The following is a 40,399-nucleotide window of genomic DNA, read 5'->3' as shown; positions in this document are numbered from 1 at the left end:
GGCCGTCGGGTCAGTTGTTGCCGCGTGGGGTGCCGGGCGAGTTGTACATCGGCGGTGCGGGCGTGGCGCGCGGCTACTTGAACGATGCGGCACGCACGGCAGAGCGGTTCCTGGAGGATCCGTTCGAGGCGGGTGGGCGAATGTATCGCAGCGGCGACCGGGTACGCTGGCGAGCGGACGGGGCGCTGGAATTCCTGGGCCGGATGGACGGGCAGGTAAAGCTGCGCGGTTACCGGATCGAGCCGGGCGAGATCGAGGCGGTGCTGCGGGAGCAGGTGCGCGAGATATCGGTGGGGGTGCACGGGGAGGGTGCTACGGCACGCCTGGTGGCCTGGGTAAGCGGTGTCTCGGGCGAGGGCTGGGAGGAGGCGCTTCGCGCGGTGGCCACGTCGCGCTTGCCGACGTACATGCAGCCGTCGGTCTACGTACCCTTGGAGAGCCTGCCGCTGACAGCCAACGGCAAGCTCGACCGCAAACGCCTGCCGGCGCCGGAACGCTCCCGGGACGACTCGGCAGCGCCGGAGACACCCATAGAACGAGAGCTGGCGGCGATCTGGGAGCGTGTCCTCGGACTCGCACCGATCGGTCGCGGCGCCCATTTCTTCGAGCTGGGCGGTCATTCGCTAATGGCGATGCGCGTGGTCGGCGAAGCCAGCAAGCTGCTGCGACGGCGGGTGCCTGTGCGCATGTTGTTCGAACACCCGACCCTGCAGGCCCTCGCGGCGGCGCTGGAGGCGATTCCGGAGACAGCCGCCGAGACGATCCCCGGGGCCGACCGCTCGCAGCCGCTGCCGCTGTCCTACGCACAGCAGCGGTTGTGGTTCATCGATCGTCTGGAAGGCGACAGCGCCCAGTACAACATGCCGATGCAGCTGCGCTTGCGTGGTGCGCTCGATCCGGTCGCGCTGCAGACGGCGCTGGACAGCGTGGTCGAGCGCCACGAAATACTGCGCACGACCTACCATGCCGTCGACGATGGCGCCGTACAGGTCGTACACGCTGCACGTCCGCTGCGCATCGAGCGTGTCGATCTGACGGCGCTAGCCGCCGCGGAGCGCGAACGCGAGCTGGCCTCGCTGGCACGTGGGCAGGCGCGGCGCGGCTTCGACCTGGAGCGCGATCCTTCGTTGCGCTGCACGTTGGTCCGCCTGGGCAGCGAGGACCACGCCTTGTTGCTGACCCTGCACCACATCGCTTCCGACGGCTGGTCCAACGAGGTGCTGGTACGCGAATGCCTCGCCAGCTACACCGCACATCGGCGTGGCGAACCGGCTGCGCTGCCCCCGTTGCCGATTCAGTACGCCGACTATGCCGCGTGGCAACGCCTCGAACTGGCGCAGCAGGCCCAAGCCGGTGGACTGGCGTACTGGACCAAGCAGTTGGCCGGGCTGCCGGTCCTGCACGGCCTTCCGCTGGACCGGCCACGCCCGGCGCGCCAATCCTTTGCCGGTCGCACCTTGTTCGAGGTCTTGGACGCGCCGTGGACCGCGGCCCTGCGCGCGTTTTGCAGGCAGCACGATGCCACCTTGTTCGCACTGCTGCACAGTGTTTTTACCGTGCTATTGCGCCGGATCGGTCGCGAGAGCGACATCGTTGTTGGCATGCCGATGGCCGGGCGTGAACGCCACGAACTCGAGGGACTGGTCGGACTGTTCATCAACACCGTGGTCCTGCGTTCGGATCTGTCTGGCGATCCGGAATTCATCGAACTGCTACGCCGCAACCGGCAGGTGCTGCTCGATGCACACAGCCACCAGAATATTCCCTTCGACATGCTTGTCGACGAGCTCAGACCCGAGCGCAGCCTGAGCCATCAGCCGTTGGTGCAAATTCTGATCAACGGTTTCGAGGCCAGCGCGCCGTCACCGGAGTCGCCGGAAGATCTGGAAGTGTCGCCGTTGCAAGGCGATGATGCAGAAGACCTGTCCAAGGCCGATCTGACCCTGTACACGCGTGTGGTCGGAGAGCGCCTGGTCCTGAAATGGTCGTACCGCACCTCGCTGTTCGAAGAGGCGACCATCGCCCGTTTCAACCGCGCCTTCCTAAGCCTGCTGGAGGCGGCAGTCGTCGATCCGTCGGAGAGGATTTCCGACCTGCCGCTGCAGTCAAATCCGGCGCCCGCAACACCGCCGGAGGCGTCGAGCGCGGAGCCGGAACGGACATTCGATGGCGCTGCTCATGCGCAGATCCGTGTGCTGGCGATGCAGGCGCCGGACGCGCTTGCCTTGATCGACGAGCACGCGCGAATCTCGCGCGGCGAGCTCGAACAGCGGGTCGAGGCGCTGGCGCAGGAACTCGATGCGCACGGCCTGGGCCGCGGCGACGCAATTGCGATATTCGCGCCGCGCGGAATCGACTATGCCGTTGCGGTACTGGCGACATTGCGGATCGGCGCTGTCTACGTGCCGTTAGCGGTGGAGCTGCCCGATGAACGCCTCGGTTATATGCTTGGGGAGGCGCGGGTCCGCGCCCTGCTGGTGCGGAGCGATCTGCGCACGCGCCTCGCCGTCGCCATGCCGATCGTAATCGTCGATTCTCCGCGGGACGCCCGACCGGCGCGTCCGTGGCCGACGATGGCCGCCGACGATGCATCGCACATTCTGTTCACTTCAGGCTCGACCGGACAGCCCAAGGCGGTGCTCGGTACCCACGGCGCGCTGGCCAACCGGATCGGCTGGATGCACCGGCGCTTCCCGGTTGCCGACGATGAGATTGCCTGCCTGATCACCAGTACTGCCTTCGTGCGCGCGGTGTGGGAATTGTTCGTGCCCCTGGCCGCCGGGATGCCGGTGCTGGTAGTGCCGGCCGATACCGTCATCGATCTGGAGGCCTTCGCCGATCTGCTTGCGGCGCAGGGCGTCTCCCGGATCGTGACAGCGCCATCGCTAGCGCGCGCGCTAACCGAGTTGGGGGGCGCCTCCGTACGGCTGAAGGGACTGCGCTACTGGTTCGTCAGCGGCGAACCGTTGAAATCCGACGTTGCCGCACGCCTGCGCCAAACCTTGCCCGATACAGTGCTGTGCAATCTGTACGGCTCGACCGAGACGATGTCCGACGTCAGCTTCCAGGTTGTCGACGGTATTCCAGAACGCGCGTTCGTGCCGATCGGCAGGCCTATTGACTCAACCTCGATCCGAATCCTCGACGAGCGCCTGCGCGAAGTGCCGCACGGCCTGCCGGGTGAGATCTGCGTAGCCGGCGCCAACCTCGCCGCCGCCTACCTCGGCCAGGCGGAAATGACCGCAGCTCGGTTCGTCGACGTCGACATCGCTCCCGGCCGCACGCTGCGTCATTATCGTACTGGCGACCTGGGCCGCGTTCTGGACGACGGCAGCATCGAATGCCTGGGCCGCACCGATTACCAGGTCAAGCTGCGTGGCTTCCGCATCGAACTGGGCGAAATCGAGGCACGCCTGCTGCGCGCGGACGGTGTCAGGGAGGTCGTGGTGAGCGTGGTGGGGGAGGGCGACGGTGCGCGTCTTCTGGCCCATGTCGTTGCGGAATCGCCGCCAACCGATCCGCTGACGTGGAGCGAGGCCCTACGCGCAAGCCTGCGTGGCTGGCTGCCGGATTACATGCAGCCCTCCGAATTCGTACTGCTGCAACGCATGCCCCTGACCGCCAACGGTAAGATCGACCGTCGCGCACTGCCGCCGCCGCAGGCATCGGCGAGCGAGGTCCCGTTGGCCGGCGCCACAGAACAGGCCATCGCAGCATTATGGGACGAACTGCTTGCAAGCGGCCCCATCGATGCCCGCGCGAACTTCTTCCACTTGGGTGGCCATTCGTTGCTGGCCACGCGCATGGCCGGACTCATCGCTGCACGCCTGCGACGGCGGGTGCCAGTGCGTGCGGTGTTCGAGCATCCGACCGTGCGCGAACTGGCGGCCTACGTCGACCACAAAGCCGCAGCGGCGCTGCCGCCTGTGTGCCCGGTCGTTGATCAAAGCGAGCATCCGCTGTCGTTCTCGCAGCAGCGGCTATGGTTCCTCGATCGCCTGGAAGGCGGCAGCGCGCACTACAACCTGCCTATTGCAGTGCGGCTTCGTGGCGAGCTGGACGCAACGGCACTGCAACGTGCATTGGATGCGCTGATCGAGCGTCATCACGTGCTGCGCACCAGTTTTGCCGGCAATGCCGAGCAGGCGCATCAGATCGTGCGTGCGCCGATGCCAGCGCCGTTGCGCCGGGTCGACCTGCGCCAACTCGATGGCGACATCCGCCAAGCTCGGTTGCAGGAAGCAATACGCGAGGCGGCGACCGCGCCGTTCGACCTGTCCGCGGCACCAATGCTGCGTGCGCTGTGGGCGCATCTGGACCAGGACGATCACGTGCTCGTGGTCAATACCCACCACATCGCCTCCGATGGTTGGTCGAAGGGCATCTTGCTGCGTGAGTTCGTGACCCTGTACGAAGCGTTTCGCGTAGGCGACGACAACGCGCTGCCGCCCTTGCCGGTGCAATACGGCGACTTCGCCCGATGGCAGCGTGAGACCTTCGATCAGGAGACGCTTGCCCGCGAGCTGGCGTATTGGCGCGGTCAGCTCGATGGGCTGCCGCCGGTGCACGGGCTGCCGCTGGATCGTCCGCGCCCGGCGCAACGCGCATTCGCCGCTGGCCGCCTGCAGCGACAACTGAACCGTGACCGCGTCGAGCGGTTGCAGCGGATCGCGCGCGACGGCGATGCCACGCTATTCATGGCTCTGCAAGCCGCATTCGCGTTGTTGCTGGGTCGCTGGAGCGACACCGAAGACATCGTCATTGGCACACCGATTGCCGGCCGTCTGCAGGCCGAAGTCGAGCCGTTGATCGGCTTTTTCGTCAACACGCTGGTGCTGCGGAGCAATCTGTCGGGCGAACCGAGCTTCAGCGAACTGCTGCAGCGCAATCGCGAAATGGTACTCGACGCGTTCGCGCATCAGGCGACGCCATTCGAGGCGCTGGTGGAAGCGTTGGCACCGGAACGCGCGACCAGTCATGGTCCGCTCTTCCAGATCGCCTTCGCGCTGCAGAACCACGAACGCGCCGCACTGAACCTGCATAACTTGGAGATCGAACCGTGGGAACTTGGCGCGGCCGGCATTGACGGCGAACTGGCGCTGGTGGCCGCCGAAACCGGCGATGGTCTAAACCTCACCTGGAGCTGGGCCGAAAGTGTGTTCGAGCGCGCTACCGTCGAGCGCCTGGCCGATGGTCTGGAAGTCCTGCTGGATGCGATCGTCGCCAACCCAACGCAGCCGGTGCATCGTCTGCCGGTATGTGGCACCGCCGAGCTGGCGCGGCTACGTGAGCTGGAGTGCGGTCCCGTGTCGGCGCGCCCCAATCTGCAGGCGCAGACGCTGTTCGAAGCGGCTGCGCGACGGACACCCAACGCGACCGCGGTAGTCGATGCAGTCTGCTCGCTGAGCTATGCGGAGCTGGACCGCTGGGCTGAGGCCGCGGCCCTGCACCTGCGTGCGGCGGGAATCGGGCCCGGTCAGGTGGTCGCCTTGAGCACGCCGCGCGATGCAACGATGCCGGTGGGCGTCCTGGCCATCCTCAAGACCGGCGCAGCCTATCTGCCGATCGACCCGACTCAGGCGCCCGAACGCGCCGCAGCGATGCTCGAAGACGCCGGCGTCGTGCATTTAGTCGGTGCGGGGGCGCCGCCGCCATGGCACAGCATGTGCCGTTGTTGGGACCTGCGCGCCTTGCGCGCCGCCGCGTCCCCGGTGTCGTTGCCGGAGCCAGTCGACGACCGCGAAGGCGACGAGCGTCTGGCATATGTTGTCTACACCTCCGGCTCGACTGGCCGACCCAAGGGCGTGCAGCTCACGCATGCCGGCATAGTCAACCTGGCGCTGGCGCAGGCCGAGTTGTACGGCGCTGGTCCCGGGTCGAGGGTGCTCGCGTTTGCATCCATCGGCTTCGATGGCGCGGTGTGGGAGTGGATGATGGCGCTGACCTCTGGTGCCGAGCTGCACATCTGCGATGAAGAGCACCGGCACGCGCCAGCGCTGCTGGCCGACCTGCTGGTCCGTAACCGGATCACCCATGCCGCCATCCCGCCAGCACTGCTGGCCCAGCTCGATCCGGCTCTGGAACACGTGCCCGAGGTGCTGGTAGTCGCCGGCGAGGCCTGCGACGAACGCCTGGCCTGGCGCTGGGCGCAGCGCTGCCGCGTGGTCAACTCTTACGGCCCGAGCGAGGCAACCGTCGCCGCCACCGGGACCGACGTCGCGGTCGGCGAACGTCTTACGCTCGGACGACCGCTGCCGAATGTCTTGGTGCAGGTCCTGGATCGGCATGGCCAGCGCGTGCCGATGGGCGTGCCGGGCGAGCTTTGCATTGGCGGCAAGGGTCTTGCACGCGGCTATCTGGGCCAGCCTGAACTGACCTTGCAACGCTTCGTGCAGAGCGGCGGCGGTCGGGTGTATCGCAGTGGCGACCGCGCAATGTGGCATGCCGATGGCAGCCTGCTGTTCCTGGGTCGCGATGACCATCAGGTCAAGCTGCGCGGCTTCCGGATCGAGCTGGGGGAGGTGGAGGCCGCGCTACGCGCCTGCGACGGCGTGGCCGATGCGGTGGCCGCGGTGGTCGGTGCCGACGAATCGCGGCAGTTGGCGGCCTGGGTCGTGCCGACGACCGATGCGGCGGGAGAGGGCGGTGCGGTCGGGCCTTGGCGTGAACAATTGCGCCGCCGCCTTCCGGCCTACATGGTGCCGTCGGCATGGGCAACGTTGGCGGCCTTGCCGCTGACCCGCCATGGCAAGGTCGATCGCCGCGCATTGCCGGAACCGGCCATTCAAGACGCAACCGCGCATGTCGAACCCGCCACGCCCGCCGAGCATGCGCTGGCTGACATCTGGCGCGAATTGCTTGGAATCGAACGGGTCGGCGTGGAAAGCAATTTTTTCGACCTCGGTGGCCATTCGCTGTTGGCGACCCGAATGGCAGCCCAGGTTGCCGCCGTGCTGGGCCTGGAATTGCCGATTCGCGCAGTGTTCGAGGACGGCACTATCCGGGCGCTGGCGAAGCGGCTGGAACAGGCCGCCACAGCCGGCGATGGGCGGATCGAACCGGTCGGCCGTGAGCGCCCCTTGCCGCTGTCGTTTGCACAACGGCGGCTGTGGTTCGTTGATCGCCTCGGCGGCGATAGTCGCCAATTCAATGTCCCGACCGCCGTCCGCCTGCAGGGCGTGCTCGACGCCGAGGCAATGGCGCACGCAGTACGCAGTCTGGTCGAACGCCATGAGGTCCTGCGCACCGTCTACGCCGAGCACGATGGTGAGCCGGTGCAGCAACCGTTGCCGGTGCCTCCACATGTGCTGGAGCGGATCGACCTGCGCGGACTGGACGAGGCGGCGCGTGGCGAACGGGTAGGCGCGCTACTGCGCGAACAAGCCACTCGTCCGTTCGATCTGGGACGCGACCTCATGCTGCGTGCACTGCTATGCCGCGAAGCCGACGACCGCCACGTGCTGTCGCTTACCGTGCATCACATCGCCTGCGACGGCTGGTCGGTCGGCGTGCTGGTGCGCGAATTGGCCGAGATCTACACGGCTGCGCTAGAACGCAGACCGTCGATGCTGCCAACGCCTGTTCTGCAATACGCCGATTTCGCAGCGTGGCAGCGACGCATCCTCGACGGCGCGCGCCTTGACCGACAGTGGGACTACTGGAAGCGCCAGCTGGCCGAATTGCCCGCTGTGCACGGCCTGCCGCTGGATCTACCGCGTCCTGCACAACCCGAGTTCGCCGGAACCCGCCTACGTACCCGCGTGGACGCCGCTTGCCTGGCGCGCCTGCACGCGCTTGCGCGCCGACACGACGCCAGCCTGTTCATGGTAATCCAGGCCGCCTTCTGCACTCTGCTGAGCCGCTACAGCGGCGAGGACGACATCGTGATCGGCTCGCCGGTCGCCGGTCGCACTCATGCCGACACCGAGGCGCTGGTGGGCTTCTTCATCAACACGTTGGTACTGCGCAACGATCTGTCGGGCGACCCGGATTTCCATACGCTGCTGGCGCGCACCCGTGAAACCACGCTGGCGGCATTTGCACACCAGGATCTGCCGTTCGAGACCCTGGTGGACCGTCTCAATCCGGCACGTAGTCTCGGCCATTCGCCCCTGTTCCAGATCAGCCTGACCCTGCACAACCTGGCCTCGCCGCAGTTCGCGATGCCGGGTCTGAACGTGTCCGATGCGCGCGCAAGCGAGGACGTTGCCCGTTACGACATTGAATTGCACGCGAGCGAAAGCGACCGCGGCATCGAGTTCAGCTGGCTCTTCGCCAGTAGCCTGTTTACGCCGGAAACGATGCAACGGCTGGCGGACAGTTTGTGCGTGTTGCTCGATGCGCTGTCACGCAACCCAGATGCCACGGTGGCTTCGCTGCCGTTGCTGGACGGTCCGGGGATGGAGGCTCTGCAGGCATTGACCCGACCATCGCGGCGCGAATATCCGCATAGCACGGCGCATGCATTGTTCGAGCAACACGTGCGTCGTGATCCGGATGCCGTCGCCGTACTTGGTGCCGAGGAGTCACTGAGCTACGGCGAGCTCAATCGTCGCGCCAACCAAGTCGCGCACTACCTGCTGGAGCAGGGCGTGCAACCGGAGGCGGTGATCGGCCTGTGCCTGGATCGCGGCCCCCATCTGCTGGTGGGCATCCTCGGCATCCTCAAGGCCGGCGCCGCCTACCTGCCGCTGGATCCCGCGTATCCGGAAGAGCGGATCGAGGCAATGCTTGAGGATACCGCCGCCGAATTCGTGGTCACGCGCATGGACCTGGTCGAAGCGCTGCCGTGCCTGGGCGAGCGCTGCCTGCTGCCGCTGGATGAGCCTTTACGAGACGCGCTGCTGGGCGGACGATCTACGCAGAACCCGGAACGCGAGCTCGCTGCCGATGCATTGGCCTATGTCGTGTTCACCTCCGGCTCCACCGGTACCCCCAAAGGCGTGTTGGTCGAACATCGCGGCATGGTCAACCTGGCCCATGCGCAGAACGAGCTTTACGCTCTTGCCCCCCACAGCCGGGTACTGGCGTTTGCCTCGATCTCGTTCGATGCCGCCGCGTGGGAATGGCTGATGGCGTTGGCACACGGCGCCTCGCTGTATGTCTGCGATGAGGATGAGCGGCTCTCGGTACGCGCATTGCAGCGCCTGGTTGCGGACGGCGGCATCACGCATGCGACCCTGCCACCCGCGCTGCTCGCGCAGATGTCGCCGGCCGCGCACGCGGATCTACGTTGTCTGATCGTCGCTGGCGAGGCGTGTGATCCGCACGACGCCTGGGCCTGGTCGCAGTATGTGCCGCTGCATAACGCCTATGGCCCCTCGGAGACCACGGTTTGCGCGACCTCGGCGCAGGTGCGCCCAGGCGAACGGATCACAATCGGTCGGCCGCTGCCTAACGTCGCGTGCGCAGTGGTCGACGCGCACGGGCGCCGCCAGCCGATCGGCGTTGCCGGCGAGCTCTGGGTGGGAGGCGCCGGACTGGCACGCGGTTATCTGGGGCGTGAGGACCTGACCACAGAGCGTTTTGTCAACGACCCGGATGCGCTGCATACGCGCATGTACCGAACCGGTGACCTGGTGCGGCTGCTGGCGACGGGCGAGTTGGAGTTCCTTGGCCGAATCGACAGCCAGATCAAGATCCGCGGCTTCCGCATCGAGCCGGGGGAAATCGAAGCCCGTTTGCGCCAGGCCGATGGCGTCCGAGCTGCTGTCGTCACCGCGTGTGGCGACGGAGTAACACGGCGATTGGTCGCCTATGTCGTCCGCGATGGCGAGGAGAGCGCCGATATGAGGCTTGTGTTGGGCCTGAAGGCGATGCTGCGCCAACAGTTGCCTGAGTACATGGTGCCGGCAGCGATCGTGCCGGTGGACAGCATTCCGTTAACTAGCAACCGCAAGATCGACTTGCGCGCACTGCCGGCACCGAACTTCGCCCTGGCAGCCGATGTTGAACCGCCGGCCGACCAGGACGAGGCCACGCTGGTGGCACTATGGGCGGCCTTGCTGGGCGAAACGGTACCGGTCGGCGCCACGTCGAATTTCTTCGAGCTTGGCGGCCACTCGCTGCTGGCGATCCGCCTGATTGCGATGCTGGAAGCGCGTTTCGGTCATACGCTGTCGGTACGCGATGTGTTCCAGCATCCCACGCCACGCGAGCTGGCCGAGCGCTTGCGCGAGGACCATCCCACCCAAAGCGAGCAGGGGACTGCATGGGTGTCGTTCGGCGGCGATGGCGGCCGCCCGCTGTTTATGTTGCCGGCCGCTGGCCTGGGGGCGGCGTCTTACCTGGCACTGGCACGCGCGCTCGGTCAACAGGTCCAGATGCAGGTGTTCGAACCGCGCGGACTGGATGGTGCGCACCGGCCGCACGAGGATTTGATCTCGATGCTGGAGGTCTGCCTACCGGCGCTACGCGCACAAGCAGCCATTGGCGGTGCTCCCATCGTCTTGGTCGGCCATTCGTTCGGCGCGGCGCTGGCGTTCGAACTGGCATGCACGCTGGAACGCGAGGGCATCGAGGTGCAGCTGATACTCCTCGACAGCGTGCTGGAATTGCGTCGAGAGTGGCTGCAGGAGCAGCAGGGGGCAGTGCCGGAGCTTGCGCACGCGGTGGTTGTGCAACTCGCGCAGGTTTATCAGGCCCAGCGACAGATCATGCTGGACTATCGTCCAAGCACCCGATTTGGCGGCGTGGCTTGGCACCTTCGTGCCGAGCGGGGGCGTGCGATCGCGTTGCCGCGTGACGAGCTGGCGCGGCAGGATTGCAGCCATTTCCTTCGTCCGCCACGACACGCCGTGGTGCCCGGTGAACATCTGAGCATGCTGCAGGAGGCCTACGTCGACGCCCTGGCCGCTGCATTGCTCGATGCGCTGCAGCCGCAGCCGGCGCCTGCATGAGCACGTGCTCACGTCTATCCGCGCTTTGGCTGTCTGCAATGACGTCGTCGACAATTCCGGCTGGCGTATCGCACTGGACTGGATACTTGGAACTGGCCGCTAGGGGAAAGAGACATGCAAGACCTGAGTCAGGTGGGATGCGAGGATCTGAAGTCAATCCAGGGCACCCGGTTGTTGCTAGAAGTCGATACCGGCACGGTGCGGGTGACCGACTGGGCCGAGCACAATCACAGCCAGATCGAACGCCTGCTCCAGGCGAATGGCGCGCTGCTGATCCGCGGGCTCCGTTTTCTGGGTAGCCAGCAGTTCGGTACTGTGTTGACGACGCTGTTCGGCGAAGAGTTGATCCAATACTCATACCGGTCCACCCCGCGCACCGAGCTACGAGGCAGTGTCTATACGGCGACCGAATATCATCCTGATCAAGTGATTCCCCAGCATAACGAGAACTCGTACTCGAACCGCTGGGCGATGCGGATCGGTTTTCTCTGCACGATGCCGGCCAGCCACGGCGGCGCAACGCCAATCTGCGATAGCCGCAAGGTGCTGGCTGATATTCCCGATGACGTGCGCGTGCGTTTCGAGCGCGATGGGGTGATGTATGTACGCAACTACTCGGACATCGACATCCCGTGGGGCGAGGTGTTCCAGACCAGTAGCCGCACCGAGGTCGAGACCTTCTGCGCAGCCAACGGTCTGCAATGGGAATGGCTCGATGAAGAACGGTTGCGTACACGGCAGATCAATCAGGCCACTGCGACACATCCGCACAGTGGAGAACAGGTCTGGTTCAATCAGGCGCATCTGTTCCACGTCACCAACTTGGAACCGGAACTGCGCGCCAGCCTGCTGAGCGTCATGGACGAGAGCGAGCTGCCACGCAATACCTACTACGGCGACGGCGAGCCGATCGACCCGGCGACCCTGGACCAAGTGCGAGGGGTCTACCAGCGGCACCAGATCGCGTTCGAATGGCAACGCAACGATCTGCTCCTGCTCGACAATATGCTTTATTCGCATGGTCGCGGCACCTTCGCCGGCAACCGCCAGGTTCTGGTCGGCATGGCCCGTCCGCACGAGGCGGCCGCATGAACGCGGCAGCCAATCGCGCTCCCGGATCCTGGCTGGTGCGGTGCTCAGCACCCAGCGCAGGGGAACGGCTGTTTTGCTTCCCGTATGCCGGCGGCAACCCTTATCTGTTCCGCGAATGGCCAGCCCTGCTGGACCATGCTTACGAGCTCTTCGCCTTGCAGGCGCCAGGCAAGGGGGCACGAATCCTCGAGCCTCCATGCCAGACGATCGCGGCGCTGATAGACGGGCTGATGCCGGTAATCGAACCGATGCTGGCGCAGCGTAGCTTTAGCTTCTACGGCCACAGCAACGGCGCGGTGATCGCATTCGAACTGGCGTGCCGTTTGCAGCAACGTGGCCTGCCCATGCCACGGCACCTGATCCTGACCGGCAGTCCCGCGCCATGGACGCGCATCCAAGAACGTGACTATCTTCGGATACCCGACGAAGCGTTCGTGCAGGTGCTGCGCGAACTGCAGGGCACGTCTGAAGAGGTGTTGGCCGACCGTGAGCTATTGAAGGTGGTAATGCCTGGCTTGCGCGCAGACTTTGCTCAAGGCCAGAGCTACCGGTTCGAGCACCCGGTCCCGTTGGATGTCGCAACGACGCTGGTGCACGGCAAAGAGGATAGTTTCGAGATCGAGCGCACGCGCGCCTGGCAACAGAGGCTGTTGCGACCGGCAACTCTGCATCGCATGCCCGGCGGTCATTTCTTCATTCACAGGTACATGCACGAACTGATCGCGCTCGTCGGACGCACGCTGCGCGGTGAGCAGATCGCAGGCGCTGAACGACTCTCGCCCGATCCAGCATCGCACAACCCGCACCGCACGCCGGAGCACCGGCATGAAAACAAGCTCGAACACCAGTCAGAACATCAGGAAGGCAATGCCCATGTCTGATTCATCCGACTCGCTGTACCTGCGCGAGGACGTTTATTTCGAACCGCTGATCAACGGCTGGTATGCCTGGCCCTACCTGCTGCCGCCAGTGACTGGCGCGCGGCACATGGTCCACACCCATCGCCGAATCATGAACTCGTTCGTCAAGAACCATAAGCTGCACATGATGGCAGTCAAGCAGCCGGGGATGGCCGGCTCCGAGTACCTGGACTGCAGCGAGGATCAGCTCCCCGCTATCCGCGCAATGGTGGATACAATCGACAATGATCATGCCGACTTAGTCGAACTGTCTGACGCCGTGCGTCAGCTGGACGAGATGTTGCGCGAACACACCAGCGGCGAGTCGGTCGAGCCGCTCTACGAGCGTGTACCCGAATCGCTGAAGGGCTACGTTGAACTGACCATGGATCTGGAACACCGTCCCTCCTATCGGTTGATCGAGGGCCTGTTGTACCGTAGCCGGTATTACAAACCGCGACTCCAGAATCTGTTGTTCGGTCGTCTCGACGCCAAGGGCGATCGCCCGTTCGTAATGAGCACGCCGAGGTTGCCGGCCGGCGACAATCTGCAGCTCGCAGCCGACTACAACGATCCACTGATCGATAAGCTGTTCCGCGCACGTACCGAAGCGTTAGGCCCGGCGGAGGTCGATGCACTGTTCGCCGATCGTCCAACGCGCGGCGGGCTCGATTATCGCGAGCTGTTTACCGCGCAAGCCCCACAGCGGAAACATCAGGCAGTTGCAGAGGGCGTACGTGTGCAGTATCTCGGCCACGCCGGCTTTCTGATCGAAACCGCCGAGGTGTCGATCTTGATCGACCCGGTGATCGCCTCACGTGGCGAATCCTTCGCCGACGACGTCATCAGCTTTAGTGAGTTGCCGCCGCACATCGACTATATCTGCATCACCCACCATCATCAGGACCACGCCAACTTGGAGACGCTGCTGCAGCTGCGCCACAAGACCGGCAAGGTGCTGGTCCCGCGAAATAATGGCGGCACCTTGGCCGATCCCTCGCTACGCCTGCTGCTGCGTCAATTTGGCTTCCACGCAGTCGAGATGGATGACATGGAGGAACTATCGGTTCGGGGCGGACGCATCGTCAGCATCCCGTTCCTGGGCGAGCACGGCGACCTCAACGTGCGCACCAAAGCCGCGTGGTTCGTCGAGCTTGGCGGAAAGCGAATACTGTTGGCGGCCGATTCGTCCAACCTAGAGCCGCGCATGTACCGACACATCGCCGATCAACTTGGCGCGCTGGATATCATGGCGATTGGCATGGAATGTGTCGGCGCCCCGTACACTTGGCTGTACGGCGCCTTGCACACCAAACTGGTCAGCCGCAAGATCAAGGAGTCGCGTCGCCTCAACGGTTCTGGCTACGAACAAGCCGCACGTATCGCCGACATGCTTCAGCCGTCACGGATTTTTCTCTACGCGCTGGGGCTGGAGCCCTGGTACAAGTACTTCATGGGGATCGAGTACGACGAGCATTCCGCGCAGATGGTCGAAACAGGACGCATGCTCGAAGCTTGCGAGGGGAGGGGAATTCCGGCCGAACGCTTGTACGGCAAGAAGACCGTCCATCTCGGTCCAGGTTGATCGAGGTCCGCGCGGGAGGCTTCTGCCACCGGTGCTCTCAGATCATGACCTCCTTATCGGATTTGAGCGACCGCACTTGGCCTATGAAGCAAGAAGGAGCTTTTTTCAGGTTGATCGAGCCACCAAGCCCTGTGAAGCGGCGCAGGGGTGCTGTGACCGCAGTTCAAGCAAGATTGGCTTTGTCGGCCAAGACTATCGCCAACAGATGAACCCGTCGTCACCGCCAGCTAGCCTAAGCCAGGTGCCGACCGCGCTTGCCAGTGGATATGGGGGTCAGAAGGGACTTAGATTTGCTGGATCCACGGACATTGCTGCGTGGTTACGGCAGCAACCAAAGCCCAGACACGAAATAGCATATGACATAATATACATTATGCGAAATGGCGTGTTGATGCTCCTGTGCGCCCTGGCGGCCTATCAACCGGGCTCGGTAAAGCTGTGACTTTTCACCCCACCACCGGCCAAGTCACAAGTCCAGCGTCCAGTTCGGGCAAGTCACAGGTTTTGCGCCTCCCGTTAGTTTTTGCCCTAACGCCGCGCTCTGGAATTCCCAGTTTCCCGGTGAAGAGCCGTTCCGAGGATCAAGATTTATGATCAAAGACCGTCAGTCTGATTCGACAACTACAGTCTTGCAGGAGTTGCTGGATCGCATTGAGTTTGAGACCGCGGGTTGACACCCTTATCAAGCGAGAATCGCCAGTTGCCCGTCCAGGCGTTTTTTGCAGGCGAAGGCGCCCGTGGCGCTAGCGCTTCAGGGGATTACCTACGAGGATACGTGCAGTCACTCAAATCCGATGAGGACCTTTGGGGTAGCCGCGGAACCAGTCCTCCTCGAACTGCGAGGTCAGATACGGCCGCACAAACGCCGATTGGGTGAGGTCCAGCAACCGCTCTTCATGCTGGGCGATGGCTTCCACATCACTGAGTGTTGGGTAGTGACGCAACAGCCGGTAGGCTTCCTGGCGCACAGACTTGGGCACGGCTTGGCTGCCGGCGAGTTCCTTAAGAAACGCTCCGGCTTGAAGCAGGTTGCGAGTGCGCTCGTCAGGCAGGGTCATATGACTGCTCACCAATGCTAAGGAATTCTTAGCGTAACGCTTGACCCTGTTCGCGTTCCAGCAGCGATTACGCGAATGGCGGGCCGCGTTTGGTTACCGAGCTCTTAGATATGCTCCTAGGTAACACAGCATGGCGCTTGCTGTGCATCACTTAACCGCCTTACTGCGATCTCGCTTAGACCGTTCGGGTTTTGGGCGCTTAGGTGGACTCCGTCCCACGTGTTGCTGCCACGCTGCTTCGAGTGCTGCCGGCAGATCGTTCAATTTGACGAGTTGCGCCTCAAGTGCATCTGCGCGTGCCTGCTGAATCGTGAGGTCTTGGCGGAGCGCTGAAACATCGCCTTGCGCGTGTTCTAGCGCTTCCTCAAGTCGGCGCTTATCCAGCGCTGCCTCTCGCTGGCTGGCAGCTAGCTGCTGCTTGGCCTGCTTGGATTCCTGACGCGCATGATCGATCTCCGCATGTGCCCGGTCTTCAGTGGCGCGCATATGCTGGGTCAAGGTGTCGCGCTCGGCACGCGCTGCGTCCTGCAGAGGGTCGGCAGGGATTCGTGAGAAAAACAGCCGAATCGGCTCTAACACCATGATTCAACGAGGAAACACCCCTCGACGTCAGGCAGTTCGTGGATTACAGAACTAGGCTTGATCGAACCAGAAACCGTGTGACACAGGCATTCCTGGAGTACTGCTCAGGCACGCGTGCCCTTCTTGAATATTGGATTCAAGAGTTTCCACGCTCCTGACCCAACGAAAACACTCAAGAAGGCTCCGACCGTCGCCTGATCCATTGCAGCAGTTCCTCGTGCGGGATCGTACGTCCAGCGTCGACGTCGGCCATACCCTTGCGCGTTCGCCGATCTTTCTCTTCCTCGGTCAATTCCGGAAGGAGTGCTAGTAGCTTGTCTTCAGGGCTCATAGGCCGATGAGCCGCGCTCAAGTTGACTTGATTCTCGTGAATATGGGCAGGATCTGGGGATCATCCATGCCCGCCGGCAAAGGCTGCGATACGTCGTGGACCGCCAAGTCGATGATGACGTCCAAATTTGAGCATAAGGGCTGTATGGCGGTGGTCACCAGACGAGCGGCCCGCTCGGCGAAAGCCAGGTCGACCACCAGCCAGATCAACAGACCGGGAGGCTGTTCGACGCCTCCTGACGAGTGAGTTTCCAGGAGATAAGCCGACGAGACGAAGTCGGCGTGCTCAAGGCTGGCGCTGATGGCCGGAGCGAGCCAAGCCGGTGCCGCCGGGGCAGGTCTTACCGCGAACTCAGCCGGCGACAGCCGTTCTACCCTGGCCAGAAAGCCCGTATCCAACAATGTCGCAACCTCTTCCGGGTACAGGACAACGCCGCCGTCGTTGGGATTGAGCATCAACGTCGCGCCGCGAGTACCGGTTAGCAGCTCACGGCCTGAAACTCCCAGAATTCTGACAGCAGCCGAGCTGGCCGCCTGCGCCTTGTCGAGCGAGGTAAAGAAAGGGATCGCGTCGAAACCGTCAGGATGGCGGAACTGGACTAGCCGCAGTGTCCGCGCGTCGTCCGAGACGGGCGCATGCACGTACACGATCGCATCCATCAGTCGCTTGAAGAATGCGCGTTCCTCGGCTGCGCTGTCGCGGGCCCGTTCAAAGGAAGCCTCCAGCGCTGCCTCCGCAGACGTAGTCCCTCTTCCACGCGGCCTGCTCGGTTGCTTCATGGTCAGATGCGATGAGGGCCAAGCGGGTATCCGGAGAACCAGTCCGCCTCGATCTCGGTGCTCAAGTAGGGTCGTACGAAGGCCGACTGGGTCAGCGCTCGCAGCCGCTCTTCGTGCTCAGCAATCGCCTCAATGTCGCTGACCGTTGGATAGTGCCGCAGCAGTCGGTATGCCTCTTGCCGCACCTCTTTGGGCACGGCTTGGCTGGCGGCTAGCTGCCTGAGGAACGCGCCTGCCTGCAGCACATTGCGGGTGCGCTCAGATGGCATCGTCATGGCATCAAGAATGACTAAAACTAAGGAATGCTTAGCTTATCGCGTCTGTGGCCAGCCAGCGCACGGCGCAGTTACGGATCTTGCGAATTCCAACTTAAACTAATATAATCAATAACTTACTTCGCATAACGTCGCTTATGTAAAACCGCGGCGTGGCCGGTGCGGTGAGCCTGGCGTCTGAATGGCTGCGTCCTCGATTGGTGTCTTGCTCGCGTTGCGGCTAGCCCGCACCGGCCGCTCCAGCCCTGATAGCCTTCACCTCCGCGAGCATGATGTACGCAGGCTTGGTAGGTCTTGAGCATCAACGCGGCACACTTGGGGGCACCGATGACGCAGCAAACGGATGACTCAGAGCGCGATCCTACTCAGGCCAAGAAGAATGCCCAGGCGAATTTCGATCGAATGCTTACTGGCATTCCGATGGAAATCCAAGACAGAGAAGCCAGCTTGGCCAGTCGGCTGGCCGCCTTGCCTGGAAGTCCGATAAAAAAGCTGCGCACCTTGCACAAGGAAATGGAGATCCTGTCAGCGGCGATGGCTCCTTATGTCGCATGCAGTGCGGGCTGCTCGGCATGTTGCCACTACCCGGTGCACCTTTATCCCGTTGAGGCCGAGCTTATTGAGAAGCGCTCCTCGCATTCTCGGTTGCCGAAGCCGCTTCCTAGTGCCGACTTCCATGGTTCGCCCTGCCCCCTCCTTATCCAGGAACAATGCTCGATTTACGAGGACCGTCCAATGGTCTGCCGCCAGCATGTTGCGTTGACCAACACGGCGTACTGGTGCGATCCGGCCAGATCGGATGAAATCACTTTGCCGATGGCCCATCTCTCCAAAGTTCAAGAAGCTTTTCATGAGCTCGTAGCAAAGGATGGCCGCACGACCCCCATGGACATCAGACAGATCTTTTCAGTACCCGGCGAAAGCTCCTAGGTATGGAAGTTCCTGAGAACTTGTCTGGACAGTGCCCTTTCAAGCGAGATATGCGCGTAACGGGAATGTCAGGACTGATGGAGCCGCGCTTCTTGTGTCCGCCCACCGTAGCCATAGGCCGAGGCGCGCGCATCGTGGACATGGACATAGCTTGTCGGGTGCACGGGGCCTAACAGGCGCTCAAAGCAAGCGAATACCTCGGCAAGATACTCTGCCTTCTCTGCTTTGGTGTTGGTCTCATCCGTCACGATGATCTCCAGCGAGAAGCTTGAGACGCCAATCTCGCTCAGCGTCTTTCCTCCGATCAGCCAATCTTCAGGCCGGACATACGTGATGATTGTCGCGATCAGGTCCGCCTTCTTTCCTAAAATCCGGCTGGTCAGATCGCTTACCAGGGCAGATATCTCCGCGGTCACCGCCGGAGAACTAGATGCAGAGACTTTGATGTTGATCAGAGGCATGAAGGGGCTCGTGTTAAGCCGAGAGGCTAGTTGATGGCGATGACCACTTTGCCGATGGGCCTTCCATGTTCCATGCGCGCAAACGCGTCAGCAGCTTTAGCGAAAGGAAAGATGGTGTCGATAACTGGCACGATGGCGTGCTCGTCGATGAAGCGGATAAGCGCTTGGGTCATTTTCTTGGAACCCACTACCACTCCGGTGAGCGACTTTCCGCCGATCAGTGAGAATGGATCGATGCTCAATGCAAATCCGCCAGCGACGCCACCGATGGTCACGACTTGGCCGCAGGGGCGCAGACTTCGCAGCGAGCGAGCAATCGTGCCGGCGCCACCGATGTCCATCACCAGATCTACGCCGCCGGTCGTGCGGAGCACCGTTTCGTCCCAGTTGGGATCGGTGTTGTAGTTGATGGCAGCTTGTGCCCCCAATGCCACCATGTGCTCGATGCCCTCCTCCCTCCCAGAGAGCACCGTGACGCGCAAGCCGGCTGCCAACGCCAACTGGACCGCCCATGTAGACACGCCGCCGGTGCCCTGAATCAGCACATGAGCACCGTCGGGCAACGCACCCAGCTCAAACAACGCGTGCCAGGCCGTGACCCCTGCGCACGCGATCGTAGAAGCTTGCTCCCATGACAGAGTGCGTGGCGCGTGCACCAATGCGCTTTGGTCGACCACCAAATGTGTCGTCAGCACACCGTCGATGTTGCCACCCAGCGACAGGGACAGCGTTTGGTCACTGGGAGATCCATCAATCCACAGCGGGAAGAAGATGGGAAGTGCGGCATCACCGATAGAGAAGTCGGTGACTGCAGGACCGACAGCTACTACTTGTCCGGCGGCGTCCGACAGTGGGATCCGGGCTTCACCGGCACCCATCTGACCGTGAGCAACGAGTAAGTCACGGTAGTTGAGCGAGGCGGCCTTGACGGCCAGTAACACCTGGTTCTCACCCAAGGACGAGGGCGGAACCTCGATTCTGTGGAGACTTTGTGGACCCTGTCCACGGGTGACACGGTAGGCGTGCATGAGGCTCATTCGGCGAGTCAGGTGATAGGGGGCGATCGAGATGACGCAAGGGCACAACGCATCTTTAGCGCTACTAATGATGAATGTGGGCCGGATAGCCGATCGCGCTGAGTGCTTGCTTTATCAGCTCAAGCGGACGGCGGGTTTCGAGGCTGATACGGCGTTGGTCCAGCATGAACTGCGCCCGCATCGAAGGATCTACGCTCATCAACGCACGTCGAATGGGTGCCACACATGCGCTGCAAACCATGGCCGGGATATGTAGTCGATGCATGCGTTGCTGCTCCAACCAGCAGGGATAGCCAGCGTCAGGCTTCCTACTGTGGGAACGTCAATGCCCGTTCGTCGGACTCGCCAAATCGTCCAGAATCGGACATTCCGGACGGTTGTCGCCATGGCATCGACTGGCCAGATCGCGCAGCGTTCGCTGCATGGCCTGCATCTCGGTAATCTTGACCTGCAGATCGTCGATGTGGCCCTGGGCCAGTTTCTTGACCTGGGCGCTGGCTCGCCGGTCATCGCTCCACAAGCCCAAGAGCGACTGGATCTGTTTGATGGAGAATCCCAGGTTGCGGGCACGACGAATAAACCGAAGCCTGTGCACATCGGCATCGGTGTAAAGGCGATAGCCAGCAAAGGTGCGACTGGCCGGAGGGATCAGATCGATCCCTTCATAGTGGCGAATCATCTTGGCGCTGACCTCGCTGAGCGCGGCGGCCTCGCCGATGTTATGCAATCCGGCTTCGCGCGCATCGGCCAGTTCGGGCCGCAGTACCTTGGAACTGCGTCTGGTTGCCATCATGCCTCTCCCACATCGATCTTGGTTGGCTGCCAACGGCGCAACAGCAGCGTGTTGGCAATCACGCTCACACTGGACAAGGCCATCGCTGCGCCGGCGATGACCGGATCAAGCAAGCCCAGGGCCGCCAGAGGGATCCCGACCACGTTGTAACCGAAAGCCCAGAACAGGTTCTGATGGATCTTGCGGGTCGTGCGGCGGGAAATGTCGATGGCATCGGCGATCAGGCCCGGCTCAGCGCGCATTAGGGTAACTCCAGCGGCATGCATCGCCACATCGGTACCGGTTCCCATGGCCACCCCCAGGTTGGCGGCAGCCAGTGCTGGCGCATCGTTGACCCCGTCGCCGACCATGGCCACCGGTGCCGACTGAGCCAATTCTGCGACCAAGGCAGCCTTCTGCTCAGGCAATACATTGGCGCGCACCTCGTGGATGCCTAGTACCTTGGCCACCGAGGCGGCCGCGCCGGGGTTGTCGCCAGAAATCATGACGGTGCGTAGACCCAGCGTGTGCAGCCGTTGCACAGCTGCGGCTGCACCCAGACGCGGCGGATCCTCAAAGGCCAGAATGCCGAGCAACTGCGGATGATCGGTGCCCTGCTCTGCCAGCCAGGACACCGTGTGGCCGGTCTGGCTGAGTAGGTCGGCCCGGGTCTGCAATGCCGTGAGCGCCACGCCATGCTCAAGCATCATGCGGGTGCTGCCCAGCAACAGGTTCCTGCCATCCACCGTGCCGGTGATGCCGCGGCCAGGCACCGCCTGCACGTCGCGTGCGAGCGGAATGGCGCGCTGGCCCATCACGCTCAGTACGGCCTTGGCCAAGGGATGCTCGCTGCCTTGCTGCAGGGCCGCCGCCAACGGCAACAGATCGGCCGCGTGGCCACGGGTGGCAATTTCTTCGGCCAGTACCGGACGTCCTTGGGTCAACGTGCCTGTTTTGTCGAAGGCCACCACCTTGACGGTACGTGCCACTTCCAGCGCCTCGGCATCCTTGACCAGAATGCCCGCTCGGGCAGCCACGCCGGTGCCAGCCATGATCGCCGTTGGGGTCGCCAACCCCAGCGCACACGGGCATGCGATCACCAGCACCGCTACCGCGCTCAGGATCGCCTGGTTCCAATCTCCCGTTCCCAGACCCCAGCCGAGCAGCGTGAGCAAAGCCAGGCCAATCACCACCGGCACGAAGATTGCGCTCACCCGATCCACGGTTCGCTGGATAGGTGCCTTCTTGGCCTGTGCATCCTCCACGAGGCGAATGATCCGAGACAAGGCGGTCTCGGCGCCGATGGCCAGTGTGCGCACCAGGATGCGGCCTTCGCCATTGATGGCCCCACCGGTAACGCGATCGCCCTCCCCGCGCGCCACGGGCATGGACTCTCCCGTGATCAGGGACTCATCCACGTGCGTGCGGCCCTCCGCGATCACGCCATCCACAGGGATGCGCTCGCCTGGCCGCACACTGACGATGTCCGAAACGGCAACCTCGTGAATGGCAACCTCGCGCTCTTGCCCGTCCTGATACACGCGTGCGGTGGCTGGCCGCAGTGCTTGCAAGGCCCGGATCGCTTGCGTGGTTTGTTGCTTGGCGCGGGCCTCTAACCACTTGCCCAGCAGGATCAGGGTAATGATGACCGCCGAGGTCTCGAAGTACAGCGGGGCATCGCCGTGGTGTCCGGCATCATTGAACAAGTGATAGACACTCAGTCCATAACCGGCACTGGTCCCCAAAGCGACCAGCAGATCCATGTTGCCCGTGCCGGCGCGCAGGGCGTGCCATCCGGCGCGATAAAAGCGCGCACCGATCCAGAACTGCACCGGCGTTGCGAGCAAAAACTGCAGCCAGCCCGGTAGCATCCAGTGCTGACCTGCGACCCATCCCAGCATCGGGACGACCAATGGCAGGGACAGGGCTGCAGCGATCAGCAGTTTGAGGGTGTCACCACTGAGCGCCTGGCGCGCCGGCGCTGTATCGGCGTTGCCTGCCGGGGTCTGCGGTTCGATCGCGCGGTAGCCCGCTGCGCTGACCGCGGCAACCAGGGATGCGACCTCCACCAGTGACGTGGTCGTTATGCGCGCGCGCTCGGTGGCCAGATTGACCGACACCTCCATTACGCCCGGCACAGCGCGCAGCGCACGCTCTACCCGTGCCACACAGGAAGCGCAGGTCATCCCTTCGATGATCAGATCCCGCTCCTGGCTGGCAACCTCATAACCGGCCTGCTTCACCGCAGCGATCAAGGCGGGCAACGCGGCCGCCGGTGCGGTTACCTCGGCCACTTCGGTTGCCAGATTGATCGACGCATCACTCACGCCGGCAACGGAGCGCAAGCTGCGCTCTACCCGGCCAACACACGAGGCGCATGTCATGCCGGCGACACTGAAGCGATGGGTGTCCGCAGGCGCCGGCCGCGGCGAGGTGAGCGTTATGTCCATGGAGTAAGGGCCAGTAGGAGCGAGCAGGTAGCCTGGGCCTTCCCATGATGGGAAGGTCAACAGCGCACGGCGGACCAGCACTTAACTGGCCTGCCGTTTGACCTTCCCACCGTGGGAAGGCTCATCGTGACGCTGTCGGCAAACCGCCGATGCTTTTTGGAGGGTTGTCCATGAATCTCGTTGTTGAAGGTATGACCTGTGGTCACTGTGTCCGGACGGTCACCCAAGCCATTCAGGCCGTTGACCCCCACGCCCAGGTGGACGTCGATCTGGGCAGCGGCGTGGTCAAGATCGTGGGCCTGCTTGCCGTAGAACAGGCGGTGGAGGCCATCCAGCGGCAAGGCTATGTCATCGCCGCCGTGCTCCCTTCCGAGGCCGATACGCCGGCCGCCCCGGCCGCATCCTCTTGCTGCGGCGGATGCCACCGCTGAGGCCGTGGGAGGGCTTGATCCTGATCAATGCCAGTCGGCCCCAAGAGGGCTAGACTGGCCATCATGAGAGCTCGCACGTCCCCTGCCCTGATCCGCCCAGCGTCCGCAGGCGCTGCTTCGGGCGTGCGGGAGCTGTCATGGTGAAGCTGCTCAGGCGATGGCGGCGTCCCCGTCCTCGTGCCCGACTGGCATGGCTGGGATTGTGGGCGCTTCTTTTGCAGCAGCTGGCGCTGGTGGCCTACGCCTGTCCGCTGGAATCGGTGGAAGCCGGACAGGCGACTCTGATGGCCGGTTGCGAAGAGATGTCTGCGCCGGATCCCGATGCTCCGGCGTTGTGCGACCAGCATTGCCAGCGCGATCACATCGCCACGGCCGATGCGAAGGCCCCTCAAGTGCCTTACCAGCCGGCGCTGGCCGCCTTCGCGCTGGTACAGGCTCTGTTGCCACCGGTACACGCGCAGTTCTATCGGGACGTTCCGGTGTGCGTGTCCGATCCGCCTCCCCTGCAGCGCTTCTGTAGCCTGCTGATTTAAGCCCCCCTCCTGGATTGACCCGTGCTCGTGCTGCATGCGTTGCAGCGCGCTCGTTGTCGTTTGTCCGGAGGTCTTATGGAGATGTCTTTCTTCTTGCGTGCAAAGCGCAGGATTGCGTGTGGGTTGGTGTTCGCCCTAGCGCTCACTGGTCCTGTGGTGGCGGCAACGCCCGCCATGCCGATCAGCTACACCGAAGCCCTACAGCGGGCGGTTGCTAACGCCCCTACCCTGCAGGTACGCCGATCACAGATCGATGCCAGTACCGAGGAAGCCGCCCGTGCCGGCACGCTGCCCGATCCACGTCTGATCGTGGGGCTGGCCAACTGGCCCGTCAGCGGACCGGATGCCTTCAGCCTGCGGGCCGATGAGATGACCACCCAGCAAGTCGGGCTGATGCAGGAGTTTCCTGCGCGTGCGAAACGACGTGCCGAGCAAGCGCTGGCGCAAGCGACGCTGGCACAAGCGCGCTCGCTGTCGTTGGCCGAACAGCAGATGGTGGCCCAAGCAGCCGCGCAGGCCTGGATCGAGCTGTGGAGTACGCAGCAAGCCGTAGATGCGTTGGAAGGTTTGCGCGAGCCGGCACGCATCGCCGAGCGTGCGGCGCGTGCGCGCTTGGCAGGCGGCACGGCCGGGGCCAGCGACGTGCTTGCCGCCCAGGCCGCGCTACTGCAGTTGGATGATCGCCTCGAACAGATACATGCGGAGCACGCCGCGGCACAGGCCGGTCTGGCGCGATGGTTGGGTATCTCACCTGAAACGGTACGGGCCAGCGGTCCGGCCCCGGATTTTTCGCGGTTGCCACTTGAGCCCACCCAATTGCTGGCCAAGCTGGACCAACATGCGCCCCTACTGGGCTGGGAGGCGCGTCAGGACGTTGCCCAGGCCAAGGTGGATGCCGCCGTGGCCCAGACCCGTCCGGATTGGAGTGTGGAGCTCACCTACGGACGTCGCGAGCGCGCGCCCGACGGCATGCCGCGCAGCGACATGCTCATGGTGGAAGTGGGCGTGGGCTTGCCGCTGTTCCAGAAGAACCGCCAAGCACGAGGCATCGCGGCACGACGGGCCGAGCTGGAGGCGGTGTCCGCAGAGCGCGATGAGGCCCGACGCATCCAAGCCGAGTCGGTACACCGCGCGATGGCGCGATGGCGCGGGCTAGCCGGCCAGTTGGAGCGCCAGAACGCGCAGAGCCTGCCATTGGCGCGCGATCGCGCACGCACGGCGTTGGCCGCCTACAGCGCCGGTGCCGACCTGCAGCCGTGGCTGGAAGCGCGGCGCGATGAGATCGAACTGCAACTGGAAAACGCCCGTCTGCTGGGCGAACAGGGCCGTGCCTGGGCGGCATTGGCCTATCTGCTGCCCCATGAGGAGAACACGCCATGAACCCGACCAAGACGCGTCTCACACAGCTCGCCGTGGCCCTCGGGTTGCTGGCGCTCGGCTTTGCCGGCGGGTACGCCTGGATGACCCGAAGCTCTGATACGCCCCCGTCCACCGGCACGAACGGCGCGGGTCAAGCGCGCAAGGTGCTGTACTGGTACGACCCCATGGCGCCGGAGCAGCGATTCGACAAGCCGGGCAAATCTCCTTTCATGGATATGGAGTTGCTGCCCAAATACGAAGATGAGGCCATGGGGGACGGAACGCAGATCGATCCGCGCCTGCAGCAGAACGTCGGCATCCGTACGCAAGAAGTGACGGTAGAGTCACTAGGGACTGCTGTACGCGTGCCCGGCACGCTGACATGGGATCTGACCCAGGAAACTGTGGTCAGTGCGCGCATGGAGGGCTTGATCACCCACGTGCAGGTAAAGGCGCCCTTTACCGAGGTTCGTCGTGGTCAAGCGCTGGCCACCGTGCAAGCCCCGGCATGGAACGCCGCCATCGCCGAAGCCCATGCCTTGAGCCAAGCTCAGTCCGCGAGCGCGCGTGAGCTACAGGGTGCCGCGCAACAACGGTTGCGTTCGTTGGGCGTTCCTTCTGGCGCCTCGGCCCGCAACGGCGTCGTGCTTGGCGCAGACCACAGTGGTGTGGTGACCGAGATCCTGGTACGCGAAGGGCAGACGGTGATGCCTGGTACGCCACTGTTTAAGATCAATGGACTGGACACGCTGTGGCTGGAGGCCTCGGTGCCCCAGGCAGCGCTGGGCACCTTGCGGCCGGGGACCTCAGTGCAGGCCACGGTCAGTGCGTGGCCGGCAGAGCGCTTTGCCGGACAGATCCAGGCGTTGCTTCCCCAGGTCGACATGGCCAGTCGCACGCAGCGAGCGCGTATCGTGCTGCGCAATCCACAGCGTCGGCTGGTGCCGGGCATGTTCGCCGAGGTGCTGGTGCAGCCCGATACCGAGCAGGCCTTGCCGGTCGTTCCCACGGAGGCGCTGATTGCCACCGGGCGGGACAGCCGAGTCATCGTGCAGGATCCGGATGGGAGCTTCCGGCCAGTACGGGTGAGTGCCGGACGTAGCGTGCAAGGGCGCACGCAGATCGTGACCGGCTTGGCCGGTGGTGAACGCGTGGTGGTCTCCGGTCAGTTCCTGCTCGACTCCGAAGCCAGTCTCTCCGGTGCGTTGGAGCGCCTGGGCGCTGCACAACCCACCGGCCCTGCCAGCGCATCAGGTGAACACGAGCGCCATGACGCTGGTCACGATGCGCGCACGGTCGTCCCAACACCGCCCAGGCAGCCTGCGCCTGTCGCGCCAGAGGCCTCCAACTCCACGCCGCCGCGCTGCCCGGTGCAGTACTGGTATGACCCGATGGTGCCGGAGAAGCATTTCGACAAGCCGGGCAAGTCACCGTTCATGGATATGCAACTGGTACCCAAGTTCGGCTCGGCCGCAGCCGCAGATTGCCAGGCAAGCGAGGTCATGCCCGAAGCGATGGAGGGCACGCCATGATTGCGCGCCTTATCCATGCTTGCATCGCCAACCGTGTGCTGGTGCTGGTTGCCGCTGCGCTGCTGGCGGTGGTCGGCATCTGGTCGGTAAAGAACACGCCGTTGGATGCGCTGCCGGACCTGTCGGATACCCAAGTCATCATCCGCACGCAATGGGCCGGGCAAACCCCGCGCATCATCGAAGACCAGGTCACCTACCCGTTGGCCACCACAATGCTGTCCGTGCCCGGCGTGAAGGCGGTGCGCGGCTTTTCCTTCTTTGGTGATTCGTTCGTCTACATCTTGTTTGACGATGCCACTGATCTGTACTGGGCTCGCTCTCGGGTACTGGAGTATTTGAGCCAGGTGCGCGATCGACTTCCGCCGAACGTGAATCCAGCGCTGGGTCCTGATGCGACAGGACTGGGCTGGATCTATCAGTACGCCCTGGTGGATCGGACCGGTCAACGCGATGTGGGGCAACTGCGTGCGTTGCAGGACTGGTTTCTTCGTTATGAGCTCAAGACCGTGCCGGACGTGGCTGAAGTAGCCAGTGTGGGCGGTGCGGTGCGCGCCTGGCAGATCCAGCCCGATCCGCAGGCGTTGGCGGCCCGCGGACTGACGGTGGCCGAGCTCATCGAGGCGGTGGATGCGGCTAACGGCGCTACCGGGGGCTCGGTGATCGAACAAGGCGAAGCCGAACTGATGGTGCGCAGCGAAGGCTACCTGCGCACACAGGAGGCATTCGAGCAGGTGCCGGTGAACGGCAACGACGGCATCCCCGTCTTGCTCGGCGAGGTGGCCACGATCAGTCGCGGCCCGACTTTCCGCCGTGGTATCGCCGAGTTGGATGGTCAAGGTGAGGTGGCCGGCGGCGTGATCGTCCTGCGCACCGGCAAGGATGCCTTGGGAGCTATTCAGAACGTCAAGGCGCGACTACAGGCGTTGCAGTCCAGCTTGCCCGAGGGCGTGGAAGTGGTTCCGGTGTACGACCGCTCCGAGCTCATCCAGGACGCAGTGCGCAATCTCACTCACAAGCTAGGCGAGGAGTTCCTGGTCGTAGCGCTGGTGTGCCTGCTGTTTCTGTGGCATCTACGCTCGGCGCTGGTGGCCGTCATCACCCTGCCCTTGGGCATCCTGGCGGCCTTCATCGTGATGCACGCCCAGGGCATCTCCGCCAACTTGCTATCGCTAGGTGGCATCGCCATCGCCATTGGTGCGATGGTCGATGCAGCGGTGGTGATGATCGAAAATGCACACAAGCACCTGGAGCACTGGCGCGAGGCGCACGGCCGGGAACCCCAAGGTGAGGAGCGCTGGCAGTTGATGGCCCGCTCGGCGGCCGAGGTTGGACCGGCCCTGTTCGCCAGCTTGTTGGTCATCACCCTGTCCTTCGTACCGGTCTTTGCCCTGCAGGCGCAGGAAGGGCGATTGTTCTCGCCCCTGGCCTACACCAAGACCTATGCGATGGCGGCCGCAGCAGGGTTGTCGGTGACCTTGATCCCCGTCCTGATGGGCTACCTGATCCGCGGCCGCATCCGCCCGGAACAGCAGAACCCCATCAATCGCATCCTGATCGCCGGCTACCGGCCCATCCTGCTCTGGGTCCTCAAACATCCCGGTGTCACCTTGCTGCTCAGTGGCATGCTGCTGGTGCTCACGTTGATCCCCTTCAGCCGGCTGGGCAGTGAGTTCATGCCGCCCTTGGAAGAAGGCAGCCTGTTGTACATGCCCACGGCCCTGCCAGGCCTGTCCGCTGACAAGGCGCGCCAGTTGCTTCAGCTCTCGGGCCGGATGATCAAGACCGTACCGGAGGTCGAGCACGTGTTCGGCAAGGCCGGCCGTGCCGAAAGTGCGACCGATCCGGCACCTATCGAGATGTTCGAGACCACCGTGACCTTCAAGCCGCGGGATCAATGGCGCCCGGGCATGACCCCTCAAAAGCTACGCCAGGAGTTGGACGCAGCGGTCAAGATTCCCGGTCTGACCAACCTATGGGTCCCGCCCATTCGCAATCGCATCGACATGTTGGCCACCGGCATCAAAAGCCCGATTGGGATCAAGGTCTCCGGGCCGGATGTGGAGCAGATCGAGCGCCTGAGCCAGCAGATCGAGCAGGTGGCCAAGACCGTGCCCGGCGTGAGTTCGGCACTGGCCGAACGCGTCACCGGCGGGCGCTATGTCGATGTTCGGGTGCGCCCGGAAATCGCTGCACGTTATGGGTTCACTCAAGGCCAACTCCAGCAACTGATTGCCACGGTCGTTGGCGGCGATCCAATAGGGGAAACGATCGAGGGGCGCGAGCGCTATCCCATCATCTTGCGCTACCCCCGTGGCCAGCGTGACTCGTTGCAGGCTTTGCAGGATCTGCCGCTGATCGCGCCAGGCGGCGTGCAACTGACCTTGAGCCAGGTGGCGGAGCTTTCGGTCAGTCCAGGCCCGCCAATGCTCAAGAGCGATAACGGCCGGTTGGTGGGCTATATCTATGTGGATGTGGCCGATCGCGACCTGGGATCGGTGGTCCAGGCCCTGCAAGCCGCAGTGCAGTCCCAGGTGAGCTTGCCTGCCGGCTACGGGGTGGCTTGGTCAGGGCAGTACGAGTACCTGCAACGGGCATTGGCGCGCCTGCAATGGGTCGTGCCCGCGGCCTTGGCGATCATCTTCCTGGTCATATGGATGGTGTTTCGCCGGCTCAGCGATGTATCCATCATCCTGCTCAGCTTGCCCTTGGCATTGGTCGGCGGTTTCTGGTTGATCTGGGGGTTGGGCCATGCGATCTCGGTGGCCAGCATGATCGGATTCATCGCCTTGGGCGGCGTAGCGGCTGAGTTCGGCGTCATCATGCTGTTGTACCTGCGCCATGCCTGGGAGCAGCGCTTGGCCAGCGGTGCGCCGGAAGATGTGTCTACCCTGCAAGAGGCTATCTATGAAGGTGCCGTGCAGCGGGTACGCCCCAAGGCGATGACGGTGGCCGTCATTCTGGCCGGCTTGTTTCCGCTGTTCATCGGTGCCGGTGCTGGCTCGGAGGTCATGCAACGTATCGCCGCGCCGATGCTGGGTGGCATGCTCACCGCACCGGTGCTCTCCATGGTGGTGATTCCCGCAGCGTTCTATCTGGTGCGGCGACGTGGATTGCGCGCGAGCCGGGGCAACGAATGAGTGGCAGACTGAGCACTTGAGGTCCATCCCCACAAAAAGACGCCAGTCATGGAAGAAGGCATGACTGGCGTCAAAGGGGAGAGTACCACCTACGTGCTTATCAGTGCCCGGCGTGCGGGGAAATCTCAAAGCTCAGCGACGCCCGATCCGACACAAAATCCAAGCCCTTTTGTGTAGAGGGCACCATGTGATTGGTGTGGATGTACCAGGTCTTGGCGGCGGTCACCTGGAAACTGGCTTGGCCTTGGGCATCGGTGCGCAGGAGCGTGGCGCTACCGTGCCCGCCCTTGACCGGTGCCTCAGCACGATGGCCGACGTACACGCGCAGGTTGGGCACTGGCGTGCCCTGCTGCAGCACCTGGAACGACAGCTGTTCGCCGACCTTCACGCTTCCAGGATTGCGGGCCAGGCGGATCTCCAACGGATAGCCCAGCGAGCTGGCGAAGTCGTCGGTCAGTTTCGTGCCCACCTGGCCAATGGCGCGGGCATGCTTGGTATAGCTATAGGTGACCCCTTTGGGAAACTTGCTCGCGTCATAGGTGGCCAGCGTATCGGGCAAGTCTTCCAACTCCAGGTACTTGCCGAACTCGCTGGCCGTACGTGTGCTGGTGGACGCCATCGTCGAGACACCCAGCAGATAGGTGCCCTCGCCCGCCGGATGCACGGTGAGCTGGCTTTGCTTGCCGACCTCTTTCCAACTGCCTAAGTCCGGGGCCGCCGTGGCACCGCCCTGGCTGAGCGAAACGTCCTGTAGACGCGCCCGGGTGACTGCGCCAGCACTTTCATCGAAGGTGCCATTGTTCACCAAGGCGGTGTTCGCCTCGCCCGCTGCGGTGCCGGGCTTGGAGAATGCGACAAACAGGTCGTGCGCGCCGGCGCTGCCGGCCACAGCGAACAGCAGTAGCGCGGCGGATAGTTGCGTGTTTCTCATGATGTGTTGCTCCTTGGGATCGTGGCTTACCAGTGGTAACCAAAGCGGACGTTCCAGCGACGACCCAGCAAGTCGTACGTCATGGTGTCGGTGTTGGCGTTGGGGTTGTTCTGCACGAACGGCGCCTTCTTATCGAGTACGTTCTCAACGCCGGCGGAGATGTCCCATTTCTTCTTGATGCCGTAGCTCAGTTGTAGGTTGTGGTACACCACGCTGGACACATGCGAACCGATCGTGCCGGGCACGGCGATGATGTCGTCCGCGCTGCCGATGTACTGCGCCGAATAGACGCCAGTCCAACGGTTCTTGCCCATGCGCAGTGAGCCCAAGCCACGCCACTGGGTGTAGCTACCCAAGCCGCTGGTGATCTTGCCGGCGTACTCAATGGTGGTGGCACCGGCGAAGGGAGTGACGTCGTAACGCTCAAGATACGAGGCGTCCAGACTCGCGCTGGCCTGCCAGCCGGCCACGTCGAACTGATACAGCACGCCGATATCCACGCCTTCGGATTCCTCGCTCGCCGCATTGACCTGCTGGGACGAGAGGTAGTTGACCTCTCCGGTGACCGGATCACGGGTGAAGTTGGCCGGCGAGCAGAACGGATGGGCCAAGTTCGGCGTGGTGTAGCACGCACGCAGCTTGACCGAGCCTTCAATGCTGCGGATCGCATTCTCGATGCGGATACGGTAATAATCGGCCGTGAGCGTCAGCCCCGGCGCAAAGCCTGGGGTCCACACAAAGCCTGCCGTGAAGGTCCGCGCATCTTCAGGCTTGAGATCGGGATTGCCGCCGGTCGTGGTCAGGATAGTGTTGCCCAACTGACGAAAGTTGGTCGGCACCCCGGCGGCCTGACAGTTGGCCCGAATGACCGAGTCCGCGGGCAACGTGCTCCAGTTGCTGCACGGATCCAGGGTGGTCAGGCTGCCTTGGCCGATGCCGCCAAACAACTCGGGGATGCTGGGGATACGAAAAGCCGTCGCGTAGTTGAGACGAATCTTCAGCGGTTCGGCCACCTGCCAATCCAGCCCCACTTTGTAGTTGGTGTCGCTGCCGAACAGGTCGTAGTCGGAATAGCGGCCGGCCAGGTTCAGGGTTGCGTAGTCCACCAACGGGACGTCCTGCAGCAGCGGGACGGCGAACTCGACAAAGGCTTCCTTGGCCGAGTACTCCCCTTCGATCGGATCCTGACGCACGATGTTGGCGCTGCCGTTGACGACCAGCGGATCTGGGTACAGCCATCCCCGTTCCTTGCGAAACTCCACGCCCGAGGCGAACGCAACGCTACCGGCAGGCAAATCGAACAAGGCACCGGAGATCGTACCGCTGACCCCTTGCTGGCTATTGCCACCGGATCCACGCTGGGTAAACAAGATGTAGTCCAGCACTTCGGGAGTCAGGTTGCCGTAGCCCAGGTAGTTGCCGCACGGAATAGCCGCCCCTGGTGTGTTGCTGCACAGGCTTGTGTTGAGCGTGTTCTCTACCCGATCCAGGTTGGCGATGTTGGTCGAGCTGTCCGTGGCCGAGTTACGGCCCCAGTTCATCGCGACATTCCACGCCCAGTTATCGCCCCACTGCCCCTCCAGACCGAGCACGGTACGGAACGTATCGACCTCCTGCTCGGTGATGCGTGCACCGGCTTCTTCCAGACGCCGACGTTCCAGGGTCAGGTTCTGGCCGGTGGGATTGGTCGGATTGGTGGCAGCGATCCGAATGGTGCGATACACCCCCAGGGTGTTGGGCGAAGCGCGCTGGTTGGACTGGCGATTGGTCGCCATCAGTTCGGTGAACAGACGGGTGTTCTCGGTCAGGTCGAACTGACCAAAGCCGCTCAAGCCCACTCGCTTGATCGGACTGACCGCATTGAGCAGCAAGTTGTAGTTGTAATTGTGCTTGGCCGGATCATAGAGCTCGTAGGAGCGTGGATCCCCGTTGGGGTCCTGGTTGAAGTTGACCACGCGTCCATCGGCCAGCCGGGCTCGCCCACCGATGGTGGACGAGTTGCCCACGCACTGCAGGGTGCCGGCCACCACACCCAACGGACACGGTGCCCGCGACGCCATGGTGATCGTGCCGCTTTCGGCATAGGTCAGGGCGCCCGACATCGAGCTGCGCTCTCCGGTGGTGCCGAAGGCCAGGTTGAAGGAGCCGATCTCGCCGTCACCCTGGAAGGTCTGACCATAGCGGGTGGATAGCTCCACGCCATCCATTTCCTTGCGCGTGATGATGTTCACCACGCCGGCCACGGCATCGGCACCGTAGATGGCCGATGCGCCGTCCTTCAGGATCTCGATGCGATCAACAAGGGCCAAGGGCACCACGTTCAGATCCACCGAGTTGTTGGCGCCGGTACCACCGTTGACCACGCGTCGGCCGTTGAGCAGCACCAAGGTGCGGTTGACGCCCAAGCCACGCAGGTTGATCTGGGTGGTGCCGTTACCGTTACCCGTCCAGAAGTTGTTGGATTGCGAGCCGGCTGCACCGGCCGATGCAGGCAAGCGCTGCAGCAACGTCTCGACCGAGACGGCACCGGAGCTCTGGATGGTCTCGGCATCAATGACCGTGGTGGGACCCACACCGGACATCTGTGCGCGCTTGATATGACTGCCGGTCACTTGGACCGCATCAAAGGTGGTGGGTGAAGCGGTCGACGGCGTTGAGGCGTCGGCGCCGCCGGAGAGGGAGGCGTTGTAGGCATCGGGACCGGCTTGCCCTACACCAGAGGACGGTGCGTTGCGCGTAGGCGTCGGCGTGTTGGCACCTTCTCGCACGATCGCCAGCGCGCCGCTTTGATCGCGCTTGACCGTCAGTCCGGTTCCAGCGAGCAAGCGGTTCAGCGCTGCATCCTGGGACATGTCCCCACGCGCGCCTGCGGTACGTCGATCACGAACATCTTCGCTCAAATAGACCAGGCGAACGCCCGATTGCCGGGCGTAGGCTTCCAGCGCGACTTTCAGATCCCCTTCGGGGATATCAAAACTGTTCGTTTGTGCAGCGGCGGAGGCCGCGATGACCAGACCACACATGACAGCCAATGCTGTCCTCGCCACTTTCGTACGTGCCATGCATTTTCCCCAGGTCGGCGCGAATCGGCCTGATATCTGTGACGAGAGGACGGCACGCTTCCGGTATGAAATGTTTCAGATTGATGTCTGCTGGTGTCTTAGTGCGGCTGGGAGACGCGAATCTGATCACCCTGCGTCTCCACGCGCAGGTTGAAGCCGGTGGCCAGCAGACGGGCGAAGGCATCCACACCTGTGGCATCGAAACTGCCGCCCACGCGCATGTGTGCCGTTTCCGGATCCATCAGTACCAGCTGCTTATCGTTGTAGCGGTTGAACTGGGCCGCCACATCGGCCAGCGTGGTTTGATCGAACTCCAAGGTGCCGTGGCGCCAGCTCAAGGATCGGCGCACCTTGTCCTGAGCGTTGACCGCCACCAGCGTGCCCGCCGGCTTGCTATACAGCAGTCCCCCGCCCTGCACGATCACCGGCGGCCGTCCCGGTTTGGCCACCAGCGGCTCAACGCGCACCTTGCCTTCCAGCACGGCCACTTCCAGGCGTTCGCGTTCCTGCCTGACCGAGAACTTCGTTCCCAGTACCACGACCCGATGCTCGCCGGCGTGGATGACGAACGGGTGCGCCGGATCGGGCTTCACATCAAAAAATGCCTCGCCCTTGTCCAGCCACACGTGGCGCAGCGAGGGGTCCACCTGCGCCCGCAGCTGCGTGTGCGTGTTGAGCTCCAGGCGGGAACCGTCCGACAGGGCGATCACTTCCCGGCCGCCAACCTCGGTGCTGTAGCGCGTGCCAGGGCCCCACCCGGTGAGGGTGAACAGCACCGCCAGCATCGCAACGCTTGCGGCAATAGCCCAGCGCATCGGCGCTCGCCAACGATGTATGCGTGGTGGCTGCACGCCGCGCACCGCTGCCAAGCGGTCTGCGCGCGTCCACACCGACTTCAGGCGAAGCCAAGCCACACGATGAGCGGTGTCCTGTTCCAGCCAGGCTTGCAGCTGCATCTGGTCCTGTGCAGTCCATTGCGGGGACTCGGCACGGTTGATCCATTGCGCCGCGACCTGTTCGATGTCCTTGTGTGGGCTCATGGCTGCGAACGTTCCTTGTTGAAGCGCCGTGACGGACGCTGGATCTTGCCGGTACCGCCGAGCATGAAGTCGGCCAAGGCCCGCATACCCAGCAGGGTCTGGCGCTCTACCGTATCTTCGGCGATCCCCAAGCGTCCGGCCACTTCGCGCTGGGATAGACCGTAGATCTTGCGAAGCTCCACGATCTGTCGACATTTGTGGGGCAGTTTCTGCAAGCCTTGCTGCAAGCGGCGCAGTTCATCACGGGCGCCCAAATGTCGCTCAGGCGTGACCTCATCGCTTTGCATGACCGCCTGCTCCACATCGGCCATCGCTTCGATGGACACGATGCGAGAGCGGCGAATACGATCGATGAGCAGGTTACGTACGGTGGTCATGACAAAGGGCTTGGTCTGCGCGGGCAAGCCCCGTCGCGCGGCTTCATAGATGCGTGCGTAGGCCTCCTGCCTAAGATCAGGAATCTCGCTGTCCTCATGTCCATGCCGCCGCAGGAAGGCATGGATCAAGCCTTCCAGTGGCAGGACATGGGCTATGAACCACTCATCCAGCGCCGTGGTCACCGGGCTACTCGCTGATTCATCAGGCAGGCTCAAGCACGTCCACTCACTGGGACGAGTGCATGGGAAAAATCCGGTACACGCCGCCCGCCGGCACGGTCGGCCGGCGGGACTGCTTCAGATCTTGAAGTCGTCGAAAGCCACCTGGCTGTCGGGTACCCCCAGCCGGGTCAGCAGCTCGCGTGTGGCCTTAAGCATGGCCGGCGGTCCGCACAGGTAGAACTCGCAATCGGCCAAGGCCTGATGGGCCTTGAGCAGGCGGTCATGCGCTACCTCATGCACCAGGCCCCGCAATAGCGCATCGTCGTTCTGCGCCTCATCCGACAGCACCAGATGCCAGCTGAAGTTCTCGTGCTGCTGGGCCAGGCGCTCCATCTCCTCGATGTAGGGCGCTTCTTTCAGACTGCGGGCGCCATACCAGAAGTGGATTCGTTCACCGCCCTGCCCCGCCAACAGCGTCCGAATCATCGCGCGCAGCGGAGCCATGCCGGCGCCGCCGCCGATGAACACTTTCTCCCGCCCATGGGGCTTGAGCGCAAAGTCGCCGAAGGGGCCGCTGAAGCACACCCGATCCCCGGGCGAGAGCGTGTAGAGGTAGGTCGATCCCCTGCCAGGAGGATGGCGCTTCTTGTCCGATCGTCCAGGACTGAAGCGAGCCAGCAACGTCAGACGCCCCTGTGCCTGATCGACGGGCAAGGCGAGCGAATACGCCCGACGGACCGGTTCGCGGTTGACCAACTTCTCGGGCAGGTCCACGCCCGCCCACTCCTGATGGTGGTGCTCGGGCCTCACCAGCTTGTGGACCGGCACCTCGTAGTTGGGCACATGCACCTGCAAGTAAGCGCCAGGTTGATACTCCGGCCCGGGGACCTCATCGGGCTTGAGCACGATCTCGCGCAGGAAAGGCGTCACCGCCGTGACCTGCTCCACGGTGGCGCCATACTCGGTCCACAGGCTGGCCCCGCCAGCCACCTCGACATCGGTGTCCTCTGTCACGGCCAGGTTACAGGCCAGGCGGTACCCCATCTTGACCTTGCTGGCGCCCAGGTGAGCGCAATCGGCCGCGGTCGCTTTGGGCGCCGCGCCGCGGAAGCGTACCTCGCACAGGCCACAGCTCTGCCCTCCTCCGCAGTTGGACGGCAGTTGCACGCCCTCGCGTGCCAGCGAGACGTAGACGTTGTCGCCTGCCGACGCCCGGACGGTGCGCAGCCGTGTCCCATCCGGACCGAATACCGACAACTCGCGGGCCGGACGCCAGCGGCGCGGCACGAACTCGCTCCAGTGGAAGCTGGCAAACAGCAGCCAGATGCCGGTCAGGGCCAACCACAGACCACCGATTGCGGCGGTGACCACCAGTGGGTTGTTGAAGTTCTTGCGCCCGGTGTAGTCCATGATGTGCAACATCCAGAACACATCGAACAGGCGCCAGGTCTTGTTGCGGTGGTAGAGCACCTCGCCCGTCTGCGCAGACAGGTACACCGTGGTGTCCTGGCCATCGTCGGTATCGATGCGCCACAGTCGCCCTTCGTGATCGCGCACCTCCCCACTCCACTCCAACAGACGCGGCGCTTTCAACGTGCCGGGGCCCGTATAGGAGGCTTGCGCCAAGCGTGTGGCCCAAGCCGCGTCTAAAGTGATGGGTTGGCCGGACACGGCGTTGGCCAAGGTAATGCCCTGGGTATCGGCCAACTGATAGACCGGGGTGTCCAGCAACCAGCCAGAACTGACGCGACTGATCTTCTTGTTCCCAGCCAGGAAGCTGGCCGGCGAGCGGGCATTGGCAGGCCACTCATGGGCCGCATGCTCGTGGGCCTGGAACTCATGGCCCTGCACCTGATCGTGGTCCAGCCAGCTCATCATCACACCACTGGCCATCCAAAGCAGCAACTGCAGGCCGACAATCAAGCCGACCCATTTGTGCAGCGTTCTCATCCAGGGCGTCATGCTGCGGCCCTCCTGCGAAAGCTGTAGAACAGCAACCAAGCACCACTGAGCACGAACACCAAGCCAACCGCCGAGGCCACGCGCAACAAGGTGTTGTTGACGTCCGAACGGGCTTCGTAATCCATGATGTGGAACATCCACAGGAAATCGAACCAGCGCCACAGGCTGTGCCGCCGCGCCAGCAACTCGCCGCTGTAGGGCGAGAAATACAGGGTGGTCTCACCGGCATCGGCGTAGTGCACCGCCCACATGGGAACCGGGCGGGTGGCCACTTCTTGCGGCGCCTGGGTGACCCACTCGACTCGAGCCACGGATGCCTGGCCCTGATAAACGTCTTTTGCCAAGGCGATCGCCATCTGCTGATCGCCCGGGGATAGCACCTCCCCCGTCGTAGCATCCAGCAAGTACACCTGATCGCGGGCGTGAATCTCGTAGACATCCCGCTCAAGCAGTCGCTTCAGCTTGACCTGCGTCATACCCGGATAGCGCCGCTGCAGTTCCTCACCGGACAAGTGGGTAGGTGCCACCAGCGGCTGCTGATGGGCATGGGCCAAGTGATCGCCATGGATGATGTCCAGGGAGATGACCGTCATGTACACGCCACTGATCATCCACAGCAGCGCTTGCACGCCGATGATCAGGCCAATCCATTTGTGGGCCTTGCGTGCCCAGAAAGCCGATTTCATAGTGATCTCGTTCGACAAGAGGACAACGCCTGCTCCCGTCACCAGGACGGGAGCAGGCCAAGCAGGTCTTACCAGTGGTAACCCACGCGGGCGTACCAACGACGACCCAGCAGGTCATACGTCATCGTGTCGGTATTGGCGTCGGTGTAGCTCTGGATGAACGGTGCTTTCTTGTCGTACAGGTTGTCGATGCCGAAGGACACATCGAAGGTCTTGCCCGGCGCGTACTTGAGCTGGACATTGTGGTAAGTCACGCTGGGTGCGTGATCGCCAATGTCGCCGGGGCTGGCATTGATGTCATCGGCCTTGCCAATGTACTGCAGGCTGTAGGAGCCGGACCACGCTTCGCGCTCCATCGTCAGTGAAGTCAACGCGCGCCAGTGGGTGAAGCTGCCACGGCCGCCGGTGATCTTGCCGGCGTACTCGATCACATCTGCCCCTGGGAACGGACGCACGTCGTACTGATCCAGATAGGACACATCCACGCTCAGAGTGGAGTCGAAGCCTGCCACTGCAAATTCATACAGGCCTCCCAGATCGATGCCGCGAACACGCTCGTTGGCCGCATTGACCGGCTGGGACGACAAGAAGTCCACTTCACCGGTGATCGGATTACGGGTGAAGTTGTCATTGCCGCAGAACGGATGCGCCAGGCCCGGGGTGTTGTAGCAGATCGAGAGCTTGGTTGAGCCATCGATACGCTGGATCGCGTTGTCGATCTTGATGTTGAAGTAGTCCACCGTCAGCGTCAGTCCCGGCAGGAAGCTCGGCGTCCAGACCGCACCCACGGTCAGGGACTTGGCATCTTCCGGCTCCAGGTCAGGATTGCCACCCGACGTGGTGAGGATCGTGTTGCCCGGCTGCACGTAGCCTGCCGGTACGCCGTACGCCTGGCAGTTCTGACGCACTACCGAATCAGCCGGCAAGCTGCTCCAGCCGCTACAGGGATCGGTCGTGGTCAGGTTGCCCTCGGCCACGCCACCAAACAACTCGGGGATGTTGGGGATGCGGAAAGCCGTGGCGTAGTTGGCGCGCACCTTCAAGGACGGCACGATCTGCCAATCCAGCCCCACTTTGTAGTTCACGTCTTCGCCGAACAGATCGTAGTCGGAGTAGCGCACGGCGGCATTGAGCGTCAGGCTCTCGGCGATCACACTGTCCTGCAGCAGCGGCACGGCAAATTCGGCGAAGGCTTCCTTGGCCGTGTACTCACCGGCGATCGGATCCTGTTGGTTCGTGTTGGCAATGCCCAGCACCGTCAGCGGATCGGGATCGCGCCAGCCACGCTCCTTGCGGACCTCGATGCCCGAGGCAAAGCCCACCCAGCCGGCCGGCATTTCAAAGAGCTGGCCGCTGATGTTGGCGGTGAAGCTTTTTTGGTCGTTGCCGCCGTTATCGCGCGTCCTGAACAGGATGTAGTTGAGCACCTCGGGCGTCAGGTCGCCGTAGCCCAGATAGTCACCGCACGGAATCGCGGCACCGGGGGTGTTGCTGCACAGCGCCGTGTTGAGCGTGTCATCCACTCGGTCCAGATTGGCCACATTGGTCGAGCCATCCACACCGGTGTTGCGGCCCCAGTTCAGCGCGGCCGACCAATCCCAGTTCATGCCCAACTGGCCTTCGATGCCGGCGACCACGCGGAAGGTATTGGTTTCCTGGAAGAACTCGCGCGGGCCGGCCTCTTCCAGCCGGCGGCGCTGCAGCAGCAAGTCTTGGCCGGTCGGGTTGGTCGGGTGGCTGGCTGCAATGTTGATCGGGCGATAGACACCCAGGCTGCCTGGCGTGGCCAACTGGTCGGACTGGCGGTTGGTGAACATCAACTCGGTGAACACGCGCGTGGTTTCATTCACAGTGCTGTCGCCGAACAGGCTGAAGCTCAAGCGCTTGATCGGGTTGACAGCATTGAGATAGGGATTGCCGTTGTAGTTGTGCTTGGCAGCCGAATACGGTTCATAGAAATCCCCGTCACCATTGGGATCCTGGTTGAAGTTCACGCGCGAGCCGTCGGCCAGCAATGCGCGCCCACCGATGGTGGCCG

26 protein-coding genes (1 of these 26 cut by a window edge) are annotated in these 40,399 nt (G+C 63.3%); 10 read left to right on the top strand and 16 right to left on the bottom strand.

The features are described 5' to 3' along the window. Positions 1-14: 14 nt before the first annotated feature. The 4 genes from DYQ94_RS17505 to DYQ94_RS17490 all read left to right on the top strand — a co-directional run bounded on the left by DYQ94_RS17505 (position 15) and on the right by DYQ94_RS17490 (position 14,474). Entirely contained in the window at positions 15-10,898 is a 10,884-nt protein-coding gene (locus DYQ94_RS17505) for an amino acid adenylation domain-containing protein (protein ID WP_505414912.1), read from the top strand. 114 nt (positions 10,899-11,012) lie between these two features. Beyond that, complete coding sequence (locus DYQ94_RS17500; RefSeq protein ID WP_104553440.1) at positions 11,013-11,990, top strand: TauD/TfdA family dioxygenase; 978 nt, start codon at positions 11,013-11,015, stop codon at positions 11,988-11,990. Continuing rightward, a complete protein-coding gene (locus DYQ94_RS17495; protein WP_160954703.1) occupies positions 11,987-12,871 on the top strand; it encodes a thioesterase II family protein in 885 nt (294 codons plus the stop codon). Before DYQ94_RS17500 ends, DYQ94_RS17495 begins: the two co-directional genes overlap by 4 nt. Continuing rightward, on the top strand, positions 12,864-14,474 hold the full coding sequence (locus DYQ94_RS17490; protein WP_160954704.1) for an MBL fold metallo-hydrolase: 1,611 nt from the start codon (positions 12,864-12,866) through the stop codon (positions 14,472-14,474). Before DYQ94_RS17495 ends, DYQ94_RS17490 begins: the two co-directional genes overlap by 8 nt. 785 nt (positions 14,475-15,259) lie before the next feature. Here the strand turns inward: DYQ94_RS17490 and DYQ94_RS17485 are convergent. From DYQ94_RS17485 to DYQ94_RS17470, 4 genes are all read right to left on the bottom strand, one after another. Further along, positions 15,260-15,532: a BPSL0761 family protein gene (locus DYQ94_RS17485; protein WP_016903417.1), complete on the bottom strand. Its 273-nt coding sequence runs from the start codon at positions 15,530-15,532 to the stop codon at positions 15,260-15,262. 147 nt (positions 15,533-15,679) lie between these two features. Further along, on the bottom strand, positions 15,680-16,111 hold the full coding sequence (locus DYQ94_RS17480; protein WP_505414911.1) for a hypothetical protein: 432 nt from the start codon (positions 16,109-16,111) through the stop codon (positions 15,680-15,682). 351 nt (positions 16,112-16,462) lie between these two features. Further along, positions 16,463-17,224 (bottom strand): SseB family protein, encoded by a 762-nt coding sequence (locus DYQ94_RS17475; protein WP_052759879.1) that lies wholly within the window; start codon positions 17,222-17,224, stop codon positions 16,463-16,465. Positions 17,225-17,226: 2 nt separating this feature from the next. Next, positions 17,227-17,499 carry a BPSL0761 family protein gene (locus DYQ94_RS17470; protein ID WP_046935214.1) on the bottom strand — a complete coding sequence of 91 codons (273 nt, stop codon included), beginning with the start codon at positions 17,497-17,499 and terminating at the stop codon, positions 17,227-17,229. 294 nt (positions 17,500-17,793) lie between these two features. On the opposite strand from DYQ94_RS17470, the gene DYQ94_RS17465 reads away from it, so the two are divergent. Next, complete coding sequence (locus DYQ94_RS17465) at positions 17,794-18,429, top strand: YkgJ family cysteine cluster protein (RefSeq protein WP_160954705.1); 636 nt, start codon at positions 17,794-17,796, stop codon at positions 18,427-18,429. A gap of 68 nt (positions 18,430-18,497) precedes the next feature. On the opposite strand, the gene DYQ94_RS17460 is transcribed toward DYQ94_RS17465, so the two are convergent. From DYQ94_RS17460 to DYQ94_RS17440, 5 genes are all read right to left on the bottom strand, one after another. Next, positions 18,498-18,890 (bottom strand): tautomerase family protein, encoded by a 393-nt coding sequence (locus DYQ94_RS17460; protein ID WP_046935215.1) that lies wholly within the window; start codon positions 18,888-18,890, stop codon positions 18,498-18,500. 26 nt (positions 18,891-18,916) lie between these two features. Then, a complete protein-coding gene (locus tag DYQ94_RS17455; RefSeq protein ID WP_160954706.1) occupies positions 18,917-19,918 on the bottom strand; it encodes a zinc-dependent alcohol dehydrogenase family protein in 1,002 nt (333 codons plus the stop codon). Between the two features lie 73 nt (positions 19,919-19,991). Then, the gene (locus DYQ94_RS17450; RefSeq protein WP_255419551.1) at positions 19,992-20,126 is read right to left on the bottom strand and encodes a hypothetical protein; all 135 of its coding nucleotides are present in this window, start codon (positions 20,124-20,126) and stop codon (positions 19,992-19,994) included. Between the two features lie 123 nt (positions 20,127-20,249). Further along, a complete protein-coding gene (gene cueR / locus DYQ94_RS17445) occupies positions 20,250-20,717 on the bottom strand; it encodes a Cu(I)-responsive transcriptional regulator (RefSeq protein ID WP_080952949.1) in 468 nt (155 codons plus the stop codon). Beyond that, positions 20,717-23,149 (bottom strand): heavy metal translocating P-type ATPase, encoded by a 2,433-nt coding sequence (locus tag DYQ94_RS17440; RefSeq protein ID WP_046932611.1) that lies wholly within the window; start codon positions 23,147-23,149, stop codon positions 20,717-20,719. The genes cueR and DYQ94_RS17440 overlap by 1 nt, the downstream gene beginning before the upstream one ends. Before the next feature lie 170 nt (positions 23,150-23,319). Here DYQ94_RS17440 and DYQ94_RS17435 point away from each other — a divergent pair, with 170 nt between their 5' ends. The 5 genes from DYQ94_RS17435 to DYQ94_RS17415 all read left to right on the top strand — a co-directional run bounded on the left by DYQ94_RS17435 (position 23,320) and on the right by DYQ94_RS17415 (position 30,141). Further along, on the top strand, positions 23,320-23,580 hold the full coding sequence (locus DYQ94_RS17435; protein ID WP_046935270.1) for a heavy-metal-associated domain-containing protein: 261 nt from the start codon (positions 23,320-23,322) through the stop codon (positions 23,578-23,580). Between the two features lie 137 nt (positions 23,581-23,717). After that, positions 23,718-24,113 (top strand): hypothetical protein, encoded by a 396-nt coding sequence (locus DYQ94_RS17430; RefSeq protein WP_046932609.1) that lies wholly within the window; start codon positions 23,718-23,720, stop codon positions 24,111-24,113. Between the two features lie 75 nt (positions 24,114-24,188). Then, positions 24,189-25,493 carry a TolC family protein gene (locus tag DYQ94_RS17425; RefSeq protein WP_173426936.1) on the top strand — a complete coding sequence of 435 codons (1,305 nt, stop codon included), beginning with the start codon at positions 24,189-24,191 and terminating at the stop codon, positions 25,491-25,493. Next, entirely contained in the window at positions 25,490-27,004 is a 1,515-nt protein-coding gene (locus DYQ94_RS17420; RefSeq protein WP_046933520.1) for an efflux RND transporter periplasmic adaptor subunit, read from the top strand. The genes DYQ94_RS17425 and DYQ94_RS17420 overlap by 4 nt, the downstream gene beginning before the upstream one ends. Further along, on the top strand, positions 27,001-30,141 hold the full coding sequence (locus tag DYQ94_RS17415; RefSeq protein WP_046935216.1) for an efflux RND transporter permease subunit: 3,141 nt from the start codon (positions 27,001-27,003) through the stop codon (positions 30,139-30,141). The genes DYQ94_RS17420 and DYQ94_RS17415 overlap by 4 nt, the downstream gene beginning before the upstream one ends. A gap of 100 nt (positions 30,142-30,241) precedes the next feature. On the opposite strand, the gene DYQ94_RS17410 is transcribed toward DYQ94_RS17415, so the two are convergent. The 7 genes from DYQ94_RS17410 to DYQ94_RS17380 all read right to left on the bottom strand — a co-directional run. Further along, positions 30,242-31,030: a DUF4198 domain-containing protein gene (locus tag DYQ94_RS17410; protein ID WP_311542248.1), complete on the bottom strand. Its 789-nt coding sequence runs from the start codon at positions 31,028-31,030 to the stop codon at positions 30,242-30,244. 68 nt (positions 31,031-31,098) lie between these two features. Beyond that, positions 31,099-34,134: a TonB-dependent receptor gene (locus DYQ94_RS17405; protein WP_080951559.1), complete on the bottom strand. Its 3,036-nt coding sequence runs from the start codon at positions 34,132-34,134 to the stop codon at positions 31,099-31,101. Between the two features lie 98 nt (positions 34,135-34,232). Next, the gene (locus DYQ94_RS17400) at positions 34,233-35,174 is read right to left on the bottom strand and encodes a FecR family protein (RefSeq protein ID WP_052757255.1); all 942 of its coding nucleotides are present in this window, start codon (positions 35,172-35,174) and stop codon (positions 34,233-34,235) included. Further along, positions 35,171-35,767: an RNA polymerase sigma factor gene (locus DYQ94_RS17395; protein WP_202979741.1), complete on the bottom strand. Its 597-nt coding sequence runs from the start codon at positions 35,765-35,767 to the stop codon at positions 35,171-35,173. The genes DYQ94_RS17400 and DYQ94_RS17395 overlap by 4 nt, the downstream gene beginning before the upstream one ends. A gap of 81 nt (positions 35,768-35,848) precedes the next feature. Beyond that, positions 35,849-37,675, bottom strand: coding sequence for a PepSY domain-containing protein (locus DYQ94_RS17390; RefSeq protein WP_160954707.1), 1,827 nt, complete (start codon positions 37,673-37,675; stop codon positions 35,849-35,851). Next, positions 37,672-38,361 (bottom strand): PepSY domain-containing protein, encoded by a 690-nt coding sequence (locus DYQ94_RS17385; protein WP_046932600.1) that lies wholly within the window; start codon positions 38,359-38,361, stop codon positions 37,672-37,674. The genes DYQ94_RS17390 and DYQ94_RS17385 overlap by 4 nt, the downstream gene beginning before the upstream one ends. Positions 38,362-38,429: 68 nt before the next feature. Then, on the bottom strand, positions 38,430-40,399 hold the 3' portion of the coding sequence (locus DYQ94_RS17380; RefSeq protein WP_046932598.1) for a TonB-dependent receptor. Its footprint extends 751 nt past the window's final position; only the last 1,970 of its 2,721 coding nucleotides appear in the window; its start codon lies off the right edge, out of view — the gene reads right to left on this strand; its stop codon occupies positions 38,430-38,432.

Origin of the sequence: Xanthomonas sp. LMG 8993, assembly GCF_009835065.2 — a bacterium.
GTDB lineage: Bacteria > Pseudomonadota > Gammaproteobacteria > Xanthomonadales > Xanthomonadaceae > Xanthomonas > Xanthomonas arboricola.
Note: the sequence above shows the minus strand (reverse complement) of the source record. Positions and strands in the feature narration are given on the sequence as shown.

Coding starts and splice junctions, on each gene's coding strand:
- DYQ94_RS17430 (WP_046932609.1), top strand. CDS start 23,718: ATGGTGAAGCTGCTCAGGCGATGGCGGCGTCCCCGTCCTCGTGCCCGA.
- DYQ94_RS17460 (WP_046935215.1), bottom strand. CDS start 18,890: ATGCCTCTGATCAACATCAAAGTCTCTGCATCTAGTTCTCCGGCGGTG.
- cueR (WP_080952949.1), bottom strand. CDS start 20,717: ATGGCAACCAGACGCAGTTCCAAGGTACTGCGGCCCGAACTGGCCGAT.
- DYQ94_RS17450 (WP_255419551.1), bottom strand. CDS start 20,126: ATGAGCGTAGATCCTTCGATGCGGGCGCAGTTCATGCTGGACCAACGC.
- DYQ94_RS17400 (WP_052757255.1), bottom strand. CDS start 35,174: ATGAGCCCACACAAGGACATCGAACAGGTCGCGGCGCAATGGATCAAC.
- DYQ94_RS17440 (WP_046932611.1), bottom strand. CDS start 23,149: ATGGACATAACGCTCACCTCGCCGCGGCCGGCGCCTGCGGACACCCAT.
- DYQ94_RS17455 (WP_160954706.1), bottom strand. CDS start 19,918: ATGCACGCCTACCGTGTCACCCGTGGACAGGGTCCACAAAGTCTCCAC.
- DYQ94_RS17495 (WP_160954703.1), top strand. CDS start 11,987: ATGAACGCGGCAGCCAATCGCGCTCCCGGATCCTGGCTGGTGCGGTGC.
- DYQ94_RS17405 (WP_080951559.1), bottom strand. CDS start 34,134: ATGGCACGTACGAAAGTGGCGAGGACAGCATTGGCTGTCATGTGTGGT.
- DYQ94_RS17475 (WP_052759879.1), bottom strand. CDS start 17,224: ATGAAGCAACCGAGCAGGCCGCGTGGAAGAGGGACTACGTCTGCGGAG.
- DYQ94_RS17485 (WP_016903417.1), bottom strand. CDS start 15,532: ATGACCCTGCCTGACGAGCGCACTCGCAACCTGCTTCAAGCCGGAGCG.
- DYQ94_RS17470 (WP_046935214.1), bottom strand. CDS start 17,499: ATGACGATGCCATCTGAGCGCACCCGCAATGTGCTGCAGGCAGGCGCG.
- DYQ94_RS17420 (WP_046933520.1), top strand. CDS start 25,490: ATGAACCCGACCAAGACGCGTCTCACACAGCTCGCCGTGGCCCTCGGG.
- DYQ94_RS17425 (WP_173426936.1), top strand. CDS start 24,189: ATGGAGATGTCTTTCTTCTTGCGTGCAAAGCGCAGGATTGCGTGTGGG.
- DYQ94_RS17385 (WP_046932600.1), bottom strand. CDS start 38,361: ATGAAATCGGCTTTCTGGGCACGCAAGGCCCACAAATGGATTGGCCTG.
- DYQ94_RS17390 (WP_160954707.1), bottom strand. CDS start 37,675: ATGACGCCCTGGATGAGAACGCTGCACAAATGGGTCGGCTTGATTGTC.
- DYQ94_RS17500 (WP_104553440.1), top strand. CDS start 11,013: ATGCAAGACCTGAGTCAGGTGGGATGCGAGGATCTGAAGTCAATCCAG.
- DYQ94_RS17490 (WP_160954704.1), top strand. CDS start 12,864: ATGTCTGATTCATCCGACTCGCTGTACCTGCGCGAGGACGTTTATTTC.
- DYQ94_RS17415 (WP_046935216.1), top strand. CDS start 27,001: ATGATTGCGCGCCTTATCCATGCTTGCATCGCCAACCGTGTGCTGGTG.
- DYQ94_RS17435 (WP_046935270.1), top strand. CDS start 23,320: ATGAATCTCGTTGTTGAAGGTATGACCTGTGGTCACTGTGTCCGGACG.